Source organism: Micromonospora globbae, assembly GCF_036184225.1.
In the GTDB taxonomy this organism is placed as follows: Bacteria; Actinomycetota; Actinomycetes; order Mycobacteriales; family Micromonosporaceae; genus Micromonospora; species Micromonospora globbae.
Genome location: NZ_CP108084.1, coordinates 689085 through 746755, shown reverse-complemented (window position 1 = coordinate 746755; position 57671 = coordinate 689085). Strand labels below are relative to the sequence as shown.

Genomic DNA, 57671 nt, shown 5'->3' with positions numbered 1-57671 from the left:
ACCCGGCGCTGCCCGACCTGACGCGCCTGCCCGAGCCGGCGCTCACCCCCGGCCGCTACCTGCAGGAGATCCGCTCGGCGATCCGCTCCATGCGCGCCCTGCACGCCACCGTCGCAGCCGGCTGACGCGGCCGGCCGACGCGGCCGGCTGACGACGGTGGCCGAAGCGGTCGGCGGTCGCGGCCGGGTGGCGGTGTCGGCGGACGCGGCCGGCAGGCGGTTCCGGTCAGCGGAACCGGGCGCGGGCGACGGCCCGCGACACCCCGTCCGGATCCTCCACTTCGAGCACCAGCCGGTCGTACGGCTCTCCGTCCAGCTCGACCAGCAGCACCCGCTCGGCGCGATGCACGCACCAGAACGAGCGGCCGGTGGAACGGGAGACGAAGGTGCCCACGCGCAGCACGCCGGGCAGGTGGGCGCCCGGCAGCCGCCAGCCGCCGCCCCGCGCCACCGCCTCGTCGCGGGACACCGCTCGCACCCCGGTGACCGCGGCCGTGGGCACGACCACGCCGGCCGACAGGGCCCAGAGCCGGTCCATCCCGCTCAGCCGTACGACGAGCCGCTGGGGGTCGACCGCCAGGTGAACCGCCACGATCCGTCCCCGCTCAGCCGGCGGTGTCGCGGACGGCCTGGGCGAAGACCTCCGAGCGGTGCTCGAAGTTGCGGAACCGGCCGTAGCTCGGCGCCGCCGGCGAGAGCAGCACCACCCCGCCGGGCGGCGTCAGCTCCCGGGCCAGCCGCACCGCGTCCACCAGCTCGTCGACCACCTCGGTGCGGACCTTCGGCAGCCCGGCGAGCACCTCGACGATCCGGCGGCCGCTGTCGGGGATGCCGATGACGGTGATCTCGCGCTCGGCGAGGTGCTCCCGCAGCGGGGAGTAGTCCAACCCCCGGTCGGTGCCGCCGACGATCACCGTGAGCGGCCGCCCCTCGTACGCGTCGATGGCGTGCATGGCGGCGTACGGGCTGGTGGCGAGCGTGTCGTCGACGAACGTCAGCCCCGACGGGTCGACGATCTCGGTGAGCCGGTGGGCGAGCCCCTGGAAACCCGCCACGGCCACGGCCAGGGTGTCGCGCCGGTCGACCACGTCCACGCCGAGCGCGTCGAGCACGGCCAGCGCCACGCAGAGGTTGCCCTCGTTGTGCCGGCCCACCAGCGGCAGCACGGCGCGCGGGAAGAGCGGCTCGTCGGCGAGGTGGAACCAGGGCGTCCCGTCCGGGCCGCTCGCGACGTGCACGCTGTCGGGCCGCCCGGCACGGACGGCCGCCCGGTCGCCCAGTTCGACGGCGAGGCGCGGGTCGTTGCCGTTGACCACCACGGTCCGCGGCCCGTACGCGATCAGGTTCAGCTTGTCCCGGTAGTACTCGGCCTCCCCGCCGTGCGCGTCGAGGTGCTCCGGGAAGAGGGCGGTGACCACCGCGACCCGCGGTGAGTCGGTCAGGTCGCTGCACTGGTAGCTGGACAGCTCCAGCACGTACAGGTCGGCCTCGGGCAGGTCCAGCGTGGGCACCCCGATGTTGCCGCCGAAGACGTTCGGCCGGTCCACGGCGTTCAGCAGGTGGCTGATGAGGCTGGACGTGGTGCTCTTGCCCTTGCTGCCGGTGACCCCGACGGTCCGGTCGGCGTGGTCGGCCATCCAGAGCGCCGTACCCTGCGTGATCGTGACGCCGCGGCGCCGCAGCTCGACCAGCCACGGGTGGGTCTGCGGCACCCCCGGCGAGCGGACCACCACGTCGGCGGCGGCCAGCCGCTCGAAGCCCTCCTCGCCGGTGACCAGCGGCGCCGCCTCGGCCAGCGGCCCGTCCCAGGGCAGCGAGAGGAAGTTGGCGCTGTCGTCGACGGCCACCAGCCGCGCCGGCCCGTGCGCGGCGATCGCGGTCACGGCCGCCCGGCCCTCCCGGCCGGTGCCCCAGACGGCGACGGAACGTCCGCGCAGGTCAGACAGGCGCACAGGTGATCTCCTCCGGAGCGGGACGGTACAGGACGGAGCGGGTGCCGCGGCGCGGTCCGGCACAGCCGGGCACGGCCGGACGAACCAGGGCCTAGTATGGCGTGTGCGCTACGAGCAACTGCGGCGGATGGACGCCTTCGCATTCCCGTCCTACTCGATCGACCTCTCGACCGGCGAGGCGTTGTTCGACTACGCGCTGACCGGTCCCGCCGGTGAACAGCGGTTCACCGAGGTGGTCACGTTCCCGCTGCCCGAGGCGCCGCCGTCGGATGAGACGGTCGCCGCGCTCGGCCGCGTCCTGGAACTGCTGCACGTCGTGGCCGGGGTCAGCTACTACAAGGTCGCCGCGCCGGGCCGGCTCGTGCTGCCGGCGCCGCTGGGGCCGGCCGCCACCGAACTGGTGACGGCCGTCTACACGAAGGGCCTCGGGGAGTACGCGTACCGTAACCAGCTGCCGCACGTGCTGGACCTCACGCCGGAGGTCCCGGACGGGTCGGTCAAGCCGCCGGCGCCGCTGGACAACTCCGACCGGCGGCCGCTGTCGGCCGTCGGGGGCGGAAAGGACTCGATCGTCACGCTGGAGGCGCTGCGGCGCGCCGGCTTCGACCCCGTGCCGTTCTCGGTCAACCCCAACCACGTGATCGTGTCCGTGAACGAGGCGTCCGGGCTCGCCCCGCTCGCGGCCCGCCGGCGGATCGACCCGGTCCTGTTCGAGCTGAACGCCGCCGGCGCCCGCAACGGGCACATCCCGGTCACCGCGATCAACTCCCTGATCGCCGTCGCCACCTCGGTGCTGCACGGGCTCGGGCCGGTGGTGATGTCCAACGAGCGCTCCGCGTCCGACCCGAACCTGATCTGGAACGGTCACGAGATCAACCACCAGTGGTCGAAGGGGGTCGAGGCGGAGGGTCTGCTCCGGGCGGCGCTCACCGAGCACGCGGGGCTCGCCGAGCCGTACTTCTCGCTGCTGCGACCGCTGTCGGAGCTGCACATCGCCCGGCTGTTCGCCGGCATCGACCGCTACGACGACGTGGTGACCAGCTGCAACGCGGCGTTCAAGCTGCGCGACGCGAGCGAGCGCTGGTGCCGGGACTGCCCGAAGTGCCGGTTCGTGTTCCTGGCCCTGGCGCCGTTCATGTCGCGGGAGCGGATCACCCACATCTTCGGCGGTGACCTGCTCGCCGACGAGGCCCAGATTCCCGGCTACCGGGAGCTGCTGGGCGTGGACGGGCACAAGCCGTTCGAGTGCGTCGGCGAGGTGGAGGAGTCGGTCGTGGCGTTGAGCCTGCTCGCCGAGCAGGACCAGTGGCGCGACGCCCCGGTGGTGCGCGCCCTCGTGGACGCCGTACCCGAGACGGCCTGGTCGACGGTGGCCACCTCGGACGTCTTCACCCCGGGCGGCGGCCCGAGCCACGTGCCGCCCGCGTACGCCAAGGCCCTGACAACCCTGACCTGACAGGTCCGCCGGCGCCCCGACCGGGGCGGGTTCCGCCGCGTGCGGGGCGGGTTCCGCCGGCGTGCGCTGCGGGCTCCGCCGCGTGATCATGAAGTTATCGCCCTCGGGGACGGCGTGTCGCGGCAATAACTTCATGATCACCGGGGCGAGGGCCGGGCCCGGGCCCGGCCGGGTTCGGTGGGGTGGTCAGGGGGTGCGGATGGCGTCGAGGGCCAGCAGGGCCACGTGCAGGCTGAGGCAGGCGTCGACCGAGTCGAGGTCCACGTCGAGGATGCGGCCGATGCGGGCCAGCCGCTCGTAGAAGGCGGGCCGGGACAGGTGGGCCGCGGTGGCCGCCGCCGACTTGTTGCGGCCCTGTTCGAGGTACGCGCGCAGCGTGTCGAGCAGCTGCTCCCGGGGGTGCTGCGCGTCGTACGCGAGCAGCGCGCCGAGTTCGCGCTCCACGAACGTCTGCACCCGGGGCTCGTCGCGCAGGAGGTGCAGCAGCCCGGCGAGCCCCACGTGCGGCAGTCGGAAGATGGGCAGGTCCCGGCGGTCCCGCCGCGCGGCGTCGGCGATCTGCCGCGCCTCGACGAGCGAGCGGCGGGCCTCCCGCAGGCTGCTCACACCCGATCCGGCCGCGATGATCACCGGGCACGGCCGGCCGTGCTCGCGCGGAACCCGGTGCCGGTCGCCGCGGTGGTCCGCGCCACCCGGCCGGCCCAGGGCACGCCCGCCCTGCCGGGGCACCGGCTCGGGCCGGGCCGGCGCGTCGGGGTGCGGCGCCGTCTCCGGCCGGTGCTCGTCGACCCGCGACGCCCCGTCCGGACGACCCGCGGGGGCGTCGACGCGGCCCCGGCGCAGTGCGCCGGCGAACGCCGCGAGGGCCCGTTCCTCGGCGGCGGCGTCCGGCAGGGCGATCAGGGCACCGACCGCGTGGTCGTCGACCGCGCTGGTCAGCGCGACGAGCTTCGCCTCGCGGAGCGCCTGCTCGACGGCCTCGGCGAGGTCCCGCAACCGGGCCGCGCCGCTGGCCGGGACGGCCTCCCCGAGGTCACCGGTCGACACGGCGTCGCCGCCGGGGTCGTCGGCACGGAACCGCACCATGACCCCGACCAGGTGCCGCCGTTCCAGCGCCACGCCGAGCGCCTTGGCGCGGAGCGCCACCTCGTCGACGGGCCGCGCGTGGTCGAGCAGGGCGGTGAGCAGCGTCCGGTGGATCTGCCGTTCCAGCCCTTCGGCGTCCCGGCGGATCAGCCGGCCCAGTGCCAGCGTGGAGGCGGCCCGCTCGACCAGGATCGTGAGCCGGGTCGGCGGCACGAACGGCGACCGCGCCTCCTCGCGCCGGACGGGCCGGACACCGGGTGCGGTGAGAAACCGGCTCGGGCGGCCCGAGGTGAGGTCGCCGCCGGCCGGCCAGCGCAGCAGCAGCCGGCCCCAGTCCTGTCCCCGCGCACCGACCGCGGTGACGAGCCACCCGTTGTCCGGGTCGTACGCGGTCCGCCCGGTGGGCCGGATCCGCCGCGAGTGCTGCTCCCAGCCGTCCAGCAGCAGCTCGGCGCTCTCCCCCGCCGGGTCGTACGCGAGCACCTGCCGGGAGAGGTTCTCCAGCACCACCGGGCAGCCGGACAGCTCGGCGGCCTGCCGCACCACCTCGCCCGGACCGGCGCCCTCCACCGACAGCTCGGTGAACCGCTGGTGGATCTCCTCGGTGGCGCGCAGCTCGGTGAGCTGGGCGTCGACGATCAGCGCGTGCACCGCCTCGGTGATCCGCACGAACGGGGTGGCCCGCCGCAGCTCGACCAGCGGCAGCCCGCGCCGTTCGGCGGCGGCGACCATGACCCGGGGAACGCCGTTGACGTACCGGCGGCCCAGCTCGACGACGAGGCCGGAGACGCCCACGTCCGCGAGGTCGCCGATGAAGGCCCGCAGGCCCGCGTCGTCCGCGGGGAGGCCGATGCCGGTGGTGAGCACGAGTTCCCCGCCGCCGAGCAGGCTGGCGATGTCCGGTACCTCGGCCACGTGCACCCAGCGGACCAACCGGTCGATTCCGGCGTCTCCCGCCACGAGGCGCGGGGCGCCGCGGCGGACCGGGTCCAGGGCGAGGACCTCACGCACGGTAGGGAACACGGGCGTCACGCTACCGTCCGTGACGCCCGCGGCGGAAACCCCGGGTCGGTCAGAGCGGGTCGTCGCGCCCCAGTTCCCAGCAGGCCACGGCGGTGGCGGCGGCCACGTTGAGGGAGTCGACGCCGCGCCGCATGGGGATCACCACCCGTACGTCGGACGCGTCCATCGCGGCACGGGTCAGCCCGGCCCCCTCCGCGCCGAGCAGCAACGCCGCCCGGGCCCGTTGCGCCGGCTCCAGCCGCTGGATCGGCACGGCGTCCGGCGCCGGCGTCATGGCGAGCACGGTGAAGCCCGCGGCCCGGACCTCCGCCAGCCCGGCGGGCCAGGGTTCCAACCGAGCGTAGGGTACGGCGAACACCTCGCCCATGCTGACCCGGACGCTGCGCCGGTAGAGCGGGTCGGCGCACGACGGGGAGAGCAGGACCGCGTCCACCCCGAGCGCGGCCACCGCCCGGAAGATCGCGCCGAGGTTGGTGTGGTTGTTGACGTCCTCGAGGATCACCACCCGGCGGGCGGCTGCGAGCACCTCGGCCGCCGTGGGCAGCGGCCGGCGCCGGAAGGAGGCCAGCACGCCCCGGTGGACGTGGAAGCCGGTGGCCCGTTGCAGCACCTCCTGGCTGGCGGCGTAGACCGGCGCGTCCCCGGTGTCCAGGTCGGCGAGCTGGTCGATCCGCTTGGCATCGACGAGGTACGACCGGGGCGGGTAGCCGGCCCGCAGCGCCCGCCGCAGCACCAGCTCCCCCTCGGCGATGAACAGGCCGTGCGGGGGCTCCCAGCGGGTGCGCAGCTCGACGTCGGTCAGCGCGCGGTAGTCGGCGATCCGCTCGTCGTCCGGGTCGGTGATCTCGTGGACGGGCACCCGACGATTCTGCCGGACGCCGGCGGCGCGGCCCGACGGCCCCGAGTCACGGTCGGCTGCGCGTCGACGGCACCCGATTTCCGGAAAAGTTCCGGTCCACCGTCGCCCACCACGACGCCCGTCGATCCGTGAACTCCCTCGTCAGAGGCCCGATCAGGGCGGCGTGTCCGGCCGGGCGCCGGACACGCGTCCGCGTCAGGGGGTTGAGCCTTCCGGAAACCTGCGGCTAGCATCGACGCGCGCGGATGAGTTTGGAGCCGGCGTACGCGAGCAGCAGGGCGTGCTGCCAGCGCGGACCGGGGCACGGCGTGACGGGCAGCGCCGGGGCCGAGGCCGTGCTCAGTCATCTCCAAACCTCGAAAGGCACTCGCATGAGCAACCCTGCGGTCCGGACGGACCGACCGACCCGCGCCCGCGCGCGACGCCGCCTCGCACTCGTCCTCGTCACGACGGGCGCCCTCGTCGCCGGCGGGACGATCGCCCTGGCGCCGAGCGCCAGCGCCGGCACCACCCTCGCCGCGGCGGCCGCCGAGCGCGGCCGCTACTTCGGCACGGCGGTGGCGGCCAACAAGCTCTCCGACCCCGTGTACGTGGGCATCCTGAACCGCGAGTTCGACATGGTCACGCCGGAGAACGAGATGAAGTGGGACGCGACCGAGCCGTCGCAGAACACCTTCACCTTCGGCAACGCCGACCGGATCGTGGCCAGCGCCCAGGCCAACGGGCAACGGGTACGCGGCCACGCGCTGGCCTGGCACTCCCAGCAACCCGGCTGGGTGCAGAACCTGTCCGGCAGCGCCCTGCGCGCCGCCATGGTCAACCACATCACGCGGGTGGCCAGCTACTACCGGGGCAAGATCTACGCCTGGGACGTGGTGAACGAGGCGTTCGCCGACGGTGGCAGCGGCGCCCGCCGGGACTCGAACCTCCAGCGCACCGGCAACGACTGGATCGAGGTGGCCTTCCGTACGGCACGGGCGGCCGACCCCGGCGCGAAGCTCTGCTACAACGACTACAACACCGACGGCCAGAACGCGAAGAGCAACGCGGTGTACGCGATGGTGGCCGACTTCAAGGCCCGGGGCGTACCGATCGACTGCGTCGGCTTCCAGTCGCACTTCAACGCGCAGAGCCCGATCCCGGCCGACTACCAGGCCAACCTCCAGCGCTTCGCCGACCTCGGCGTCGAGGTGCAGATCACCGAACTCGACATCGAGGGCTCGGGCACCACGCAGGCCGAGAACTACGCCCGGGTGGTACGCGCGTGCCTCGCCGTCGCGCGCTGCACGGGCATCACCGTCTGGGGGATCCGGGACAGCGACTCGTGGCGCGCCGGCGGCACGCCGCTGCTGTTCGACGCGTCCGGCAACAAGAAGCCGGCCTACACGGCGACCCTCAACGCCCTCAACGGGGGCACCACGCCGCCGACCACCCCGCCGCCCACCACCACCCCGCCGCCCGGAACCGGCTGCTCCGCGTCGGCGACGGTCAACGCCTGGAACGGCGGCTTCGTGGCCACCATCCGGGTCACGGCGGGCGCGGCCGGCACGAACGGCTGGACGGTCGGGCTGACGCTCCAATCCGGGGCGACGCTCGTCAACACCTGGAACGCCAGTCCCAGCGCGTCGAGCGGGGCCGTCCAGTTCCGCAACGTGAGCTACAACGGCCGGCTCGGAGCCGGGCAGACGACGGAGTTCGGCTTCCAGGCCAACGGCAGCGCCGGCACCCTCACCCCCACCTGCACGGCGAGCTGACCCGCGGCGGCGCCGGTGCGGTGGGTCGTACCCCCGCACCGGCGCGTCGCCGGGTCACCGTGCCGGCTCGTAGCGCAGCAGCACGGAGCAGGAGTCGAACGGGCGGCTCTCGACGAGGCGCAGCCCGAGCCGCTCCTTGTCGAGGAAGACCGGCTGGCCGCCGCCGAGCACCACCGGGTGCACGACGATCAGGTACTCGTCGACCAGACCCAGCCCGGTGAGCGCGGAGGCCAGGTTCGAGCCACCGGTGAGCAGCAGGTCGTCGCCCGGCTCCTCCTTCAGGGCGGTGATCTCGGCCGCGAGGTCCCGGTGGCCGACGACCCGGGCGCCCTCGGCGTCGGTCAGCGTCCGGGAGACGACGACCTTCGGCTTCGCCCGCCAGATCGGCGCGAACGCGAGGTCGTGCGGGTCCTTCGAGATCGACTCCGCCCGCGGCCAGTAGAACGACATCAGCTCCCACACCCGCCGCCCGTAGAGGAAGGCGCCGGCCCGTTCGCTCAGCTCACGGGACCACGCCGACAGCTCCGGCCCCATCTGCGGCCAGTCGAACTCGCCGTTCGGACCCTGGATGTAGCCGTCGACGGACTGGTGCACGAAGTAGACGATCTTGCGCATGGTTGCTCCTCCGGTGCGGTACGCCCCCGGCGGGGACGTTCTCACCCGGTGGTCGGAGCCACCGCACGCGATCCGACAGGACGGCCGAACTTTCTCCACGATTTTTCCGGCGGCCGCCGGGCGGGATCAGCCGCGGCGGTCGAACCAGCGGTCGAGCAGCGACCTCGGGTCCTCGGTGCGCGCCCGGTCGTCCTGGCCGCGGTCCCGCTGCGCCGGCGGCCGCTCGCTCGGCCGGTGCGGGTCGCCGGCCAGTTCCCGGCTGGGCGCCACGAAGTCCTTCTCCGGCTTGCCCTCGACGGCCGTCGCGATCACCCGGGCCACCGCGTCGATCACCTCGGCCTGCACGGCGGAGCCCACCGAGTCGGTCGGGTCGTCCGGGTTGGCGGCGATGCCGGCCACGGCGACCTGCGGGGTGTAGCCCACGAACGTCTCGGTGGCGTTCTCCTCCGAGCTGCCGGTCTTGCCGGCGACCGGACGCCCGTCGAGGATGTCGTCCACGGCGGTGGCCGTGCCGCCGTTGCACTGCCCGTACGCCGACTGCTGGCCGACCGGGCACCGCGCCGCGTCGGTGGCCGCCCGGGCCACGTCGGCGTCGAGCACCCGCCGGCACGAGGGGTCGGCCACCGGCACCGCCTCGCCGTCCGCGGTCTTCACCGAGACCACCGGCAGCGGCGCGCAGTACATGCCCTCGGCGGCCACGGTGGCGTACGCGTTGGCCAGGTCCAGCGGAGTCGTGGCGGCCACGCCGAGGGTGAACGAACCCCAGTTGGCAGCGTTGGTCCTGGCGAACTCCGCGTCCGCGTCGGCCCGGAACGTGATGCCGAGCCGCTGCGCCATCTCGACCACCTTGTCCTGGCCCACCTGCTCGGCCAGCCAGACGAAGTAGGTGTTGACCGAGCGGCCGAAGCCGTCCCACATCATCCGGTAGCCGTCCATCCACTCCGGGTTGGCGTTGGCCGGGCACCAGTGGCCGTCGCAGCTGCCCTCCCCCTCCGCGGGGTAGCGGGTGGGCAGCCGGGCGGGCGCGTCGAAGCCGGTGGAGAGGGTACGGCCCGACTCCAACGCGGCGAGCATCGTGAAGAGCTTGAACGTCGAACCGGCCTGGTAGCCGTCCACGCCCCCGCCGCCGGAGATCAGCGGGTTCACCGTGTTCGGGTGGTTGGCCTGCCCGTCCGGGTTCGCCGCGAGGCTGTAGTGGCGGTTCACCGCCATGGCGAGCACCCGTCCGGTGCCCGGCTCGACCGCGGCGATCGGCAGGGCGCGCTTGTTGCCGTACCCGTACACCCCGGTGGCCTGCTTCTGCGCGGTGGCCTGGATCTGCGGGTCCAGCGACGTGACCACCGTGTAGCCGCCGCGGCGCAGCGCCTGCTCCCGCTCCTCCGCCGTCGAGCCGAACGCCGGCTGGGTGAGCCACCAGCGGCGCAGGTAGTCGCAGAAGAAGCCCCAGTCGTCGTGCCCCTGCGCGGTCGCCGTGCAGCCGTTGGGCTGCTCGGTCGGGTGCAGCGTCAGCTTCTCGGCCTTGGCCTGGGCCGCCTGCTCGGCGGTGATCGCCCCGGTCTCGACCATCGAGTCGAGCACGTACGCCCGCCGGGCCAGGGCCGCGTCCTTGTCACCGTCGATCGGGCTGTACGCGTCCGGCGACTGCACCAGGCCGGCGAGCAGGGCCGCCTCGGCGAGGGTCAGCTCGGCCGGCTCCTTGCCGAAGTACCGCTGGCTGGCCGCCGCGATCCCGTACGCGCCGGAGCCGAAGTAGGCGATGTTCAGGTAGCGGTTGAGGATCTCGTCCTTGCTGAGCGACTTCTCCAGCGCGGAGGCGTACCGGATCTCCTGGAGCTTGCGTCCCACGGTCGGGTCGGTGGCCGCCTTGCGCTCCTCGGCGGTGCGGCTCGGGTCGGTCTTGAGGACGTTGCGGACGTACTGCATGGTCAGCGTCGAGCCGCCCTGCTCCGTGCCGCCCCCGGTGACGTTGGCCACCACCGCGCGGAGCAGCCCGCGCAGGTCGGCGCCGCCGTGGTCGTAGAACCGCCGGTCCTCGGCCGCCACGATCGCCTGCCGCATCACGGGAGCGATCTCCGACAGCGGGACGTCGGTCCGGTTCACGTCGTAGAACGTGGTGATCAGCGTCTTGCCGTCGTTCGCGTAGATGTACGAGCGCTGCGGCGTCGCCGGGGTGCGCAGCGCGTCCGGCAGCGCGGCGTACGCCCCGAGCGCCGACCGGGTGACGAGCCCGAACAGCAGGTTGCCGGGGAGCGCGGCCACCGCCAGCACGAGACCGGCGAGCACTCCGGCGAGCAGCACGGTGAGCAGCCGCGACAGCGGCGAGCGGGGACGGGCCATGGTCCCCAGGATTGCCACGAATGTCACCAACCGACCACCCCGCGCGCCGGTTTGTCAGCAACCTCACCGCCCCCACCCAGCAACCCCCCAGCCCCGCCCCTGCCCCCTGCCGGTCCGCCCGCCTTCGCCCCGATGATCATGAGGTTGGCGGGGCCGTGGGAGATCGAATCGCCTGCCAACCTCATGATCGACGCGCCACGAGCGCGGGGGCCGCGGTCGGGTGGGTCAGGCGGGGGACAGGGGGCCACCGCCGGGGGCGGCCGGCGGGGCGGCGGTGGCGACGCTCGCCGAAGCCGCGTCCCGGACGATCTCGCGGGGCACGAGCCGGCCCGAGCGGTAGCCGATGCCGATCCCCGCGATCAGCACGAAGATCGCACCGAAGGTCTGCAGCGAGCCGACCAGCGCGCCGCCGAGCCCGAGCAGCGGCGCCGCGATCATCAGCATGACCCCGTCGCCCATGCTGAAGGCACCCGAGCGGGCCACCGCCCAACCGGTGAGGAGCCAACCGACGCTGTAGCAGGTCGCGCCGACCAGCACGAGCGTCCGGGCCGTGGTGCCGAAGACCGGCGTCTGCTCCTCGAAGCCGGCGAAGGGCAGCATCAGCACGGTGCCGGCGATGCTCACGAGCAGCCCGGCCGCCGCGGCCCGGCGGCTGCGGGTCGCGGCGAGCAGCCCGGTGAGCGCCAGCAGCGCGAGCAGGCCCAGCCAGACCGCCGCCACCCAGCCCACCAGGTAGAGCGGCCGGCCGTCGGCCGGGTACGGGTCGTTGCCGACCCCGCCGTCGCTCGCCATCGCCACCGCGCCGTAGCAGATGGCGTACGCGGGGAGCAGCCACACCGCCGCCCGGGCGAGCCGCCGCACCGACCAGGCCCAGCTGGCGTTCGTCGCCGGCGCGCCGGGGGTCGGTTCACCGACGAAGGGCAGCACCCCGAATCCCCCGCCCGTACGCCGGGTGCCGAGCGGGCCGGTCGGGTCGTGCGCGCCCTGCACCGGTTCCGAGGACCATATGCGCTTCGCCGGATCCTTCATGCGCCACCTCGCTCCTCCACGAGCGGTGCGGGACGCGCCGGGGCGCCCCGATGCCTGGTCACCACCCGTCCTCGGACCGATGGTGGCAGGCACCGGAGCGCCCCATGAGTCGTTTTCGCATTTACCGTGGGCCGGTCCGGGCGCCGACCTGGTCAGCCGGCGCCCGGCGCCCCGGAGGTCAGCCGCGTTCGCGCTGGTCGGCCGGGTCGTTCACGAGGCTCGCCGGGGAGACCGGCTCCGGCGCGGGCAGCCCCTGCGGCGTACCGCCGGTGGCCTGCGCCTCGGCGACGCGTACCTCGTCGTGGATCTCCTGGGCGGCGCTGGCGGCGGCCTGAGCGGCCTCCGCGGCCTCGCGCTCGACCTCGCCCGCGCCCTTGCTGGCCTCCGGCGTCGGCGCGTCGCCGACCATGCCGGCCAGGCCACCCAGCGCGCCGCCCATGCCCTCCAGGGCCTTGGTCAGCTCGGCCGGCACGATCCAGACCTTGTTGGCGGAGCCGTTCGCGATCTGCGGCAGCGCCTGGAGGTACTGGTAGGCGAGCACCTTCTGGCTCGGGTTGGCCTGGTGGATCGCGTCGAAGACGGTACGGATGGCCTTCGCCTGACCCTCGGCCTGCAGGATCCGGGCCTGCCGGTCACCGTCGGCGCGGAGCACGGCGGCCTGCTTCTCACCCTCGGCCGTGAGAATCTGCGACTGCTTGAGACCCTCGGCGTTGAGGATCGCGGCGCGGCGGTCCCGCTCGGCGCGCATCTGCTTCTCCATCGAGTCGCGGATGCTCGGCGGCGGCTCGATGGCCTTGATCTCGACCCGGGTCACCTTGATGCCCCACCGGCCGGTCGTCTCGTCCAGCACGCCGGAGAGGTGCCGGTTGATCTCCTCGCGGCTGGTGAGCGCCCGCTCCAGGTCGAGCGAGCCGATCACGTTACGCAGCGTGGTAACGGTCAGCTGCTCGATGGCCTGGAGGAAGTTCGAGATCTCGTACGTGGCCCGGACGGAGTCGACGACCTTGAAGTAGAGCACCGTGTCGATCGACACGACCAGGTTGTCCGAGGTGATCACCGGCTGGGGCGGGAAGCTGACCACCTGCTCGCGCATGTCGACCTTGGTGCGCACCGCGTCGATGAACGGCACCAGCAGGTTGAGCCCAGGGTTGAGGGTGCGCTTGTACTTACCCAGCCGCTCCACCACGTCCTGGCGCTGCTGCGGCACGATGCGCACCGCCTTGGCCAGCGTCACCACGGCGATCAACGCCACGGCGATCACCAGCACCGTTATCGCTGTCATCAGCTTCACCCTCTCGCTTCCGGCAGTTCGCCGGTGGACGACACCTCGTCCTGCCACACCAGGGCCGTCGCGCCCCGGACCTTTATCACCCGCACCCGCTGACCCGGGTCGTACGACTGCGTGGCGTCGTACGGTCGGGCACTCCACATCTCACCATCGATCTTGACGAGGCCGTGGTCGGCGTCCACCCGTTCCAGCACCAGCGCGGTGGCACCCTCTATCGCCTCCACCCCGAAGGGCTGCTCGCCGCTCTCCAGCGCCGAGAGCCGGTGCCGCTGGATGACGGGCCGGACCACGGCCACGGTCAGCGCCGACACCGCCGCGAACACCAGTGCCTGCACGGCCGTCGGCGCACCGAGGGCCGCGGCCCCCGCGGCGGCGAACGCGCCGGCCGCGAACATGATCAGGAACAGGGTCGTCGTGAAGATCTCGGCGACCGCCAGCACCACACCCAGCACGATCCACAGCACGGCGTCCACGTAACGATCGTGACACGCGAATGCACGCGCGTCTCCCCGCGATGATCAGTAAGCTCGGCGGCGCCCGCGTCGGACGACCCGCGAGGGCCCGGTGGCGCGCGCACCGGACGAGCCCCCGAGGGCCCGGCCGGCGCCCGCGCCCGGCCGGTCCGAGGGGCCGGGCGCCCGCCCGACGACCCGAGAGGGTCGCCGACCCACCCCCGTGAGCCAAGGAGAAGCCGTGTCCCTGCTGCCCGGCACCGCCCGTCACGTCGATGTCCTCGTCGCCGAGGCCCAGGCCGCGGGGCGTACGCCGTCACTGGTGATGGGCGTGGTCCGCGACGGCCGGCTGGGGCACCTGGCCACCGCGGGCGAGCACCCGCGACCGGACGCCGACCTCCAGTACCGCATCGGCTCGATCAGCAAGACGATGACCGCCACGCTGGTGATGCAGGAGCGCGACGCCGGCCGACTCGCCCTGGACGACCCGCTGGAGAAGCACCTGCCCGGCACCGGCGTCGGCGCGGTCACCCTGCGCCAGTTGCTGGGCCACGCGAGCGGCCTGCAACGGGAACCGGAGGGCCAGTGGTGGGAGCGGGCCGAGGGCGCCGACCTCGCCACCCTGCTGAGCGGGGTGAGCGCCGCGAAGATCGCCTACCCGGCGCACCGCTCGTACCACTACTCCAACCTCGCGTACGGGCTGCTCGGAGGCGTGCTGGAGCGGATCACCGGCACGCCCTGGGCGCGGCTCCTGCGGGAGCGGATCCTCGAACCCCTGGGCATGCACCGCACCACGTACGCGGCCACCGAGCCGTTCGCCCGCGGGTACGTGGTGCACCCGTGGCACGGCACGCTGCGCGAGGAGCCGCGGACCGACACCGGGGCGATGGCCCCCGCCGGGCAGCTCTGGTCGACCGTCGAGGACCTGGCCCGCTGGGCGGCGTTCCTGGCCGACCCGGCGCCGGGCGTGCTCGCCCCCGGCACGCTCACCGAGATGTGCGCGCCGGTCGTCATGAACGACCTCGACTCGTGGACCGACGGGCACGGACTGGGGCTGGAGCTCTACCGCGACGGCGACCGGGTGTACGTGGGGCACGGCGGCTCGATGCCCGGGTACGTGGCCGCCCTGGCCGTGCACCGGCGCAGCCGTACGGCCGTGGTGGGCTTCGCCAACGCGTACGGCTTCGGGATCGGCAGCCTCGGCCGGCGGATCCTCACCGCGGTGCTCGACGCGGAACCGCCACTGCCCCGGCCCTGGCGGCCGGCCGACGCCGCGCCGCCCGCCGGGGTGACCGAGGTGGCGGGCCGCTGGTGGTGGATGGGCGTACCCCTCGACGTGAGCTGGGACGCGGCCGCCGGCGAACTCGTGGCCCTGATGCGTGGCGAGCGGCTCAACCGCTTCGTCCCGGAGGGGACAGACCGCTGGCGGGGCTGCTCCGGCCCGGAGAACGGCGAGATCCTCTCGGTGCTGCGCGACGCGACCGGTGCGGTGACGGCGCTCGACATCGCGACGTTCGTCTTCACCCGCCACCCCGACGAGGAGCCCTGACCCGCCCGCGCGCGCTCCCGCGCCGCTCCCGCCGCGCGCTCCCGCTCCCGCTCCCGCCGCGCGCTCCCGCTCCCGCCGCGCGCTCCCGCTCCCGCCGCGCGCTCCCGCTCCCGCCGCGCGCTCCCGCTCCCGCTCCCCCATCCCCGCGATCTTGCACTTTCGGCCCCTAACTTGTCCCATTTCGCGGCTTTTGCCGGGGCAGAAGGTGCAAGATCGCGGGGGGCAGGGCGGGGTGAGCGCGGGGGGCGCGGGGCGCGCGGGCGGGGTCAGGAGGGGTCGGTCACGAAGTCGATCAGGCGCTCCATCGCGTTGATGAGCGGCGTCTCCACGTCGGTGTAGCTCTTCACCCGGGACAGGATGTGGCGCCACAGGTCGGCGGGATCGGCCACGCCGAGCGCCGCGCACACGCCCTCCTTCCACGGCCGCCCCGGGGGCACCACCGGCCAGGCCGCGATGCCGATGGCGGCGGGTTTGACCGCCTGCCACACGTCGACGTACGGGTGCCCGGTCACCAGCACGTGCGGCGACGTCACCGTCGCCACGATCCGGCTCTCCTTGCTGCCCGGCACGAGGTGGTCGACGAGTACGCCGAGCCGCCGGCCCGGCCCGGGAGCGAACGCGCGCACCTCGGCGTCGAGGCGGTCGATGCCGTCCAGCGGCTCCACCACGACACCCTCGATCCGCAGGTCGTCGCCCCAGATCCGCTCGACCAGGGCGGCGTCGTGCACGCCCTCCACCCAGATCCGGCTCGCCTTGGCGACCTGCGCCTTCACGCCGTCCACGGCGACCGAGCCGGAGGCGGTCCTGCGGCGGGGCTCCGGCGCCGGGGCGCGGACGGGGCGGCGCAGCGTCACCGGCTGCCCGTCCAGCAGGAACGCGGCCGGTAGCAGCGGGAAGTTGCGGCGCCTGCCGTGCCGGTCCTCCAGCACGACCGCGCCGGACTCGAAGCCCACCACCGCGCCGCAGAACCCGGAGTCGGCGTCCTCGACCACCAGGTCGGGCTCGGCGTCGACCTCCGGTACGACCCTGCGCCGCCGCCAGTCCCCCGCCAACACGTCGCTCTCGTACCGCCGCGCCATGTGGATCACGCTAACGGCCGCCCCTACCCGCGACACGCCGACGCGCCGTCCGATCCCGCCCGGGGGCCACCGACCCGCGCCGATCATGCGGTTGTCGTGCCGGACGAACAGGGCGAACCAGGACCGACCGCCCACCACAAGTCCATGATCGACGAGAAACGGCGGGCGGGCACGGAGGCGGCGAAGCGGGCAGTCCGGGGCAGGCGACGCCGCCGCGCCGGCAGTCGAGACACAGCCGGTGGTGACCACGTACCCTTTCGGCATGTCCACCCCCGCAACGGGCGCGGCGACGCTGGCGCCCCGCCGGTCGAGCCGGTTCGTTGCCTGGGTACGCGCGTGGCGCGCCGGGCTGGTGCCCTTCGACGAGGTCGCCGACGCGATCGCCGGTGACGAGGAGCACCTGGTCGCCGACGCCCCCGGCACCTGGACCGACGTCCCGCTGGGCGAGGCGCTGCCCGTCCTGGCCAAGCTCTCGCCCGACGAGATCCGCCTGGTGCTGCCCGCGCCCGGCGACCCGCGCGGGCTGCCGGGGCCCGGCGACTTCGCCGGCGCCGCGCTGGACGTCGGCGAGGCGGTGGTGGCCGGCTCCCTGGGGCTGATCCCGCAGGTGCGCACGCACACCTCCGGCTCCGGGGACACGTTCGAGACGGTGCTCTGGCGGGTCTACCCGCTGCCCGCCGACGCGCCCGCCGCGTCGCTCGTCCTGCCCGGCGCCGCCGAGGCGGAGGCGGAGCTGGCCGCCGCGCTGGCCGAGACGACCGCCGCGCTGACCCGCCTCGACGTCGCCCAGTGGCGGCCCGAGCTGGCCGGCGCGCTGGAGGCGCTGCGCCGCCCGGACGGCACCACCGACCTGCCGCCCGGCTTCGACCCGCGGGCCCGCCGGCTCTTCGCCCGGGCCGCCGTCCTCGACCGGGTGCTGGCACTCGCGGGGCATGCCGCACCGGGTGGCGCCATCAACAACTACGAGGCACAGCAGCGTGACGCGGCGCTGCGCCCGCTGACCACCGCGTGCCGGCAGGCCCTGGTCGCCGCCTGCAACGCCCCGCTACGCCCCTGACGTCGCTGGCCCGCGCCCGTCGGGGCCCCGTCCCAGTCGCGGGCCCCGCGCCGCCGGCATCTCAGCGAGCCGCAGAACGGGACGGCACACCCACCGGCACGATCGGCGGGAGCGGAGCGCCGGTCAGATCTCGTCGATCAGGTCGGCCACCGACTCGACGATGCGCGATGGGCGGTACGGGTAGCGCTCGGCCTCGGCACGGGTGCTGATGCCGGTGAGCACGAGGATGGTCTCCAGCCCCGCCTCCAGTCCGCACAGGATGTCGGTGTCCATCCGGTCGCCGATCATGGCGGTGCTCTCGGAGTGCGCGTTGATCGTGTTCAGCGCCGACCGCATCATCATCGGGTTCGGCTTGCCCACGAAGTACGGCTCGATGCCGGTCGCCTTCGAGATCATCGCGGCGACCGAGCCGGCGGCCGGCAGCGCACCCTCGACCGACGGGCCGGTGACGTCCGGGTTGGTGCAGATGAACCGCGCCCCGTCGTTGATGAGGCGGATCGCCTTCGTGATCGCCTCGAAGCTGTACGTGCGGGTCTCCCCCAGCACCACGTAGTCGGGCGCAAAATCGGTCAGCACGTAGCCCACCGCGTGCAGCGCCGTCGTGAGACCGGCCTCCCCGATGACGTACGCGGTGCCGCCCGGCCGCTGGTCGGCGAGGAACTGGGCGGTGGCCAGGGCGGAGGACCAGATCGCCTCCTCCGGCACGTCCAGCCCCATCCGGGCGAGCCGGGCCTGCAGGTCCCGGGGCGTGTAGATCGAGTTGTTGGTGAGCACGAGGAACGGCTTCCCGGAGGCGCGCAGCCTCTTGACGAACTCGGGCGCGCCCGGCACGGGCTGTCCCTCGTGCACCAGCACGCCATCCATGTCGGTGAGCCAGCTCTGCACGGGCTTGCGGTCAAGCATCGGTGCTCCCAGGGCGGTGTCGGGGCGGGTCGGTGTCACGGGCGGCGGGCCGGGACGCAGCACACCGCGGGGCAGGTGTCCCAGAGCGGCAGCTCACCGAGGCGCCGGCGCAGCCGCGCGCCGTCGGGGTCGATCCGCTCGGCGACCAGCTCGCGGACCATCGCCACGAAGCGCGGGTCGGTGCCTGGGGTGCCGGCGCGGACGAAGTCGAGCCCGAGCTGCTTGGCGGTCTGCCGCGCCTCGGTGTCCAGGTCCCAGACCACCTCCAGGTGGTCGGAGACGAACCCGATCGGGCTCACCACCACGCTCGTGGTGCCCGCCTCGGCCAGCGCGGCCAGGTGGTCGTTGACGTCCGGCTCCAGCCAGGGCACCTGCGGCGGGCCGGAGCGGCTCTGCCAGACGAGGTCGTACGGCAGGTCGGGCGCGGCGGCCGCGGCCACCAGCCGGGCCGTCTCGCGCAGTTGCGCCTCGTACCGGCCGCCGTGCGGGCCGGCGTTGGCGGCCATCGAGACGGGCACCGAGTGGGCGGTGAAGACCAGCCGGGTGGTGTCCCGCCGCGCGGGGTCGAGTTGGTCGAGCGCGGACCGTACGGCGTCGGCGTGCGGCTCGACGAACCCGGGGTGGTCCCAGAACTGGCGGAGCTTCTCGATCACCGGGGCGTCCGGGCCGACGGCGGCCCGGGCCGCCGCGATGTCCTCCTGGTACTGGCGGCAGGAGGAGTAGCCGCCGTACGCGCTGGTGACGAAGGCGAGGGCCCGGGTCACCCCGTCGTCGCGCATCTGCGTCACCGTGTCGGCGAGCATCGGGTGCCAGTTCCGGTTGCCCCAGTAGACCGGCAGGTCGAGGCCGTTCGCGGCGAAGTCCGCGCGGATCGCGGCGAGCAGGTCACGGTGCTGCTGGTTGATCGGCGACACGCCGCCGAAGTGCTGGTAGTGCTCGGCGACCTCGGCCAGCCGCTCGGGCGGCACGCCACGGCCCCGGGTGACGTTCTGGAGGAACGGCATCACGTCCTCGGGCCGCTCCGGTCCGCCGAAGCCCAACAGCACCACCGCGTCGTACGCCATGGCTCCATTCTCCCCCGCGGCCCCGGTCACCCTGGCGAGGCCCCTGTCCGGCGGGGGTGAGGGGCCCCTGCTCCAGCGGAAGCGTCGAGGGATCCCCTCCCCACGGCTCAGGCGCCGAGGGCGTGGTAGCCGCCGTCGACGTGCACGACCTCGCCGGTGGTGGCCGGGAACCAGTCGGAGAGCAGCGCCAGGCAGGCCCGGGCCGCCGGCTCCTGGTCGGTGAGGCTCCAGCCCAGCGGGGCCCGCTCGGTCCAGGCGTTCTCGAACTGTTCGAACCCGGGGATCGACTTCGCGGCCATCGTCCGCAGCGGGCCGGCGGAGACGAGGTTGCTGCGGATGCCGCGCTTGCCGAGGTGCAGCGCCAGGTAGCGGGAGGCGGACTCCAGCCCGGCCTTGGCCACGCCCATCCAGTCGTAGACCGGCCACGCCTTCGTGGCGTCGAACGTGAGGCCGACCACGGCCCCGCCCGCGGACATGAGGGGCAGCGCCGCCATGGCCAGCGACTTGTAGGAGTACGTGGAGACGTGGATGGCGGTGGCCACGTCCTCCCACGGCGCGTCGAGGAACCCGCCGCCGAGGCAGCTCTGCGGGGCGAAGCCGATCGAGTGGACCACGCCGTCCAGGCCGTCCACGTGCTCGCGTACCTTGTCGGCGAGCCCGGCGAGGTGCTCGGTGTTGGTCACGTCCAACTCGATCACCGGGGCCGCCTCGGGCAGTCGCTTGGCGATCCGCTCCACCAGGGAGAGGCGCCCGTAGCCGGTCAGCACGACCTGCGCCCCGTTCTCCTGGGCGAGCTTCGCCACCGAGAAGGCGATCGAGGCGTCGGTGATGACGCCGGTGACCAGCAGCCGCTTACCGGCCAGCAGTCCGGACATGCCGGGGTTCCTCCGTCCTTCGAGTGGTGATGCGCTCAGTGGCCCATGCCCAGGCCGCCGTCGACCGGGATGACGGCGCCGGAGATGTAGCCGGCACTGTCCCCGGCCAGCCAGGTGACCACCGCGGCGACCTCCTCCGGGCTGGCCATCCGGCCCGCCGGGATCGACTTGAGGATCTCCGCCTTGCGCTCCTCGGACAGCACGGCGGTCATGTCGGTGTCGATGAAGCCGGGCGCGACCACGTTGGCGGTGATGTTGCGGGTGCCCAGCTCGCGCGTGATCGAGCGGGCGACGCCCACGAGGCCGGCCTTGCTCGCCGCGTAGTTGACCTGGCCGGCGCCGCCGGAGAGGCCGACCACCGAGGAGATGAAGATCATCCGGCCCCACCGGGCGCGGAGCATCTTGGCCGAGGCGCGCTTGGCGCAGCGGAACGCGCCGGTGAGGTTCGTGTCCAGCACCCGGGTGAACTGCTCCTCCGACATGCGCATGAGCAGCGTGTCCTCGGTGATGCCGGCGTTGGCGACCAGCACCTCGACCGGCCCCAGCTCGGCCTCGATCGCCGCGAATCCCGCGTCCACCGACTCGGCGTCGGTCACGTCGCACCGTACGCCGAAGAAGCCCTCGGGTGCCTCGCCGCTGCGGTAGGTCACCGCCACCCGGTCGCCCTGCTTGGCGAAGGCCTGCGCGATGGCCAGGCCGATCCCCCGGTTACCTCCGGTAACCAGCACTGTTCGAGACACCGTGGTTCCTCCAAAGATCGCTGCGGCATGGAGACTAGGCGCTACCGCACGGTAATCACTAACCAGGCCCACGTCATACCGTGGTACGGGCCACCGGATCACCCCGCGGGAGCACGACCTCGACGCCCCGCCGAACTAGTGTGCGGGGGATGGACCGCACACCTGTCCGCGCCGCGCGGGCCGCCCTGCGCCGTGTCGTGGCCGGACCGGACTACCCCGCGGTCGGATCGCCGCTGCGACGCTGGCCGCGCGTGGCCGCCGTGGCCCGGACGGTCGGGCTGCTGGCACTGATCGGGCTGGCCCTCGTCACCGCGCAGTTCCTGCTCGACTCGCGGAAGCTGCCCGTCGCCACCGCCTGGCTGATCGCGCTGCTGACCGTCGCGCCGCTGCCGTTCCTGCTCGCCCGACCGCTGTGGGCCTGGCGGATCATGTTCGTCGGCCAGCTGTTCGGGACGTTCAACCGGCGGCCGACGGAGGACTGGCCGTGGAGCCCCACCCAGGTCCTGGTCATCCTCGTCGTGCTGGTCACCGTGGCCGCGCGGGTCGACCGGGCCGTGCTCGCCTGGGTCGGGTTGTTCAGCCTCCTCCCCGTATGGATCTTCGTGGCGCCGCGGAACCAGGTCGGCATCACCCTGCTGTTCGTGGTGCTGCTCGTCATCGGCGACCTGGTGCGGCGCAACGTGCTCACCCGGCGGGCCCTCGCCGAGCAGGCCGAGCGCAGCGAGCTGGAGCAGGCCCGGCGGGCGGTGCTGGAGGAACGGACGCGGATCGCGCGGGAGCTGCACGACGTGGTCGCCCACCACATGTCGATGATCGCCGTCCAGGCCGAGACCGCCCCGTACCGGCTCGGCGAGGTGCCCGCGCCCGCGCAGGCCGAGTTCGCGGCCATCGCCGGCTCCGCGCGGGCCGCGCTGACCGACATGCGGCGGCTGCTCGGGGTGCTGCGGAGCGAGTCGGACCAGGCCCGGACCACTCCGCAACCCGGTCTCGCGCAACTGCCGGAGCTGGTGGCGGCGGCCCGCCGGGCCGGCATGACCATCGCGCTGGACAGCGACGTGCCGGCCGATCCGCCGGCACCCGTCGGGCTGGCCGCGTACCGGATCGTGCAGGAGGGACTGGCCAACGCGGCCCGGCACGCGGCCGGCGCCGCGGTGCGGGTCACGGTCCGCGTCCAGCGCGGCGACCTGGCCGTACGCGTGGTCAACGACGGCACCGGCGCCTCCCCGGAGGGGCGCGGCGGCGGGCACGGCCTGACCGGCATGCGGGAACGCGCCGTCGCCCTCGGGGGTACGTTCACCGCCGGGCCCACCGACGGCGGCGGTTACGCGGTGGAGGCGCTGCTGCCCTGCGACGGAGAGGACGGAACCACATGATCCGGGTGCTGATCGCCGACGACCAGGCGATGGTGCGCCAGGGCTTCGGCGCGCTGCTGGCCGCCCAGCCGGACCTGCTCGTGGTCGGCGACGCGGCCGACGGCGCGCAGGCGGTCGCCGCGGCCCGCCAGCTCGACCCGGACGTGGTGCTCATGGACGTCCGGATGCCGGTGCTCGACGGGCTCGCGGCCACCCGCAAGCTGCTCGGCGACCGGCCCTCGGCGAGGCCCCGGGTCCTCATCCTCACCACCTTCGACCTGGACGACTACGTCTACGAGGCGCTACGCGCCGGGGCGAGCGGCTTCCTCCTCAAGGACGCCCCCGCCGCCGACCTGGTGCACGCCGTACGGGTGGTGGCGGCCGGGGACGCCCTGCTCGCCCCCGCCGTGACGCGCCGGCTCATCGCCGAGTTCGCGGCCCGTCCGGAGCGGCACCGGCCCCGCCCCACCGAACTGGCCGCGCTCACCCCGCGGGAGACCGACGTGCTGCGGCTGATCGCGCGGGGCCGGTCCAACCAGGAGATCGCGGCCGACCTGGTGGTCGCGGAGCAGACGGTGAAGACCCACGTCAGCCGGATCCTCGCGAAGCTGCACCTGCGGGACCGGGCGCAGGCCGTGGTGCTGGCGTACGAGACGGGGCTCGTAGCCGCCGGCGAGTAGCACCGGCGTAGCGGGCACGGATCGCTCCCCGGCGTGACGCCCGCGGCCCGGCTCCGGGCGCACTCTCTCCACCTTCGACCTGGAGGGAGATCGCGATGCGCTGGAGCCCACCCACCCGTACGGCGCTGGCCGTCCTGCTCGGTGCGGGCCTCGTCCTGCCCGGCCGGCCGGAGCCGGTGGCGGCGGCCGCCTACGTCGACGCGTACCCGCTCACGGCGGCCGCGATGCGGGCGGCCGGCCCGCCGTACGCGGACTGGGCCGCGCGGGGGCGGCGGTTCCTGCTGTTCGACACGCACGGCGACGGCCGTGCCGTCGAGGTCCTCGGCGACCTGGCCACGGCGGACCGGATCGTGGTGCTGGTGCCCGGGGTCGGCGCCACGCTGCGTGACTTCGACCGGGGCCTGGGCGGGGTCGCCCGCCGCGCGCCGGCGGTGCAGGCCCGCGCCCTGTACCAGGCGGCGCGCACGGTCGACCCGGGGGCGCGGGTGGCGGTGCTCGCCTGGCTCGGGTACGACCCGCCGGACGGTGTGCTCGCCGCCGCGGGTCCGGCCGACGCCCACCGGGGCGCCGCCGCCCTGCGCGGGACGCTGCGCCTCCTGGCGGGGCACCGCCCGTCGGCCCGCATGACCCTCGTCGGGCACAGCTACGGCGCGCTCGTGGCCGGCCTGGCGGCGGTGGACGCGCCGGCCCAGGTGACCGACGTGGTGACCCTCGGCGGGGTCGGGGCGGGCGTGGACCGGGCCGCCGGGCTGGGCGCCGGCCGCCGGGTGTGGGCGGCGGAGGCGCCGGACGACTGGATCCGCCGCGTGCCGCCGGTCCGGCTGCCCGGCCTCGGGCACGGCCGGCGCCCCGCCGACCCGGACTTCGGCGCCCGGGCCCTGCCCGTGACGGGTGCGCGCGGACACGACGGCTACCTCGTGCCGGGCAGTGCCACGCTGGCCGCCGTGGCGTCGGTCGCGCTCACCGGGGCGGTCGAAACCCCGCTGACCGGGGCCGCCGGCGCGGTCCTCGCCGCTGCGGGGGTGGCCCGGTGAGGCGCGACCCGGCGATCGACGCGCTGCGCGGGTACGCGGTCGCCGGCGTGGTGCTCGGGCACTGGCTGGTGACCGGGCTCGTGCTCACCTCCGACGGGGCGCTCGCGCAGGCCAGCCCGCTCGCCGCGATGCCCGCCCTGGCCCCGGCCACCTGGCTGTTGCAGACCCTCGGCCTGTTCTTCTTCACGGCCGGGTACGCCTCGGCCCGCTCGGCCGCCCGGCACCGGGGCGGTCCGGGCCGTTGGCTCGCCCACCGGCTGCGCCGACTGGTGCTGCCGACCGTCGCGCTGCTCGGCACCGGGGCCACGCTGCTGCTGGCCGCGACCGTGGCCGGCGCACCGGACGACACCCTCGCGGTCGCGCTGGACCTGGCGGCGAGTCCACTGTGGTTCCTGCTGCCGCTCGGCGCGCTGATCGCGTCGACCGGGCCGCTGCGCGCCGCCGTACGCCGGTGGGGCCCGTGGTGGTGCGCGGCGCCGGCGGTCGCCGCGGTGGCCGTGGCGGACGTGGCCGGCGGCCCGCTGCCGGTCAGCCTGCTCGCCGCGTGGTCGGTGCCCTACCTGCTCGGGTTGGCGCACGCCGACGGCCGGCTGTGCGGACGCCGCCCGGCGGCGACGCTCGCCGCCGGTGGCGCGGTGGCGCTCGCCGCGCTGGTCGTCGCCGGGTATCCGGCCAGTGCCGTGGGTGTGCCCGGTGCCGCCATGTCGAACCTGAACCCGCCGTCGCTCGTCGCGGTCGCCCTGGCGGCCACCCAGATCGGGGTGGGGCTGCTCGCCCGCCCGGCGCTGCTGCGGCTGACCCGGCGGCCGGTTCCGGCCCGGGTGGTGGGCGCGGTGAACCGGCACGCGATGCGGATCTACCTGTGGCACCAGCCGGTGCTCGTCGGGGTCACCGCGCTCGCGGCGCGCGTCGCGGGGCCGCTGCCCGGCCTGCACACCGCGCCGGACGGCCCGGCGTGGCTGGCGGCGCGCGTCTGCTGGCTGCCCCTGCTGCTCCTGTTGCTGGCGGCGCTGGTCACGCGCCGGACGGTGCCCGCCGGGATGGACGGGAGCGTCCGGGTGTACGATGTTGCGCGTTCCGAGCCCCGCCGACCGCAGGAGGTGATCGCTGTGCGAGATAGCGATCCTTCCAGTCGTGGCCGGGCCGATCGTCAGCCCCGCTGAGCCACGGCTGCAGCAGGTGAGCTGACCCCGCTCCGCTCCCCCACGATTCACACCCCCGGCAGTCCGTCGGGGATCGTGTCGCGCGCCGCCCCGGTCGGGGCGGTCGGGGAGCCGCCCGGTCGCGATTTCGTGTGTGCGTCCTGACCCACCCGACGGCCCCGCGCTGCCCGCGGGCCGTCCAGTCGCCACCCGGAGCCGTCCATGAGCCGTTACCTCGCCCCGCTGGGGTTCACCCTCGCCACCATCTGGGTCGCCGTTCTCTTCGTCCTGGCCGGTCACTGACCGGCCGGCGACCCGCCGCGCTCGCGGCCGGCCGGGGCGTCCGCCGCCGGCCGGCCGCGAGGGCGGCCGGACGTCACAGCATCCGCGACGACCAGAGCAGGCTGAGCGCGCCGGCGCAGAGCGCGAGCAGCAGCGCGACACCCGCGTACCACTGGGTGATCTCGCGCGGTTGCGTGCGGTACCCGATCGAGCTGCCCATGTCCTGGTAGACCTGCTTCAGCTCGTTCACCGACGCCGCCTCGTAGAAGTAGCCCTCGGTCGTCTCGGCCAGCTCCGCCAGGGCCAGCCGGTCCACCGGCACCCGTTGCAGCTGCCCGCCGATGTCCACCTGCCCGGCGTCCGTGCCGAACGCGATGGTCGAGACCGGCACGTTGGCCGCCTGCGCGGCGGCGGCCGCCTCCTCCACCGATCGCCCCGCCGTCCGGTAGCCGTCCGACAGCAGCACGATCCGGGCCGGCGGGATCTCGGCCGCGCCGTCGGCGGGCACCGACCGGATGGCCTCCAGGCAGGTGAAGACCGCCTCGCCGGTGGCCGTGGCCTCGGCCAGCACCAGCCCGTCGATGGCGCTGGTCACCGCCGACCGGTCCTTGCCCGGCGGCACCAGCACGTTCGCCGACTTGGCGAACGACACCAGCCCGAGGTTGTAGGTCTCGGGCAGCTCGTCGACGAACTGCTTGGCCGCCTCCTGGGCGGCCTCCAGCCGGTTTGGCGCCACGTCGTCGGCCTGCATGGACAGGGACACGTCGATGGCGAGCATGATCGTGGCCCGTTCCAGCGGCTCCTTGGTGTCCACGGCCGGCCGGGCGAGCGCCGTGGAGAGCACGAGCAGGCACAGCAGGAACGCGGTCGCCGGCACGTGCCGGCGCCAGCCGAGCCCCTTCGGCGCGAGGGTGCGCAGCAGCTCCACGTTGGTGAACCGCATCGCGTACGCCCGGCGGTGCAGCTGTCGCCACACGTAGAAGGCGGCGAGGGCGAGCACCGGCAGCACGGCCAGCAGCCACCACGGTTGCAGAAAACGGATCATCGTGTCGTCCCCCGGGTGCGGGTGTGCCGCTGCGCGGCCACGAAGCGCACCATGTCCAGCAGCCAGTCTCGGTCGGTACGCAGGCGCAGGTGGGCGGCGCCGGCGCCGCGCAGCGCGGCGGAGATCTCCGCGCGCTGGGCGGCGGCCGCCTCGGCGTAACGGCGGCGCAGCCGCGGGTCGGCCGTCTGCACCTCGTGCAGCTCACCGGACTCCGGGTCGACGACCGGCAGCACACCCACGTCGGGCAGTTCCAGCTCGCGCGGGTCGACCACCTCGACGGCGAGCACGTCGTGGCGTACCCGCAGCTTGCGCAACGGCCGGGCCCACTGCGCGGGCGGGGCGAGGAAGTCGGAGATCACGACCGCGACGCCGCGCCGCCGGGGCGGCCGGTTCAGCATCTCGACCAGCGCCCCCAGGTCACCCCGGCCCGGACGCAGCTCCGTGCCGGCGATGGCGCGGAGCAGCCCCTGGGCCTCCCGCCGTCCGGACCGGGCGGGCAGCCGGGTCAGGACCCCGGGGCCGGCGGCCGGCGGCGCGCCGCGGCGGCGGCCGGCCGGTGGGACGCCCCCACCCGTGCCGATGACCGCGCCGACGCGGTTGCCGCCGCGCACCGTGAGGTGGGTGATGGCGGCCGCTGCGGCCACCACGACGTCCCGCTTGAGCCAGCGGCCGGTGCCGAAGTCGAGACTCGCCGAGAGGTCCACGGCCAGCCAGGTCTCCAGTTCGCGGTCGGCGATCGTCCGCCGGACGTGCGGGGTGGTGGTCCGGGCCGTCACGGGCCAGTCCATCCGGCGTACGTCGTCGCCGGGGCGGTACTCGCGCGACTCCCCCGCCTCGCTGCCGGGGCCGGGGAGCAGCCCCACGTAGTCGCCCTGGAGCAGGCCGTCCAGCTTCCGGGTGACGAGCAGCTGGAGGCGGGACAGGACGGCGTCGGAGCGGTCGGCGGGTGCGGGGCGAGGGGTGGCTGAGGTCACGGGAGCTGCCCGGGCCACCCGGCGCCCGGCGGCGGGGCCACCGGCGGTGGTGTCGCCTGCTGCCGGGGCGCGACCGACGGCAGCGGGATGGTCGACATCACCCGGTGCACGACGTGGTCGGCCGGCACGTCGTCGGCGAGCGCGTCGTAGCTGAGCACCAGCCGGTGCCGCAGGATGTCCGGGGCGATGTCCTGCACGTCCTGGGGCAGCGCGTAGTCGCGGCCCCGCAGCAGCGCCAGCGCCCGGGTGGCCCGGACCAGGCCGAGCGACGCGCGGGGGCTGGCGCCGTACTGGATCAGCTGCGCGACGTCCGGCATGCCGTGCTCGGCCGGGGCGCGGGTGGCGAGCACCAGCCGGACCGCGTAGTCGACGAGGGCGTTGTGCACGAACACCTGGTCCGCCTTGCGTTGCAGGGCGACCAGGTCGGCCGTGGAGAACACCGGCGACGGCTCGGGCGCCGCCACACCCATCCGGTAGACGATCTCGCGTTCCTCGGCGTCGGTGGGGTAGCCGACGACGATCTTCATGAGGAAGCGGTCCCGCTGCGCCTCCGGCAGCGGGTAGACGCCCTCCTGCTCGATCGGGTTCTGCGTGGCCATCACGAGGAACGGGTCCGGCACCCGGTGGGTCTCGCCGCCGATCGAGACCTGCCGCTCGCTCATCACCTCGAGCAGCGCCGACTGCACCTTGGCCGGTGCGCGGTTGATCTCGTCGGCCAGGAGGAAGTTGACGAAGACCGGGCCGAGCTCGACGTCGAACTTCTCGCTGGACTGCCGGTAGATGCGGGTGCCCATGATGTCGGCGGGCACCAGGTCCGGCGTGAACTGCACGCGGGCGAAGCTGCCGCCGACCACCTTGGCCAGGGTCTCCACCGCCAGGGTCTTGGCCACCCCCGGTACGCCCTCGAGCAGACAGTGGCCGCGCGCGAGGAGCGCGACGACCATCCGCTCCACCATCCGGTCCTGCCCGACGATCACCCGCTTGATCTCGAACAGCGCCCGTTCCAGGAGGGTCGCGTCCTCGGCCGGCGTGGTCACCGGCGCGGGCGTCTGCGGGGCGGCGCCGTTCGGCGTCGGGGCGTCGGGCGTGGTCGGCTGGGCCACCGGTCCTCCACAGCATGATCGGTTGTCGCGGCGTGGTGCGTATCAAGACTCGCATGCCCGGCTGAGTACCGAGGTGGGGAGAAGCCGATTTTCGCCACGCCGTCCGCACCGACCGAATCGCCAGACGCGGGGTGGACAGGAACGGCCCCGGCGTGTGTACGATTCACCCGTCGCCGGGCGGCTCCCCCCGTGGCCGCCCGGCGCTCACACTCTCCCTAGACTTGCCGGGATGAGCACGCCCTCCCCCGCCGACGAGCCGCTGATCTGCTCGGCCAAGGGATGCCGGGCACCGGCGGTCTGGGCGCTGCGGTGGAACAATCCCCGGCTGCACGACCCCGACCGGCGCAAGACCTGGCTGGCGTGCGACGTCCACCGCGAGACGCTCGGCGACTTTCTCGACGCCCGCGGGTTCCTGCGTGCGGTCGCACCGCTGTCCGGATCACCTACGCTCGAAGCGTGAGCGCGCGAAACGGAACGCCCCGGTGAGCCCCGCGGAGTCCCCCCGGCCGCCGTCCGCCGCCGGGCAACCGTCGCCGCCGGCCACCGAACAGACCGCCCCGCCGACCGGCCCGCCGCTGGTGTCCGGGCCTCCGGGAGCGACGCCCGGGCCGTTCGAGGGCCGACCGGGGGTGCCGGCCGGCCCCCAACCGGCCGGGCCCCCACCGGCCGGGCCCCCACCGGCCGGGTCACCGCCGCAGGCGGGCCCGCCGCCGCAGGCCGGGCCGCTGGAGCCCTGGCCGCAGACCGTCCGTTGGCAACCGATCTCCCGGGACCTCATCTGGGTGGAGCTGCTGCGACTCGGCGCGGTGCTGATGGTCGTCGTCCTCGGGGTGGCGATCGGCTGGGCGCTCAGCGGGCACTGGCTGTTCGGGCTGGGCCTCGCCGTCGTCCTCCTGGCCGGTGCCGTGCGTGCCGTCTCGATCGTCCGCGCCGTGCGCGCCTGGGGATACGCCGAGCGCGAGGACGACCTGCTGGTCCGCCACGGGCTGCTGGTCCGGCGGCTGTCCATCGTCCCGTACGCCCGGATGCAGTTCGTCGACGTGAGCGCCGGGCCGCTGGAGCGCGCGTTCGACCTCGCGACCGTCCAGTTGCACACCGCCGCGGCGGCCAGCGACGCCCGGGTGCCGGGTCTGCGCCCGGCCGAGGCGTCCCGGCTGCGCGACCGGCTCACCGCGCTCGGCGAGGATCGGGCGGAGGGCCTGTGACCGGCCGGTCCCCGGCGACCGCGGAGCCGGCCCGATGACCGACGGCCCCCCGGCCGAGCCGGGTACCCGCCCGCCGGTGCCGCCGGCCGGGCCACCGCCTGGCGACACGCCCGCGCCGCCACCGCAGACGGGCGCCCCGCAGCCCGTGCCGCATCCACCCGCCGCGGGGCCCGGTCCCTACCCGCCCGCACCGTACGGCCCCGGGCCGCAGGCACCCGGCCCCGGGCCGTACGCTCCCGGGTCCTACCCGCCGCCCGGACCGTACGCCCCCGGGCCCTATCCGCCCGGCCCGCCGGGGGCCTACGCTCCGCCCGGGCCGCACGCTCCCGGGGCCCATCCGCCCGGGCCGTACCCTCCCGGGCCCTACCCGCCCGGGCCGTACGGTCCACCGGGCCTGCCGCCACCGGGCGAAACGGGCGAGCCCCGGCAGCGGCTGCACCCGCTCAGCCCGGCGCTGCACGGCGCCAAGTCGCTGGTCGTGGTGATCGCCGGCCTGTCCTGGTCGACGCTGTCCCGGGTCGGCTTCGGCTGGTTCGCCGCCATGGTGGTCGTGCTGGCCCTCGGCGCGACCGTCCTCTCGATCGTCAGCTGGTACAACACCGGCTACCACGTGGTCGGGCGCGAACTGCGGGTCTACGAGGGGCTGCTCTGGCGCCGGACCCGGGCCATCCCGCTGGAGCGGTTGCAGGCCGTCGAGGTGGTCCGCCCCCTGCTCGCCCAGCTCACCGGTCTGGCCGAGCTGCGCCTTGAGGTGGTCGGCGGGGGCAAGACGGAGGCGCCGCTGGCGTACCTCAGCGTGGCCGACGCGGTCGCGCTGCGGGAGCGGCTGCTGGCGCTCGCCGGCCGGGCCGCGCAGCCGGTGGCCCCGCAGGCGCCCGCCGCGGGGCCGGCACCGGTCCCGGCCGGGCTGCCACCGACGGCCACGGCGCTGCCGCCCGGCCGGCCGCTGCACGCGGTCCGCAACGAGGACCTGCTCGTCAGCCAACTGCTCACGCCGCAGGCGTTCCTGCTGCCGTTCGGCGTCGCCTTCGTGGTGGCGCAGTTCCTCTCCGAGGGGTCCTGGTCGTTCATCGCGGTGGCCAGCACCCTCACCGCCATGGCGGGCGTGGTGCTGCAACCCGTGCGGCGGGTGCTCGACGACTGGAACTTCCGGCTGGCCCGCGACGGCGGCACGCTGCGCGTCCGCAACGGCCTGCTGGAGACCCGGGCGCAGACGGTCCCGCTGCACCGGGTGCAGACCGTACGGGCCACCTGGCCGCTGCTGTGGCGGATGAAGGGCTGGCTGCGGCTGCGACTGGAGGTGGCCGGCTACTCGGTCGGCGAGGGCGACGAGCGCAACCGCCCGGACCGGCTGCTGCCGGTCGGCGACCTGCCCACCGCCGAGCGGATCGTGGCCGAGGTGCTGCCCGAGGTGCCGCTGAGCGGGGTGGGGCTCACCCCACCGCCGTCCCGGGCACGCTGGCTGCACCCCCTCGGGCGGAACGCGCTCGGCGCGGGCCTGCACGAACGGGTCGTGGCGGTCCGCTCCGGGCTGCTCACCCGGCAGCTCACCCTCGTGCCGTACGCCCGGATCCAGAGCGTGCGGGTGGTGCAGGGTCCGCTCCAGCGGCGGCTCGGGTTGGCCACCGTGCACGTGGACACGGCCGGCGGGGCGGGCGCGGCCGCCGAGTCGCGCGACCTCGGCGAGGCGTGGTGGCTGGCCGCCGAACTGATCGCGCGGACGCACGCCGCCCGCCGGGTCGGCTGAGCGCGGACGCACGCCGCCCACCGGGTCGGCTGAGCGCGGACGCGCGCCGCCCGCCGGGCCGGACGGAGCGGTGGCGCGCCGGCAGCGGGTCTCGGCGACGTCGACCGACGACAGCCGGATCAGCCGGTGGCGCGTACCGCCGTCGCGTCCCCGGCCGGCTCGGGCGTGGGCTGGTCGACGGGCTCGTCGGTTGCCGGCAGCGGCCGACCGGCCGCCGAGGGGGGTTCGTCCGCCGGCGCCCGGCGGGCCCGGTGGGCCGCCCACCACCGTTCGGCGAGGCCGACCACCAGGAAGGTCACGCCGACGTACGCCCAGCCGACCAGCACGTCGATCACGTAGTGCTCGCCGGAGTAGACGAGGGTGAAGGTCATCGCCAGGGGGTAGGCCAGCAGCAGCGGCCACCACCGGCGCCGGGTGGCCCGCAGGAAGAACAGCACCACGAAGAGGGCCCACGCGGTGTGCAGCGACGGCATGGCGGCGACCGGGTTCGAGGCGATCTGCCCGGCGTTGAGCAGGTTGCCCGCGCCGTGCATGCCGAACTCCTTCCACCCCCGCGTGGAGATCCGGGCCACCTCCTCGATGAGCCCGTTCTGGGCGGCCCACCAGGGCGGGGCGGCCGGGTAGAGGAAGTAGGTGGCCAGGCCGGCGGCGCAGAGGAAGCCCCACCGCCGCATGTACGCGCCCCAGCGCGCCCGGTTGCGCAGCCAGAGCACGGCGGCGGCGGCGAACGTGACGACGAAGTGCGAGAAGTAGACCCAGCTGACGAGCACGTCCCACCACTGCACCTCGGGCCGGTAGAGGTGCTGCTGCAACCACACGGTGGGCACCTGCCCGCCGGTCGCCCACCCGAGCATGAACCGGTCGGCGGCCACCAGCTCGTACGCGTGCGGGGTCGCGCCGTTGTCGGCGAAGCCCCGCGAGAGGTTGTACGCGGCGAAGAAGAGCACCACCGGCAGCCAGTCCCGGCCGAAACGCAGGTGGCTGCGCCAGGGCCGGGACGAGTTCCAGGCGATGGTGGCCGTCCAGATCCAGATGAACGCGTACACCGGGTCGGTCGGCAGCCCGATGACGAGCCAACCGGCCACGAACGCGATCCCCCAGATCGTCATCGCGGCCAGGCGGCGGCGACCGCCGTCCGGAGGTGCCGGCGGGTCGGTCCGGGCGGGGGGCTGGGGGTCAGTCACGACGGCCATCGCGGTCAAGGTTAACGGCGGCCCGGACATCGACCGACGACACATGGCCCACCGGGCGTCGAGCACCTAGGCTGTGGGCCATGCAGGAGCAGCCCGATCCCCTGTTCACACCGGGGCTGACCGCCCGGGTGGAGTTGACCGTCACCGACGCCGACACCGCACAGGCGATCGGCTCGGGGGACGTGCCGGTCCTGGGCACGCCCCGCGTCCTGGCGCTGGCCGAGGCGGCCACGGTCGCCGCCACCGCGACGGCCCTGCCGGCCGGCATGACCACCGTCGGGGTCCGGGTCGAGCTGGACCACCGCGCACCCACCTCCATCGGGCGGACGGTCCGGGCCGTGGCCCGGCTGGCGAAGGTCGACGGCCGGCGGCTGCTGTTCGAGGTACGGGTGGCCGACGGCGACGACGTCGTGGCCGAGGGGCGGGTGGAGCGGGTGCTCGTCGACCGCCACCGCTTCGTGGAGCGCGCCGCCACCGCATGACGCCGCGGTTCGTCGAGGTCGCCGACCGGGTGTACGTGCTCACCGAGCCGCTGCTCGACGTGAACGTCACGCTGGTGGTCGGCGACAGCGCGGCGCTGCTCGTGGACACGCTCTCCACCGCCGGGCAGGCCGCCGAACTGGCGGCCGCCGCCCGGGCGGTGACCGCCGCGCCGTGGACGATCGTGAACACCCACCACCACTTCGACCACTGCTTCGGCAACGCCGTCCTGGCCGCCGACCCGCCCCGCCCGGTCCACGCCCACGAGCGGGTCACCGCGGCGCTGCGGGACCACCCCGACCGGCTGCGGCGGGAGGCGTACGCCGAGGTGGTCGCCCACTGGCCGGCGCTGGCGCCCGGGCTCGCCGCCACGGCGCTGCTGGCCCCCACCCACTCCGTCCGCACCGAGGCCGTGCTGGACGTGGGCGGCCGGCGGGTGCTGCTGCGCCATCCGGGACCGGGGCACACCGACGGCGACCTCGTCGTGCACGTGCCGGACGCCGACGTGCTGGTCGCCGGGGACCTGGTCGAGCAGAGCGGGCCGCCCGACTTCTCCGACGCCCACCCGCTGAGCTGGCCGGACGCGGTCACCGACCTGCTCCGGCTGACCACGCCCGCGACGGTGGTGGTCCCCGGGCACGGCAGGCCGGTGGACGCGGGGTTCGTGCGGGCGCAGCACGCCCGGTTGGCGGAGCTGGCCGCGCTCATCCGGGCCGGGCACCGCGACGGGGTGGCCCCCGACCGCCTCGCCGCCGACGCCCCGTTCGGCCCGCGTACGGCGCGGACCGCGATCCGGCGCGGCTACGCGGAGCTGGACGCGACCTGAGACGCCGCCCCGGCCCGTCGACCCCCCGGTCACCCGGGCTCGCGGAGCAGGGCGGTGAGCCGCTCCAGGTGCGGCACGGCGGCGGTCACGGCGTCGCGGGCGGCCGGGTCGAGCCGGGACAGCGCGTCGGCGAGCAGCGCCGTGCGGTGCCGTTCGTGGTCGGCCATCCGCTCGCGGGCGGCCGCGGTGACGTGCAGCCGCGCGACGCGCCCGTCGGCGGGATCCCGCTCGCGCCGGAGCAGCCCGGCGTCGACCAGGTCGCGGACCAGCGTGCTCACGGTGTTCGGAGCCGTCCGCAGGCGCGCCGCGGCCTCCTTGACGCTCACGCCCGGGTGCGCCCGGACGAGGAGCATGAGCTCCGCCTGCGCGTCGGGCAGCTCGGTGCGGTGGGCCCGGCGGACGGCCGAACGGCGCAGCAGCCGGTGCAGGTCGCCCACCAGCGCGCCCAGCCGCGCCACACTCTCGCTCGACATGACCTCGTCCACATCGCCGTGCAATACCTCTGCCTACAGAGCTAAGGTACCCGCTGAGATCGTGCTCGTGGGGAGACCATCCGTGGCGCAGACCGCGCGACCATCCGTACGCCCGGCGCCGGACCGGCGCACGCCGACCGCCGAACCGAGGCGGGGCGGCGCGGGCCTGCTCGTGCTGCTCGGCCTGCTCACCGCGTTCGGGCCGCTGTCGCTCGACATGTACCTGCCGGCGTTCCCCGAGATGACCCGGGACCTCGGGGCCGACCAGGCGCAGATCCAGCTGTCGCTCACCACCTGCCTCATCGGGATGGCCCTCGGCCAGCTCGTCACGGGCCCCCTCAGCGACCGGTGGGGACGGCGGCGCCCCGTGCTGGCGGGCGTCGCCGCGTACGCCGTGCTGTCGCTGGTCTGTGCGGTCGCGCCGAACGCGCCGGCGCTGGCCGCCGCGCGCTTCGCGCAGGGGTTCGCCGGCGGGATGGGCGTGGTGGTGGCCCGCGCCGTGGTCCGCGACCTGCACTCCGGGCGGGCCGCGGCCAAGTACTTCTCCCGCCTCACCCTGGTGTTCGGCGTGGCCCCGGTGGCCGCGCCGGGGGTGGGCAGCCTCGTGCTGCGGTTCGGGTCGTGGCGCGCCGTCTTCGTCACGCTCGCGGTGATCGGCGTGCTCCTCGCCGCGGCGGTGGCGTGGCGGCTGCCGGAGACGCTCCCGGCCGACCGGCGCAGCGGCGGCGGCCTGCGGGACACGCTGCGCACGATGCGCGCGCTCACCGCCGACCGCGTCTACGTCGGCTACGCGCTGACCCAGGGCCTCGCGTTCGCCGGCCTGTTCGCCTACATCTCGGGGTCGTCCTTCGTCTTCCAGGACGTGTTCGGCCTCTCCGAGGGCGCCTACAGCCTGATCTTCGGCCTCAACGCCCTGGCCCTGGTCGCCACCGGGCAGGCGAACGCGCGGCTGCTCGACCGGTTCGGCACCCGGACCCTGCTGACCCGCACCCTGGTCGTGGGCGTGGTGGCCGCCGCCGGGCTGCTCGCCGGTGCGGCGGGCGGGAGCCCGTGGGCGGTGGCCGCGTGCCTGTTCGTCTTCGTCGGGTCGCTGGGCATGGTGACACCGAACAGCACGGCACTCGGACTCGACCGGCACCCCCGCCACGCCGGCACCGCCGCCGCGCTCATGGGGACGATCCAGTCGGTCGTGGGCGCGCTCGCCGCCCCGCTCGTGGGCATCGGCGGGGACGGCAGCGCCGTACCGATGGCCGCGGTGGTCGCCGGCGCCGTGGCGCTGTCCCTCACCGCCGTCCTGGCGCTCACCCGCCCCACCGGGACCGACTGACCCGCCCGTGCTCAGCCGGCGAAGCGGGCCAGCACCTCCGCGCGGGTGGGCATGGACGTGGCGCCGCCCGGCGACTCGCACACGAGGCCGGCGACCCGCAGTGCGAACGCCACCCGCTCGATCCAGCCCGCCGGCTCGCCCGGCTCACCGGCGACCAGCAGGTCGGCGATGAGCGCCGCCATGACCGAGTCCCCGGCGCCCGTCGTGTCCACGGGGTTGACCTTCGGGGCCGGCACCCGCACCGGGTCGGCGTCGGCGGCGGCCAGGACCGCCCCGTCCGCACCGAGCGTCACCACCACCGTGGCCGCCCCGAGTTCGCGCAGGTACGCGGCCACGCCCTCGACGGGCTCGCCGGGATAGAGCAGTTCGGCGTCGGCGGAGCTGAGTTTCACCACGTGGGCGCCGGCGGCGAACTCGGCCACCACCTCGCGCAGCCCGGCCAGCGCGGTTGGCCCGTCCAGCAGGCGCGGGCGGACGTTCGGGTCGAAGACCCGCAGGCCGGCGGCGAGCGCCCACGCCCGGCGCGCCGCGGCCAGCACCGTCGGTCGGAGCAGTACCACCGAGCCGCAGTAGAGCACGTCGGCGCCCTCGATCACCCCGACGTCGAGGTCGTCGGCGGTGAGCAGGCCGTACGAGGGCGGCTCGCCGTAGAAGCGGAAGTCGGGTTCCGCACCGGCGTAGGACACCACGGCGAGCGCGGTCGGCACCGGCGCCGTGACCGCACCGTCGAGGCCGACGCCGACACCGGTGAGGAAGTCACGGATCCGGCCGGCCAGCACGTCGTCACCGAGGGAGCCGACGAACTGCACCTCGCCACCGAGCCGCGCCACCCCGACGGCCACGTTCAGCGGTCCCCCGCCGATCGCCTGCCGGTAGGCCGGCGTGCCGTCGTACTCGGTCTCGAGCAGGTCGACCAGCGCCTCCCCGAGCACCACCGCGTATCCCATCCCGGTCCTCTCCTCGTCGCCCGCCGGCGGGGCGTCCCCGTACGGGGAAATCGTGTCGCACCAGGCTGGCACAGTGCGCGGCGTGACAACTGCCGAAGACACGGTATTCGCGTACTGGGACGCCTGCGAGGCCCGGGACTGGGAACGGTTCGCCGGGCTGCTCGCCGACGACATCGTCTACCACCTGCCGCAGACCCGGGAGCGGATCCGGGGCCGCGACGCGTTCCTCCGGTTCAACCGGGAGTACCCGGGCGACTGGCACATCTCGGTGACGCGGGTGGTCGGCGACGGCCGGCGCGCGGCCAGCTGGGTCACCTGCGCCGTCGACGGCGAGCACGTGCCGGCGGTGAGCTTCTTCGACCTCGACGACGACGGCCGGGTCAGCGTCGTCACCGAGTTCTGGCCCGAGCCGTACGAGCCGCCGCCGGGCCGGGAGCACCTCGCCGAGCGCTACCCGGCCGGCGCGGTCGTCTGACCCTGGGGCCGCCGCGGGCCCCGGCGCGCGCCCGTCCACTGTGCCGCCACGCCCCGGAGCCGCGCGCCCACTACCGCCGCCGGAGCGGGTGGCGTTCAGCCGGCGGGGTGGATCGGGCCGGCCAGCTCGGCCAGCGGTCGGCCCGTGCCGCCCCAGCGGCCCGCCACGATCTGCGCGGCCACGCTCACCGCGGTCTCCTCGGGCGTACGCCCGCCGAGGTCCAGCCCGATCGGTGCGGCGAGCCGGGCGAGCTGCTCCGGTGTCACCCCCGCCTCGCGCAGCCGCTTGCGGCGTTCGTCGTGGGTGCGCCGGGAGCCCATGGCCCCGACGTACGCGAGCCGCTGCCGCAGCGCGAGGTCGAGCACCGGCACGTCGAAACGCGGGTCGTGGGTCAGCACGCAGACCACCGTGCGGGCGTCGACCCGTCCCGCCTCCAGTTCCCGCGCGAGGTAGCGGTGCGGCCAGTCCACGACCACCTCGTCCGCCTCCGGGAACCGCCGGGCGGTGGCGAACACCGGCCGCGCGTCGCAGACGGTCACGCGGTAGCCGAGGAACGCGCCGATCCGCGCCACCGCGGCGGCGAAGTCGATGGCGCCGAACACGATCATCCGCGGCGGCGTGGCGTACGCCGCCACGAAGAGGCTGACGCCGCTGCCGCGGCGCTGCCCGTCGTAGCCGTACCGGAGGATCCCGCTGCGGCCGGCGGCGAGCAGGCCGAGCGCGTCGTCGGCGGCCGCCGCGTCCAGGCGGTCGCTGCCGAGCGACCCGACCACGCGCCCCTCGGTGAGCACCAGCCGCCGGCCCAGCCGCCCGGCCGGGTCGGCGCGAGCGGCCGTGCCCGGCGGCTGTCCCGCGTCCGCCGCCACGCAGGTGACCACGGCCACCGGCCGGCCGCCGCGGCGCGCGTCGACGACCAGGTCGAGCTGCGGGAAGCCGTCGGCGTCGACCCGCTCGACGAAGACGTCGAGCACGCCGCCGCAGGTCAGGCCGACGGCGTACGCGTCGTCGTCACTGATGCCGTAGCGGACCAGTTCGGGGACCCCACCCGCGAGCACCTGGCGCGCCCGCTCGTAGAGGTCGGCCTCGACGCAGCCGCCGGAGACGCTGCCGGTGACCGTGCCGTCGGCGGCGACGAGCATCGCCGCGCCGGGTGGTTGGGGCGCCGACCGCCAGGTGTCCACGACCGTCGCCACCGCCACCGGCTCACCCGCCCGCCAGTGGCGGTGCAGCTCGTCGACGACGTCCCGCACGTGTCCCGCCCTCCCACCCGGCCCCTCGCCGGGATCCCGCCGGACGGGTCGAGTCCGGCCAACCGTCACGAATCGCGCTCATCGGGAATATATGGTCGGGCCGGAACCGAGGGGGTGCGAGTTGGTGAAGTCGTACCAGGCGACCCGGACCGCGCCGGCGCCGGACAGCGCGGTGGTCCGGGGGCCCGGCGAGGTGGAGGTCCGCCTGCGGGTGAACGGCGAGGTGCGCCGGATGTTCGTCGAGCCCCGCGTCAGCCTGCTCGACGCGCTGCGGGACCGGCTGGACCTGCACGGCACGAAGAAGGGCTGCAACCAGGGCGCCTGCGGAGCCTGCACGGTCTGGGTCGACCGGCGGCGGGTGCTGGCCTGCCTCACGCTCGCCATCAGCTGCGAGAACCGTGAGGTGACCACCATCGAGGGACTCTCCGAGGGGGACACCCTGCACCCCATGCAGCAGGCGTTCCTGGACGCCGACGCGTTCCAGTGCGGCTACTGCACACCCGGCCAGATCATGTCCGCGGTGGCGCTGCTCGACGAGGGGCACGCCGGCGACGACGACGAGATCCGGGAGTGGATGAGCGGCAATCTCTGCCGCTGCGCCGCGTACCCGCACATCCGCTCGGCGATCCGCCGCGTGCGCGACGAGCAGGAGGCCGGCCGTGCGGCCCGTTAGCTACTCCCGGGTGGCCGACGTCGGCACCGCCATCGGCACGGTCACCGCCGACCCGGAGAGCACCTTCCTGGCCGGCGGCACCACCCAGATCGACCTGCTGCGCATCTACGTCGAGCAGCCGGCGCGCCTCGTCGACATCAACGACCTGCCGCTGAACGGGATCGAGGAGCTGCCCGACGGGGGGCTGCGGCTCGGGGGGCTGGCCCGGATGAGCGACGTGGCCGCGCACCCGGCGGTGCGCGAGCGCTACCCGGTGGTGTCCGAGGCGTTGCTGCTCGGCGCGTCCCCGCAGCTGCGCAACATGGCCACCGTCGCCGGCAACCTCATGCAGCGCGTCCGGTGCAGCTACTTCCGCGACACCGAGGCACCCTGCAACAAGCGCGCGCCCGGCACGGGCTGCGGCGCCCTCGACGGGGTGAACCGGGGGCACGCGGTGCTCGGCACCAGCGACCGCTGCATCGCCACCCACCCGTCCGACCTGGCGGTGGCGCTCGTCGCCCTCGACGCGGTCGTGCGGACCGAGGGCCCGGCCGGCCCGCGCAGCATCCCGATCGACGACTTCTTCCTCCTCCCGGACCGTACGCCCGAACGGGAGCACCCCCTGACCCACGGCGAGCTGGTGACCAGCATCGACCTGCCCGCCCTGCCCGTCGCCGCCCGCTCCCGGTACGTCAAGATCCGCGACCGGGAGTCGTACGAGTTCGCGCTCGTCGCGGTCGCCGCGGCCATGTCCGTCGTCGCCGGCCGCATCGCGGAGATCCGGCTGGCGCTCGGTGGGGTGGCCACCAAACCGTGGCGGGCCCGGGCGGCCGAACAGGTGCTCGACGGGGCGCCCGCGACGGCCGACTCGTACCTGCGCGCCGCGGAGGTCGAGCTGGAGCCGGCCGTGTCGCACGGGATGAACGAGTTCAAGATCGAGCTGGCCCGGCGGACGATCGTCCGCGCGCTGACGGAGCTGGCCGAACGGGAGGCGGCGGCATGAGCCCGGCGATCGGCGCGACCCTCAACCGGGTGGACGGCCGCTTCAAGGTGCGCGGCGAGTCGCGCTACTCGGCCGAGGTCCCGGTGACCAACCTGACCCACGCCGTGCTGGTGAACGCGAAGATCGCCAACGGCCGGATCACCGACATCGACACCAGCGAGGCGGAGCGGGCCGAGGGCGTCCTGGCCGTGCTCACCCACCGCAACCTGGGCCGGGTCGCCACCGTGCCGCGGCTGCTGCCGTCACTGGCCGGGCTGGCCGCGCCCGGCCAGACGTTCTTCCCCCTCCAGGACGAGAACGTCCACTACGCGGGACAGCCGATCGCCGTCGTCGTGGCCGACACGATCGAGCGCGCCGACCACGCCGGCACCCTGATCCGGGTCGCGTACGAGCCGGCGCCGGCCACCACCCTGCTCGACCAGGGCCGCGACCGCGCGTACGTGCCGGAGCGGATCTTCGGGGGCCTGCTGCCCGGGCAGGCGTCCCGGGGCGACGTGGAGAAGGCCCTCGCCGAGGCGGACGTCCGCGTGGAGGCCAGCTACCGGTTCGCGCCCAACCACCACAACCCGATCGAGCCGGGAGCCAGCACGGCCATCTGGGAGGACGCCGACCGGCTGACCATCTACGACTCGACGCAGGGCCCGAGCGCCGTCCAGTTCACGGTGGCCGAGCTGCTGGGGCTGCCGCCGATCTCGATCCGCGTGGTGAGTCACGCCGTCGGCGGCAGCTTCGGCTCGAAGGCGATGGTCTGGCACCACCCGGCGCTGGCCGCCCTGGCCGCCCGGCACGTGGGCCGCCCCGTGCGGCTGGTGCTCACGCGGGAGCAGATGTTCACCTCGTGCGGACACCGGGAGGAGCAGGAGCAGCGCATCACCATCGGCGCCCGCGCCGACGGCCGGATCACCGCACTGCGCCACCACAAGATCTCCCTCACCTCGCCCTTCGACGACTGGGCGGAGCCCTCGCTGCAGAGCGCGTCGGTGGCGTACACGAGCCCGAACTACGAGGGCGTCTACCACCTGGTCCGGGGCAACACGATCACGCCCACGTTCATGCGCGCCCCCGGCGAGGCGAGCGGGATGTTCGCCCTGGAGTGCGCCATGGACGAGCTGGCCGAGCGCATCGGCGTCGACCCCCTCGAACTGCGGATGCGCAACTACTCGGAGACCGACCCGGAGAGCGGCCACCCCTGGTCGAGCAGCGGCCTGCGGGAGTGCTACGAGCGGGCGGCCGAGCTGTTCGGCTGGCACGAGCGCGACCCGCGGCCCCGGTCGCGGCGCGAGGGCCGGTGGCTCATCGGCACCGGCCTGGCCAGCGCCCTCTACCCGGTGACGCAGCCGGTGAACCCGCAGCGCGCCCGGGCCCGCATCTACAACGACGGCACGGCGGTCGTCGAGGCCGGCGTCTCCGAGTTCGGCACCGGGGTCTTCACCGCGATGACGCAGGTCGCCGCGGACGCGCTGGGCCTTCCGGTGGAGCGGGTGCGGTTCGTGGGCGGCAGCAGCGACCTGCCGAACATCACCGCCGCGGTGGGTTCGGCCGGCACGAGCGCCGTCGGCTCCGCCGTACACCTCGCGGCGTGCCAGCTGCGCGACGAACTGATCCGGCGGGCGGTGGCCGACGACCACTCGCCGCTGCGCGGCGCCGACCCGGCGCGGGTGGAGGTCCGCGACGGGAAGATGGTGCTGTGCGACCGCCCGGACGTCGGTGAGACGTACGCCGACCTGCTGCACCGCACCATGACCCCGGACGTGGAGGTGCTCGGCACGTGGAACCCGCCGCCGCAGGACGCCGGGTACGGCGTGCACACCTTCGGCGCGCAGATGGCCGAGGTGGCCGTGGACGCCGACCTGGGTGTCGTCCGGGTCCGGCGGATGGTCGGTGTGTTCGCCCCGGGGCGGGTGCTCAACCGCAAGACCGCGCACAGCCAGCTCATGGGCGGCATGCTCTGGGGGCTCGGCCAGGCCCTCATGGAGGCCACCCGGATGGACCCGCGGCTGGGCCGCTGGGCGAACGCCAGCCTCGCCGACTACCTGGTGCCGGTCAACGCCGACGCCCCGGACGTCGTGGTCGACACCGTCGAGGTGCGCGACGACGTGGTGAACCCGATCGGGATCAAGGGGGTCGGTGAGATCGGCGTGGTGGGCGCCGCGGCCGCCATCGCCAACGCCGTCCGCCACGCCACCGGCCGCCGGCAGTACGAGCTGCCGATCACCCTGGAGAAGCTCCTCTGAGGACCGTTCCGCGCATCGAGGAACGACTATTGCGTCCGGGCGGCGCGGCGTGATGGGATGACCCGTGCCGGGAGGCGTGGGGGCTGCCACGCCACCGGCTGCCGGGTTTCTTGTCACGCGAGGGCACCGGCCCGCGAGGCGGGCCGCGGGCGGCGCTCGCCCTTCGGGCGGCGCGCCGCGACCGTCGTTTCCGCACGTCGTCAGCGGGGCGGTCGGGCCACCTCGTGTCCTGGGGCGGCCCGCAGGGCACGCCGCCGCGATCCAGGAGCGGGGCCGGCCGGCAGGGCGTGCGCCCCGCGAGTCAGGAGACCTTCGTGAAACGTTCCCGTACGGCCGCGTTGCTCACCGCGGCCGCGACCCTCCTGGTGGGGGCCGTCGCCCTGGTCAGCCGCCCGGATCCGGCCGTCGCGCACGGCGCCGCGATGACCCCGGGCAGCCGGACGTTCCTGTGCTGGAGGGACGGCCTCACCGCCACCGGCGAGATCCGGCCCAACAACCCCGCCTGCGCCGCCGCGGTGGCGCAGAGCGGCGCCAACTCGCTCTACAACTGGTTCAGCGTGCTCCGGTCCGACGCCGGCGGCCGCACCGTCGGCTTCATCCCCGACGGGCAGCTGTGCAGCGGCGGCAACCCCGGCTTCACCGGCTACAACCTGGCCCGTACCGACTGGCCGGTGACCCACCTGACCGCCGGCGCGCAGATGGAGTTCCGGTACAGCAACTGGGCCCACCACCCGGGCACGTTCTACTTCTACGTCACCAAGGACAGCTGGAGCCCGACCCGGCCGCTGGCCTGGAGCGACCTGGAGGAGCAGCCCTTCCTCACGGTGACCAACCCGCCGCAGCGCGGTGCGGTCGGCACCAACGACGGGCACTACTACTTCAACGGCACCCTGCCGTCGGGCAAGAGCGGCCGGCACATCATCTACTCGCGCTGGGTCCGCTCGGACAGCCAGGAGAACTTCTTCGGCTGCTCCGACGTGGTGTTCGACGGCGGTAACGGCGAGGTGACCGGGGTCGGACCGGGTGGCACGGTCCCGCCCGACCCGACCACTCCCCCGCCGGACCCGACCACGCCGCCGCCGCACACCGGTGACTGCATGGCCGTCTACCGGGTGGTCAACGCCTGGCAGGGTGGCTTCCAGGCCGAGGTGGAGATCATGAACCACGGCAGCACCCCGTTCGCCGGCTGGACGGCGAGCTGGACCTGGCCGGGCGGGCAGTCCATCAGTCAGATCTGGAACGCCACCCAGACCACGTCCGGGTCGTCGGTGACGGCCACGAACGTCTCCTGGAACGGCACGGTCCCACCGGAGGGCACCACGACGTTCGGCTTCCTCGCCAACGGCACGAACGCCCTACCCACCATCACCTGCGCCCGCCGCTGACCCCGTCCCCGGACCCGGCACGGGCCGGGTCCGGGGACTGCGGTGGTCAGGAGGTTCGCGTCGCCGGAGGCCGTCCGGTGCCGCGAACCTCCTGACCGACGGGACGCCGGGGCCCGCGACCGCCGTCAGCGGACCCCGGACCTCCTGACCGACGGGACGCCGCCCGCGACCTCGGTCAGCGGACCATCGAGCCGACGACCGGCTTCGTGAGCAGGGCCGACTGGTTGCGCTGGATGCCCGGGTCGAGGGTCTTGGCCACGAAGATGGCGTGCCAGACGCAGAAGATCAGCACGGTCCACACCTTGCGGGAGTGGTCCGCCTCCTCCCGCTTGTGCTCCTCGAGCAGGCGCAGCGCGTACGACAGGTCGAGCAGGTCACCGGCGCCCGAGGTGGCCAGCACGTGCCGGGCCCACTCGTACATCTCGCCGCGCAGCCAGACCCGGGTCGGGGTCGGGAAGCCCAGCTTCCGGCGGTTGACGATCGCCGGCGGCACCACGCCCTGCAACGCCTGGCGCATGGCGTACTTGGTGGCGTCGGAGCGCGGCGGGAGCTTCAGGTCGACCGGGATCTTCGCGGCCACGTCGAAGACCTCCCGGTCGAGGAACGGCACCCGCACCTCCAGCGAGTGGGCCATCGAGATGCGGTCGGCCTTCACGAGGATGTCGCCGCGCAGCCAGGTGTAGAGGTCGACGTACTGCATCTTGGTGACGTCGTCCAGCTCCGCGCACTCGGCGTAGATCGGCGCGGTGACGTCGGTGTAGCGCACCGAGGGGTCGTACCGCCGCAGCAGGTGCTGCTTCTCCTCCTCGGTGAACATCCGGGCGTTGCCGTAGTAGCGCTGCTCGATGGGGGTGGTGCCGCGTTCGAGGAAGCTCTTGCCCTTCACGCCCTGCGGGATGGCCTTGGAGACCGCCCGCAGGCCCTTCTGGACGCCGCTGGGCAGCCCGTTGACGGTGCTCAACGACAGCGGCTCGCGGTAGATGGTGTAGCCGCCGAAGAACTCGTCCGCGCCCTCGCCGGAGAGCACCACGGTGACGTGCTCGGCGGCCTTCTTCGCCACGAAGTACAGCGGCACCAGCGCCGGGTCGGCGACCGGGTCGTCGAGGTGCCAGACGATCTTCGGCAGCGCCTCCATCATGTCCTGCGGCCCGATCTTGGTCGGGATGGTGGTGACGTCGAGGTGCCGGGCCGACTCCTGGGCGACGTCGATCTCCGAGTAGCCGGGCACGTCGTAGCCGACGGTGAAGGTGAGGATGTTCGGGTTGAACTCCCGCGCCAGCGCCACCACGGCCGTCGAGTCGATGCCGCTGGAGAGGAACGAGCCGACCGGGACGTCCGAGCGCATGTGCATCCGGACGCTCTCCCGCAGCGTCTCCCGGATCTCGTGGTAGAGGCGCTGCTCGTCGTCCACCGGGCTGGGCCGGAACACCGGCCGGTACCAGCGGCGCACCTCGATCCGCCCGCCGGGCGTCCAGGTGAGGTACTCCCCCGAGCCGATCCGGTTGATCCCCTTGTGCAGGGTGCCGGGCTCCGGGACGTACTGCAACGTGAGGTAGTGGCTGAGGTTGGCGGTGTCGATGCCCGCGTCACCGGCGTAGTTGGAGTGCGCGAAGGGCAGCAGCGCCTTCTTCTCCGAGGCGAGGTAGAGCCCGTCCTGCGTCTCCAGGTAGTGCAGGGGCTTGATCCCGAAGTAGTCGCGGGCGCCGAACGCCCGCCGCTCCTGCCGGTCCCAGATGACGAAGGCGAACATGCCCCGCAGCCGGGTGAGCACCTGCTCGCCCCAGTAGTGGTAGCCGGCCACGATCACCTCGCCGTCGCCGGCGGTGGCGAACTGCGCGCCGTAGTCCCGGATGAGCTCGTCCCGCAGCTCGATGTAGTTGTAGATCTCGCCGTTGAAGGTCAGCAGGTAGCGGCCGCCCGCGTAGGGCAGCGGCTCGTGGCTCGAGGCCACGTCGATGATCGCCAGGCGCTTGTGCGCGAACACCGCGTCCGCGTACCGGCCGGACGCGTCCCCCACGAGTTCGACCCCCGTCTCGTCGGGACCGCGGTGGTGCAGGCATTCCAACGCGCCGGCGATGTGGTCGCGGTGCGCGCCGGCGTCACCGCGCGCGCTGAAGAAGGCCAGGAGTCCGCACATGGTCGTCATCTTTTCACGGGCGACGAACGGCCGTCGCGGCCGTCCGGTGATCCGGATCCGGGCTCCCGGGGGCACCGGCGGGCGCGGGGCGGCGAGTACCGTCGGCACCAGCAACGACGCGAGAGGGAGCGGAGCATGACCGAGGAGCGTGCCAACGGCAGGCCGACCGACGGTACGGAATCACACGATCCGGACTTCCCGGAGGCGTTCCTGTCCTTCATGCGGGAGGGCTGGCGGGACACCGAGCTGCCGGTGACCCCCCGCCCCGAGGTACCCAACTACGCCAAGCGCCGGGCGGCCCTCTCGGCGGCCTTCCCCGGCGAGACGCTGGTGATCCCCACCGGCAACGAGAAGGTCCGGGCCAACGACACGGCCTACCCGTTCCGGCCCGGCAGCGACTTCGCCTACCTGACGGGCGATCTGGAACCGGACAGCGTGCTGGTCATGCGGCCGAACGGCTCCGGGCACGACGCGACGCTGTACATGCGGCCCCGCTCGTCCCGGCAGACCGACGAGTTCTTCCGCAGCCGGCACGGCGAGCTCTGGGTCGGCCGGCGACCCACGCTCGGTGAGAAGTCGACCGAGCTGGGCCTGCCGACGGCGGACCTCACCGACCTGGACGCGGCCCTGGCCGACCTGGCGCCGGGGCGTACGCGGGTGCTGCGCGGCTTCGACCCGCGGGTGGACGCCGCCGTGCGCCCGTACGACGGCCCGCGCGCCGAGGGCCAGCCGGCCCGCGACCGGGAGCTGGCGATCGCCATCTCGGAGCTGAAGCTGGTCAAGGACGAGTGGGAGATCGCCCAGCTCCAGGACGCCATCGACGCGACCGTGCGCGGCTTCGAGGACGTGGCGCGGGCGCTGCCGGCCGACCGGGGCGTCTCCGAGCGGCTGCTGGAGGGGATCTTCGCGCTGCGGGCCCGGCACGACGGCAACGACGTGGGGTACGGCTCGATCGTCGGCGCCAGCGAGCACGCCACGATCCTGCACTGGGTGCACAACCACGGCACCACCCGGCCGGGTGACCTGCTGCTCATGGACATGGGCGTGGAGAACCGCAACCTCTACACCGCCGACGTGACCCGGGTGCTGCCGGTCAACGGCCGCTTCACCGCGCTCCAGCGGCAGGTGTACGACATCGTGTACGCCTCCCAGCAGGCCGGCATGGACTTCATCAAGCCGGGGGTGAAGTTCCGCGACGTCCACCTGACCTGCATGCGGGTGCTCGCCGAGGGCCTGGCCGACCTGGGCCTGCTGCCGGTCAGCGTCGACGAGGCGATGGACGAGAAGTCGACCGTCTACCGGCGCTGGACCCTGCACGGCTTCGGGCACATGCTCGGCATCGACGTGCACGACTGCGCGAACGCCCGCAAGGAGACGTACCGCGAGGGCACCCTCGGCGAGGGCTACGTGCTCACCGTCGAGCCCGGGCTCTACTTCCAGCCCGAGGACGAGCTGGTGCCCGAGGAGCTTCGCGGCATCGGCATCCGTATCGAGGACGACGTCCTGGTCACCGCGTCCGGCGCGGTGAACCTCTCGGCCGGGCTTCCGCGTACCGCGGACGAGGTGGAGACCTGGCTGGCCGCGCAGCGGGAGGCGGGTCCGCGCCTGCCCAGCTGATCAACAGGTACGACCGGGGCGGGCCCCGCCGCCGGCCGGTGACGTTGCGACGTCCCGTGCCCGGCCGCGGGGCCCGTCCGTGTTCGTGCTGGTCGGGGTGGTTCCTGTCCGGCCGTTGCGGCCTGCCCGCCCAACGCCCTATGTGAGGTTAATGCGGGGTTTTTTCAGATAAATCCTCGTCGCGAGGATCCTTCTCATACGGTGGCCATCAGAGGCTGCAACCGATTTGTAGCAGGTCGCACCGCCTTCGACCGGTGCGACCCCGTCTGGTAGCAGGAAAGGGCGGAACGCTCTGATGTCCAATGACGTAACGACTCCCGACGGCGGGGCCGCCCCGGCACCCCCGCCGAGATCAGGACGACGGAAACTCTGGGTGGCCGCCGGCGTCGCCGGCCTGACCGGCGTGGTCGGCCTGGCCGCCCTCGGTGGCATCGCGGCCCGGAACGACAAGTCCGGCGAAGCGGACCGGGTCTCGGACGCGCAGGCGTCGACCCCGAAGCAGAACGTCAGCGACGCGGGCAAGGCCGACGACGGCGGGAAGGCCAACGAGACCGGCGGGAAGAAGGTCGACACGGACGAGTGGTCCGGTGGCGACTGGAGCGGGAAGGGCGAGAGCCGCAAGCACGACGGTCGGGTCAAGGACGTGCCCTGCGACACCGACAAGCTGATCCAGGCGATCACGTTCGCGAACGAGAAGGACGGCGCGATCCTCAACCTGGCCCGGCACTGCACGTACGAGCTGACGCGCCACGAGCACGGGAACGGTCTTCCCGTGATCAAGAACGACATCGTCCTCAAGGGCGACGACACCAGGATCGTGCGGGCGGCCACCGCCGAGTACTTCCGGATCCTCAACGTGGGCCGGAACGGCCACCTGACCCTGAAGGACGTGACCGTCAAGGGTGGTCAGACCGCCCCCGACCTGGTCCCGCAACCGATGACGGCACCGGGCGCCGCGACCGCGAAACCCGGGACCGCGACGGCAGCCCCCGCGAAGCCGGCGACGAGGGGCGCGGCGACCACCGCTCCGGAATCGGCCACTCCGGCCGGCGCCGGCACCGTCCAGCTGGCCACCGGCCACGCGTACAGCGACGGAGCCGGCATCCTGGTGCAGCGCGGCGGCAAGGCCGACATCGAGCACAGCGCGATCGTGCAGAACCAGGCCGGGGCGAGCGGCGGCGGCATCGCCAACTACGGCACCACCAACCTCCGCACGTCGTCGGTCGAGCGCAACAGCGCCGCCGGCTTCGGCGGCGGCGTCTTCAACGCCGGCGTCCTGCGCATCGAGGATTCGAAGATCGGGTCCAACAGCGCCGGCCTGGCGGGCGGCGGCATCTCCAACGGCTCCGCGCCCAACGGGTTCACGGGCGAGGGCGGCACCGTCTGGGTGTGGAAGACCACCGTCGAGCACAACCGGGCCCGCGTCGGCGGCGGCCTGTACGACCGCCAGGGCACCACGACGCTGACCCAGAGCCAGGTCACCGGCAACACCGGCACCGACTACGGCGGCGGCATCTTCGTCGAGGCCGGCAGCAAACTGCACCTGGAGCAGGTCGTCGTGGCCGGCAACTTCACCGAGGGGATGGCCGGCGGCATCGGCGTCCAGCAGTCGACCGCCGTGATCGAGCGCAGCGTCGTCAAGGAGAACGAGTCGCGGCAGAGCGGCGGCGGCCTCGGCAACTTCATCGGGGCCGTCACTCTGCGGGACAGCGAGATCGTGGCGAACCGGGCGACCGGCCCGGGCGCCGTGGCCGGCGGCATCTACAACGTGGGCGGCGCCGTCAAGCTGGTCGGCACGAAGGTCGTCCACAACATGTCCGCCGATCCGCCCGGCGGCATCTACACCACCAACGACGGCGTCGTCATCGACAAGAAGTCGGCCGTCAAGGACAACCGGCCCACGAACTGCGTGGGCAGCCCGGTCGTCCCGGACAACTGCTTCGGCTGATCAACCCGAGTGCGACACCACATAGAAGGGGGCTCCTCCGCACCGCGACGGCGGCTGCGGAGGAGCCCTCGCCGTCCGCGCTCGTCCCGACTGGCCCGTCCCGCGCCGATCCGCCTCGTCTGCGCCGGCCACGTCCCCTGGCCGTCACTGCGCGCATACCGGCGCGCCTGAGCCGATGGACCCGTGCCGGGCCGTCCGGCCCTCCTCATCCGTGCCCGTACCGAATGCGGGGTTATTTCGGATACGCACCCGAGGCGAGGAAGATTCTCATACGGTGCTTCTGGGAGCTACAACCGATTTGTAGTAGGGGACGCTCGCCTGTGGCGTCGCGGCCCCGTCTGGTACGAGGAGAGGGCAGAGAGCTCCGATGTCCAACTACCTAGCTAAGAACACCGCCGCCGGGCCGGGGGCGACGCCGAAGCGGCGGCGCAAGCTCTGGCTCGCCAGCGGCGTCGCCGGTTTGACCGGCGTGGTCAGCATCGCGGCCGTCGGCATCGCAAGCGGCGCCGGCGCCGTCGGCGTCAAGGATCTGGCGTGGTCGACGGCCCAGGTCACGAAGGACGGCGAGCGGGCGGCCGACGAGGACCGCTCGAAGGAGAAGGACCACGGCAAGGACCGTGAGGACAAGCGCGACCACAAGGGGTACGACAAGGACCGCGGGAAGGAGGTGCCCTGCGACTCCGACAAGCTGATCCAGGCGATCATCTTCGCCAACAACAACCACGGCGGCGTGCTGGAGCTCGCGAAGAACTGCACCTACACGCTGACCCGCACCGACGAGCACGGCAACGGTCTGCCGGTGATCAAGGAGCGCATCACGCTCAAGGGTCACGACACCAAGATCGTCCGTGACTCGCAGGCCGACTACTTCCGGATCCTCAACGTCGGTCGAGGCGGTCACCTGAAGGTCGAGGGCCTCACGATCAAGGGCGGGAAGACCCTCGAACTCGAGACCCTCGGCGACACGCCGGCGGCCGTGTGGTCGCGGTTCTCGAACTCCGCCGAGGCGGGCGAGGCGGCCAAGGCCGGCAAGCCGTACCTGCCGCTGCTGCAGGCCGAGCCGAAGGGCGCGGCGCTCGACACCGCGCAGGCGGCGAAGCTCAAGAGCCAGCCGAGCGCGTCCCTCCTGCTGGAGCGGAACGTCAACGACGGCGCCGGAGTCCTGGTGCAGGAGGGCGGCACCGCCGAGTTCGAGAAGACGTACATCGAGCACAACCAGGCCGGTGGTGTCGGAGGTGGCATCGCCAACTTCGGCAAGACCAGCCTCTTCCACACCACGGTCGCCGACAACCACGCCTTCTTCTACGGCGGGGGCATCTTCAACGCCGGCATCCTGAAGGTGGCCGAGTCGACGGTGAAGAACAACGACGCCGTGATCGGCGGTGGCGGCATCGCCAACGGCGCCGAGTTCATCTTCCGGCCCGACATCGAGGCGGGCACGGTGTGGGTCGAGAAGACCGAGATCACCAGCAACGAGGTGGTCGGCTTCGGCGGCGGCCTGCTCGACATCGGCGGCGACACCACCGTCAAGCAGTCGAAGATCACCGACAACACGGCCGGCCTCGCCGGTGGCGGCGTCGCGGCGGCTCTCCGGAGCAACCTCGACCTGAAGGAGGTCAAGATCGCCGACAACGACACGCTCGGCGTCGGCGGCGGCATGGCCCTGGCGCTCGGCGCGATCGCCAACGTGGAGAAGAGCGCGGTCAACGACAACAAGGCCGGCCTCTTCGGCGGCGGGGTGTTCAACGCCCTCGCCGCGGTCACCTTCCGGGACAGCGAGATCTCCGGCAACTGGGCCGGCATCTCCGGCGGCGGGATCTTCAACGTCCTCGGCAGGGTCGACCTGTACAACACGAAGGTGTCGCACAACCGCTCTACCTTCGAGCCGGGTGGCGTGTTCAGCTTCTTCGGCGAGGTGAACGTCGACGACAAGTCCGCGATCAAGGCGAACGACCCGACCAACTGCCTCGGCATCCCGGACGAGATCGACAACTGCTTCGGCTGACCCCGGTCGGGAACGGGCGTCCGACCCGGTCCCGCTGGAGACGCAAGCAGAGCCGGCCCCCTTCCGCACCGCGGAAGGGGGCCGGCCCCGTCGTGCGTCAGCGCTGGACGAAGACCGCCACGCTGCGGGCGGGCACCGTGAACGTGCCGGTCGCCCGGTCGAACGACGCGGTCCGCAGCACCGGGTCCGCCGACGTGCGCAGCACCGGGTGCAACGACACGTCCGCCCCGCGCAGCCCCGACACCCGCTGCGTCGCCGTCTCAGGGGTCCCGTTGAAGACCACCGTCACCGACGTCCACCGCTCGTCGAGACCGCGACCGTCGAGCGTCATGGTGAGCACGCCGGGCGTCTCGCCGGGACCGGACAGGGGGAACGCCACCCGACGCTGCACCTGCTCCGCGGTGGCCAGCCCGAAGACCGGCGAGGAGGCCCGGATCCGCAGCAGCTCGGCGTAGCGGGCGTCGGTGGTGTCGATCGCCGCGCAGTCGGGGACCAGCGCGGGATCGGCCAGCAACGGCCGGGCGTACGGCCACTTGTCCTGGTTGTCGGCCGCCGGCGGCAGCCCGGCGCCGAACCCGTTGCCCCGGGTGCAGTCCCACCGGATCTGGTTGAACCAGTCCCCCGAGTTGTACGAGTTGCGGTCCAGCGACTTCGAGCGCAGCCGTTCGCTGCCGGCGGTCACGAAGCCGGTGCCCTGGCTGAACACCACCGTGCTCAGAGCGAGCACCTGCATCCGGGACCGGTCGGCTACCGGGGTGTCCTGCGGCAGCTTGTACGCCAGCGCGTCGTACAGGATCTCGTTGTCGTGCGCGTCGACGTACGTGACCGCCTCACCCGGCGCCGCCGTGTAGCCGGCCGGCGAGCCGTTGTAGTCGACCTCGGCACCGGTGACCCGCTGTCCCGCCGAGTTGGTGAACCGGTAGTCGCGCAGGTTGCCCGTCAGCCCCACCTTGACGAGGTCGTGCTGGTGCAGCAGCCGGGCCCGCTGCTCGGTCGCGGACCCGTTGACCGGGTCGCCGTTGGGGTCGGTGAGGAGCCCGGACGCGAAGCCCTGCACCCGCGGGTTGGCGTCGAACGGCCCGCCGCCGCGCACCGCGTCCCGGAGCCGGTCGTTGAACGTGCCGATCCCGGTGCCGGCCATGTTCGCCTGGGTGGCCTGGACGAACCGGGCGTCGTTCGCGACCTCGCCGAAGTTCCAGCCCTCGCCGTAGAGCAGGATCGACCGGCCGTCCACACCGTCGCGGGCCGGGGTCAACCGGTCCAGCGCCCGCCGTACGGCGAGCATGTTCGCCTTCGGGTGGTGGCCCATCAGGTCGAACCGGAAACCGTCCACCTTGTACGCCCTGGCCCAGGTGACGACCGAGTCGACCACCAGCTTGCCCATCATGGCGTGCTCGGGCGCGGTGTTGGCGCAGCAGGTGGAGGTGGCCACCGTGCCGTCGTCGAGCAGCCGGTGGTAGTAGCCGGGCACGATCTGGTCGAGCACCGACTTCGGGTCGGTGCCGGCGGCCGAGGTGTGGTTGTAGACCACGTCCATGACCACCCGCAGGCCGGCGCCGTTGATGCCGGCGACCATCCGGCGGAACTCGGCGGTCCGCGCCGCGCCGGCCGGGTCGACGGCGTACCCGCCCTCCGGCACCGTGTAGTGCAGCGGGTCGTACCCCCAGTTGTAGCCGTCGGTGTCGGCGACCGCCGCCACGCAGCTCTGCTGCCGGTCGGAGTCCGGCGGCAGGGCGGCCAGGTCGCAGTCCGGCTGCCGCTGGTCGGCGCGGCGCTCCGGGATCGTGGCGAAGTCGAACGCCGGCAGCAGGTGCAGGTGGGTGACCCCGGCCTCGCCGAGCGCCTTCAGATGCCTCATCCCGGCCGTGGACGGGTCGGTGAACGCGAGGAAGGTGCCCCGCCGCTGCGCCGGCACGGTGGTGTCGGCCACCGAGAAGTCCCGCACCGACAGCTCCGAGATCTGCGCCCGCGTCGACGGCACCGCGGCCGGCTTGCGCAGCCGGTCCCAGCCGGACGGCGCGAGCGCCGGGTCGTCCAGGTCGACGATCTGGCTGTGCGTCGAGTCCGGCGCGAGGGCCACCGAGTACGGGTCGGTCACGGCGGCGGTGACGACCTTCTGCGCCGCCGGCTGCCAGGCCTCCACCTCGTAGCGGTAGTACTTCCCGGTCCAGGACCTGCTGCCCTTCACCGACCAGACGCCGGTGCGGTCGTCCCGGCGCATCGGCACCGCCGTCGGCTCGGTCCCGGGCGAGTCGAAGAGCTGGAGCGACACCGTCCGGGCGGTGGGCGCCCAGACCGACAGGGTGGGCGTGCGGCCGGCGAAGGTCGGCCCGAGGCGGGTCTCGGTGGCCGCGGCGTACACGTCGTCGAGCACGCCTGGGATCTGCAGACCCGTGGCGCCGAGCAGGCGGCCCTCGGCGTCGCGCTCGGTCACCAGCAGCTGTCCACGCAGCGCGGCCGGCACACGGCCCAGGTCACGCCGGTCCAGCGTGAACGTCCGGTACGCCCACAGGTGCGGGAACCGCGTCCGCTGGGCCTCGGTGAGCCCGTTGCGCTGCGCGGTCAGCGGCAGCGTCGTGTACGTCCCGGAGAGTTCCCCGTCGACGACCCGCACCCCGCCGGCCGGCGCGGTCACGAGGGCGTACCGGCGGCCGTCGGTGGGACCGGTCTGCCAGGCGACGGTGGACCGGTCGATCCAGTGCGCCCGCTGCTTCGTGACGTCCAGGTCGGCGCCGGCGCCGGTCGAGGTCGGCGGGAGGAGCCGGCCCGGGGTGGCGGCGAGCAGCCAGACCTCCCGGCCCGCGCCGGCGAAGTCGAGCCGCTGGTCCTCCGGCAGGTCCTTCTCGTCGCCCCGGTGGACGATGTAGCTCAGCCCGGTCGCACCGGCCGCCAGCGGGACGCGGAACACCGCGCCGAAGGCGTCGACTCGGTCGGGTTCCAGCGGGTCGGACCAGTCGGTCGGGTCGGCCGCGCCGTCCCAGACGTGCAGCCCCCAGCCGTCGTAGTTGCCGTCCGCCCGGCGGTAGTGGATGACGGCGGTGCCCTCGTCCACCGGCGGGTCGGGCTCACCGGTGGCCGCCTGCCGGGTCGGGTAGACGGCCGGGTCGCCCTGCCGGACCCAGACCTCCCCGGTCTGTGTCACGTCGATGGTCCGGTCGTTGGCGACGTCCTTGTTGCCCGCACCGTCGACGACGAGGAAGCCGACCGACTTCGCCCCGGGCTTCAGCTTCACCCAGGCGAAGCGCCCGTAGGAGTCCTCACCGGCGAACGGCTGGCCCTTGGGCCAGTCCGTCGCGTACGCCGGGTCGATGTCTCCCCAGGCGTAGAGGCTCCAGTCGTCGTACCCGCCCGCGGGCCGCTGGTAGTGCACGACCGCCCAGTCCCGGGAGGCGCTCGGCGCGGGCGTGCCCACGATGGCGGTGGACCGGGCGGTGGCGGTCCGGCCGCGGCCGTCACGGACCACGGCCTTGTACTCGACGGCGGTCCCACCGGCCAGCCCGGTCAGGTCGTGGTGCACCGTGTACGGCGCCCGGTGCGCGGTGCCCAGCAGCGTCCACGCCCCGCCGGCGACCCGCGCGGCGACCGTGACGGTGGCCAGCGGATCGCCGGTGACCTGGGCGGTGACGGCGGCCCGGGTGGCGACGGGCGCGTCCGGCGCCGGCGTGGTGATCCTGATCGACGGCGCACCGGTGGGCAGCGCGATCGGCGTGCCGGCCCGGTGCACCACCGCGTGGAGCGGCGGCACGGTCAGGGTCAGCTTCCCGTCCGCGCCGGCCGTGGCGGTGCCCGACGCGCCGTAGATGCCGGTGAAGGTGGCGCCGGCCGACCACGTGTCCACGGTGACAGTCTGCGGCGTGTCCGCGTTGTTCACGGCCACGACGTACTCGGTGCGGTCGCCCGGGGCGATCCGGGAGAACGCGAAGACGCCGGGGCCGTCGGCCGCGTACCGGGTGACCTGCACGCCGTCGCGCAGCGCGGGATGGGCCCGGCGCAGGGCGCCCAGCTCGGCGATGGTGCGGTAGAGCGGGTGGGCGGGGTCGTACTGGTCGCTGGCGTGGGTGCGGTCGGTGCCGAGCAGGTCGTCGTCGAGGTAGTCGGGCGTCGCCGACGCGAACATGTCCTGCCGGGCGTCCTTGTCCCCGCCGGGCCCGGTGAAGCCCTGCTCGTCGCCGGAGTACACCACCGGCTGGCCGCGGGTGAGGAACATCAGCTGGTGGGCGAGCTGGTCGCGGCGCAGGTGGGTGGCCGGGTCGGTGCCGCCGCCGGCGATGAACGAGCCGATCCGCCCCATGTCGTGGTTGCCGAGGAACGTGGTGAGCCGGTTGGCGTCGGTGTCCCGCGCCGCGTAGAGGTCGTCGCGGGCGTACACGTCGGCGAGGGCCTTCGCGGAGCCCGCGCCGGCGGTGTAGCCGCGCGCCGCCTCCTGGAAGGCGAAGTCGAGGGTGGCCGGAAGGCCGCCGCGCCGCACGTACGTCGAGGTGATCTCCGGGTCGGCGCTGTAGACCTCGCCGAACATGAAGAAGTCGGGCTTGCCGGCGCGCTGGGCGGCCCGCTCGACGCCCTGGCTGAACTGCGGCCAGAAGTCGAGGTTGGTGTGCTTCACGGTGTCCAGGCGGAAACCGTCCACCCCGGTCCCGGCCACCCAGTCGGCGTAGATCTTCGTGAGGCCGCGGACCACCTCGGGGCGCTCGGTCCAGAGGTCGTCGAGGCCGTAGAAGTCGCCGTACTCGCTGTTCTCCCCGGAGAAGGTGGAGTCGCCCCGGTTGTGGTACATCGTGGGGTCGTTGAGCCACGCCGGGACCTTGACCTTCGCGTCGGCCGGCGTCGCGAACGTCGGGGTGTACGGGAAGGACGTCAGGTCCACGGCCGGGAAGTCGCGGGTGCCGTCGGCGTAGTTGCGGTCCTCGAAGGCACGGCCCTGCGCGTCCCGGTAGGGCGTGCTCGCCTTGTCCACGTAGCTCGACCGGCCCTCGGCGTAGCTGATGACGTCGGCCGTGTGGTTCACGATGACGTCGAGGTAGATCTTGATGCCCCGCTGGTGGGCGAGGCGGACCAGCTTCTTGAGGTCCTCGTTGGTCCCGAAGTGCGGGTCGACCTGGGTGAAGTCGGTGATCCAGTAGCCGTGGTAGCCGGCCGAGACGTCGGCGCCGCTGCCCTGCACCGGGCGGTTCTTGAACACGGGCGCGAGCCAGATGGCCGTGGTGCCGAGGCCCTGGATGTAGTCGAGCTTCTCCATGACCCCCTTGAGGTCGCCACCGTGGTAGAAGCCCTTGTCCTTCGGGTCGTACCCGGTGCGCAGCCGGTCACCGGCCAGCCCGCCACGGTCGTTGCGCGGGTCGCCGTTGGCGAACCGGTCCGGCAGGACGAAGTAGAACTGCTCGGCCCGGGCGTCGTCGTCACCGGCGGCGAGCAGTTCCGCGGCGGACGGCTCGTCGCGCCACTGGACGGCGCCGGTGGCGGCGAGGGGGTCCGTGCCGGCCGAGCCGCGGGTGGGCGTCCCGCCGACGGGGGAAGCGGCGACCGGCGCGCCGGCGAGGGTGAGGGTGAGCAGGACGGCGGCGAGCGCGGACAGCGCGGCGCGCGGCAGCGGCGGGGGTTTCATCGACGGCCTTCCTCTGGTCGTGACTGGCCCGCACGCTAGCCCTTGCCGAAACATTCTGCAATACCTTGCAAACAAAGCCGAAACACGACAGCAGACTTGCGTAAGGACGGTGGAAGGCGCGCCGGCAGGCCACCCGCCCGCCGACCCGGAATCAGGACCGGACGCAGGTCACGCCGTTGACCGTGCACGTGACGGGGTCCTCGTCCGCCCGCTCCACGTGGAACATCAACCGCACCGACGTGCCCGGGGCCAGCGCGGTGTCCCCGGTGTAGGTGTAGCCGCCGCCGCTCTCCCGCAGCGTCCCCTGTGGCGCGTTCGCCACCCACGCGGTCACCAGACGACCGCCCGAGAAGGCCAGTCTGACCTCCCAGTCCTGCGGTGCCCGCGAGGAGTTGACCACGTGGACCTCGCCGATGAAGCCGCCGTTGAACGACCC

47 protein-coding genes (2 of these 47 cut by a window edge) are annotated in these 57671 nt (G+C 74.0%); 23 read left to right on the top strand and 24 right to left on the bottom strand.

Annotation, left to right across the window (positions count from 1 at the left end; all coding sequences use genetic code 11):
- Positions 1-125: the 3' end of a hypothetical protein gene (locus OG994_RS03355; protein WP_328852149.1), read on the top strand. Its footprint begins 925 nt before the window's first position; only the last 125 of its 1050 coding nucleotides appear in the window; the start codon falls outside the window, past its left edge; its stop codon occupies positions 123-125.
- A 100-nt stretch (positions 126-225) separates the two neighbouring features.
- Here the strand turns inward: OG994_RS03355 and OG994_RS03350 are convergent, their stop codons facing one another.
- Together OG994_RS03350 and murD are read right to left on the bottom strand one after the other, a co-directional pair.
- Complete coding sequence (locus OG994_RS03350) at positions 226-591, bottom strand: PH domain-containing protein (RefSeq protein WP_328852148.1); 366 nt, start codon at positions 589-591, stop codon at positions 226-228.
- Positions 592-604: 13 nt separating this feature from the next.
- The gene (murD, locus tag OG994_RS03345; RefSeq protein WP_120326656.1) at positions 605-1951 is read right to left on the bottom strand and encodes a UDP-N-acetylmuramoyl-L-alanine--D-glutamate ligase; all 1347 of its coding nucleotides are present in this window, start codon (positions 1949-1951) and stop codon (positions 605-607) included.
- A gap of 103 nt (positions 1952-2054) precedes the next feature.
- Between murD and OG994_RS03340 the strand changes: the two genes are divergently transcribed.
- On the top strand, positions 2055-3407 hold the full coding sequence (locus OG994_RS03340) for a hypothetical protein (protein ID WP_120326657.1): 1353 nt from the start codon (positions 2055-2057) through the stop codon (positions 3405-3407).
- A 186-nt stretch (positions 3408-3593) separates the two neighbouring features.
- On the opposite strand, the gene OG994_RS03335 is transcribed toward OG994_RS03340, so the two are convergent.
- Both OG994_RS03335 and OG994_RS03330 read right to left on the bottom strand, forming a co-directional pair.
- On the bottom strand, positions 3594-5516 hold the full coding sequence (locus OG994_RS03335) for a PucR family transcriptional regulator (RefSeq protein WP_455565785.1): 1923 nt from the start codon (positions 5514-5516) through the stop codon (positions 3594-3596).
- A gap of 49 nt (positions 5517-5565) precedes the next feature.
- Positions 5566-6453 carry a TrmH family RNA methyltransferase gene (locus tag OG994_RS03330; protein ID WP_240032769.1) on the bottom strand — a complete coding sequence of 296 codons (888 nt, stop codon included), beginning with the start codon at positions 6451-6453 and terminating at the stop codon, positions 5566-5568.
- A gap of 293 nt (positions 6454-6746) precedes the next feature.
- On the opposite strand from OG994_RS03330, the gene OG994_RS03325 reads away from it, so the two are divergent.
- Positions 6747-8129 (top strand): endo-1,4-beta-xylanase, encoded by a 1383-nt coding sequence (locus tag OG994_RS03325; RefSeq protein ID WP_328852146.1) that lies wholly within the window; start codon positions 6747-6749, stop codon positions 8127-8129.
- Between the two features lie 54 nt (positions 8130-8183).
- Here the strand turns inward: OG994_RS03325 and OG994_RS03320 are convergent, their stop codons facing one another.
- The 5 genes from OG994_RS03320 to OG994_RS03300 form a co-directional block, all read right to left on the bottom strand.
- Entirely contained in the window at positions 8184-8744 is a 561-nt protein-coding gene (locus tag OG994_RS03320; RefSeq protein WP_328852145.1) for a dihydrofolate reductase family protein, read from the bottom strand.
- 126 nt (positions 8745-8870) lie between these two features.
- Positions 8871-11081, bottom strand: coding sequence for a transglycosylase domain-containing protein (locus OG994_RS03315; protein WP_328853650.1), 2211 nt, complete (start codon positions 11079-11081; stop codon positions 8871-8873).
- A gap of 225 nt (positions 11082-11306) precedes the next feature.
- Complete coding sequence (locus OG994_RS03310; protein WP_120331821.1) at positions 11307-12110, bottom strand: hypothetical protein; 804 nt, start codon at positions 12108-12110, stop codon at positions 11307-11309.
- 178 nt (positions 12111-12288) lie between these two features.
- Positions 12289-13392 (bottom strand): SPFH domain-containing protein, encoded by a 1104-nt coding sequence (locus OG994_RS03305; protein ID WP_120331851.1) that lies wholly within the window; start codon positions 13390-13392, stop codon positions 12289-12291.
- Between the two features lie 5 nt (positions 13393-13397).
- Positions 13398-13871 carry an NfeD family protein gene (locus OG994_RS03300; protein WP_120331822.1) on the bottom strand — a complete coding sequence of 158 codons (474 nt, stop codon included), beginning with the start codon at positions 13869-13871 and terminating at the stop codon, positions 13398-13400.
- Positions 13872-14091: 220 nt separating this feature from the next.
- Between OG994_RS03300 and OG994_RS03295 the strand changes: the two genes are divergently transcribed.
- On the top strand, positions 14092-15399 hold the full coding sequence (locus tag OG994_RS03295) for a serine hydrolase domain-containing protein (protein WP_328852144.1): 1308 nt from the start codon (positions 14092-14094) through the stop codon (positions 15397-15399).
- Positions 15400-15665: 266 nt separating this feature from the next.
- Here OG994_RS03295 and OG994_RS03290 read toward each other — a convergent pair whose 3' ends face one another.
- Complete coding sequence (locus OG994_RS03290) at positions 15666-16478, bottom strand: DUF3097 domain-containing protein (RefSeq protein ID WP_328852143.1); 813 nt, start codon at positions 16476-16478, stop codon at positions 15666-15668.
- A gap of 262 nt (positions 16479-16740) precedes the next feature.
- Here OG994_RS03290 and OG994_RS03285 point away from each other — a divergent pair, with 262 nt between their 5' ends.
- Positions 16741-17535 (top strand): hypothetical protein, encoded by a 795-nt coding sequence (locus OG994_RS03285; RefSeq protein WP_120331853.1) that lies wholly within the window; start codon positions 16741-16743, stop codon positions 17533-17535.
- A gap of 123 nt (positions 17536-17658) precedes the next feature.
- Here OG994_RS03285 and OG994_RS03280 read toward each other — a convergent pair whose 3' ends face one another.
- The 4 genes from OG994_RS03280 to fabG all read right to left on the bottom strand — a co-directional run bounded on the left by OG994_RS03280 (position 17659) and on the right by fabG (position 21117).
- Complete coding sequence (locus tag OG994_RS03280; RefSeq protein WP_192902300.1) at positions 17659-18522, bottom strand: HAD-IIA family hydrolase; 864 nt, start codon at positions 18520-18522, stop codon at positions 17659-17661.
- Positions 18474-19502, bottom strand: coding sequence for a ferrochelatase (locus OG994_RS03275; protein WP_120331824.1), 1029 nt, complete (start codon positions 19500-19502; stop codon positions 18474-18476). The genes OG994_RS03280 and OG994_RS03275 overlap by 49 nt, the downstream gene beginning before the upstream one ends.
- 107 nt (positions 19503-19609) lie before the next feature.
- The gene (fabI, locus tag OG994_RS03270) at positions 19610-20377 is read right to left on the bottom strand and encodes an enoyl-ACP reductase FabI (protein ID WP_120331825.1); all 768 of its coding nucleotides are present in this window, start codon (positions 20375-20377) and stop codon (positions 19610-19612) included.
- 35 nt (positions 20378-20412) lie between these two features.
- Entirely contained in the window at positions 20413-21117 is a 705-nt protein-coding gene (gene fabG / locus OG994_RS03265) for a beta-ketoacyl-ACP reductase (RefSeq protein WP_120331826.1), read from the bottom strand.
- Positions 21118-21266: 149 nt separating this feature from the next.
- On the opposite strand from fabG, the gene OG994_RS03260 reads away from it, so the two are divergent.
- The 4 genes from OG994_RS03260 to OG994_RS03245 all read left to right on the top strand — a co-directional run bounded on the left by OG994_RS03260 (position 21267) and on the right by OG994_RS03245 (position 25346).
- Positions 21267-22490, top strand: a complete 1224-nt coding sequence (locus OG994_RS03260; RefSeq protein ID WP_328852142.1) for a sensor histidine kinase — start codon at positions 21267-21269, stop codon at positions 22488-22490.
- Positions 22487-23149: a response regulator transcription factor gene (locus OG994_RS03255; protein ID WP_328852141.1), complete on the top strand. Its 663-nt coding sequence runs from the start codon at positions 22487-22489 to the stop codon at positions 23147-23149. Before OG994_RS03260 ends, OG994_RS03255 begins: the two co-directional genes overlap by 4 nt.
- Positions 23150-23244: 95 nt before the next feature.
- Positions 23245-24183, top strand: a complete 939-nt coding sequence (locus OG994_RS03250; protein ID WP_328852140.1) for an alpha/beta hydrolase — start codon at positions 23245-23247, stop codon at positions 24181-24183.
- Positions 24180-25346 carry an acyltransferase family protein gene (locus OG994_RS03245; protein WP_328852139.1) on the top strand — a complete coding sequence of 389 codons (1167 nt, stop codon included), beginning with the start codon at positions 24180-24182 and terminating at the stop codon, positions 25344-25346. The genes OG994_RS03250 and OG994_RS03245 overlap by 4 nt, the downstream gene beginning before the upstream one ends.
- 355 nt (positions 25347-25701) lie before the next feature.
- Here the strand turns inward: OG994_RS03245 and OG994_RS03240 are convergent, their stop codons facing one another.
- The 3 genes from OG994_RS03240 to OG994_RS03230 are packed head-to-tail and all read right to left on the bottom strand — an operon-like array spanning position 25702 to position 28729.
- A complete protein-coding gene (locus OG994_RS03240) occupies positions 25702-26652 on the bottom strand; it encodes a VWA domain-containing protein (protein WP_120331831.1) in 951 nt (316 codons plus the stop codon).
- A complete protein-coding gene (locus OG994_RS03235) occupies positions 26649-27644 on the bottom strand; it encodes a DUF58 domain-containing protein (RefSeq protein ID WP_328852138.1) in 996 nt (331 codons plus the stop codon). Before OG994_RS03235 ends, OG994_RS03240 begins: the two co-directional genes overlap by 4 nt.
- Positions 27623-28729, bottom strand: a complete 1107-nt coding sequence (locus OG994_RS03230) for an AAA family ATPase (protein ID WP_120331833.1) — start codon at positions 28727-28729, stop codon at positions 27623-27625. The genes OG994_RS03235 and OG994_RS03230 overlap by 22 nt, the downstream gene beginning before the upstream one ends.
- A gap of 229 nt (positions 28730-28958) precedes the next feature.
- Here OG994_RS03230 and OG994_RS03225 point away from each other — a divergent pair, with 229 nt between their 5' ends.
- The 3 genes from OG994_RS03225 to OG994_RS03215 all read left to right on the top strand — a co-directional run bounded on the left by OG994_RS03225 (position 28959) and on the right by OG994_RS03215 (position 31681).
- A complete protein-coding gene (locus OG994_RS03225; protein WP_120331834.1) occupies positions 28959-29189 on the top strand; it encodes a hypothetical protein in 231 nt (76 codons plus the stop codon).
- Between the two features lie 169 nt (positions 29190-29358).
- Complete coding sequence (locus tag OG994_RS03220) at positions 29359-29934, top strand: PH domain-containing protein (RefSeq protein ID WP_328853649.1); 576 nt, start codon at positions 29359-29361, stop codon at positions 29932-29934.
- A gap of 394 nt (positions 29935-30328) precedes the next feature.
- Complete coding sequence (locus OG994_RS03215; protein ID WP_328853648.1) at positions 30329-31681, top strand: PH domain-containing protein; 1353 nt, start codon at positions 30329-30331, stop codon at positions 31679-31681.
- A 119-nt stretch (positions 31682-31800) separates the two neighbouring features.
- On the opposite strand, the gene OG994_RS03210 is transcribed toward OG994_RS03215, so the two are convergent.
- Positions 31801-32874 (bottom strand): phosphatase PAP2 family protein, encoded by a 1074-nt coding sequence (locus tag OG994_RS03210; RefSeq protein ID WP_328852137.1) that lies wholly within the window; start codon positions 32872-32874, stop codon positions 31801-31803.
- Positions 32875-32954: 80 nt separating this feature from the next.
- On the opposite strand from OG994_RS03210, the gene OG994_RS03205 reads away from it, so the two are divergent.
- Both OG994_RS03205 and OG994_RS03200 read left to right on the top strand, forming a co-directional pair.
- Positions 32955-33356: a thioesterase family protein gene (locus OG994_RS03205; protein ID WP_328852136.1), complete on the top strand. Its 402-nt coding sequence runs from the start codon at positions 32955-32957 to the stop codon at positions 33354-33356.
- Entirely contained in the window at positions 33353-34180 is an 828-nt protein-coding gene (locus OG994_RS03200) for an MBL fold metallo-hydrolase (RefSeq protein WP_328852135.1), read from the top strand. The genes OG994_RS03205 and OG994_RS03200 overlap by 4 nt, the downstream gene beginning before the upstream one ends.
- Before the next feature lie 29 nt (positions 34181-34209).
- Here OG994_RS03200 and OG994_RS03195 read toward each other — a convergent pair whose 3' ends face one another.
- Complete coding sequence (locus OG994_RS03195) at positions 34210-34653, bottom strand: MarR family winged helix-turn-helix transcriptional regulator (protein WP_328852134.1); 444 nt, start codon at positions 34651-34653, stop codon at positions 34210-34212.
- A gap of 82 nt (positions 34654-34735) precedes the next feature.
- Here OG994_RS03195 and OG994_RS03190 point away from each other — a divergent pair, with 82 nt between their 5' ends.
- Positions 34736-35980, top strand: a complete 1245-nt coding sequence (locus OG994_RS03190) for a multidrug effflux MFS transporter (RefSeq protein WP_328852133.1) — start codon at positions 34736-34738, stop codon at positions 35978-35980.
- A gap of 11 nt (positions 35981-35991) precedes the next feature.
- On the opposite strand, the gene OG994_RS03185 is transcribed toward OG994_RS03190, so the two are convergent.
- Entirely contained in the window at positions 35992-36927 is a 936-nt protein-coding gene (locus tag OG994_RS03185) for a carbohydrate kinase family protein (RefSeq protein ID WP_328852132.1), read from the bottom strand.
- Between the two features lie 82 nt (positions 36928-37009).
- Here OG994_RS03185 and OG994_RS03180 point away from each other — a divergent pair, with 82 nt between their 5' ends.
- Complete coding sequence (locus tag OG994_RS03180) at positions 37010-37402, top strand: nuclear transport factor 2 family protein (protein WP_328852131.1); 393 nt, start codon at positions 37010-37012, stop codon at positions 37400-37402.
- A gap of 95 nt (positions 37403-37497) precedes the next feature.
- On the opposite strand, the gene OG994_RS03175 is transcribed toward OG994_RS03180, so the two are convergent.
- A complete protein-coding gene (locus OG994_RS03175) occupies positions 37498-38652 on the bottom strand; it encodes an XdhC family protein (RefSeq protein ID WP_328852130.1) in 1155 nt (384 codons plus the stop codon).
- 172 nt (positions 38653-38824) lie between these two features.
- On the opposite strand from OG994_RS03175, the gene OG994_RS03170 reads away from it, so the two are divergent.
- The 4 genes from OG994_RS03170 to OG994_RS03155 all read left to right on the top strand — a co-directional run bounded on the left by OG994_RS03170 (position 38825) and on the right by OG994_RS03155 (position 43926).
- Positions 38825-39325 (top strand): (2Fe-2S)-binding protein, encoded by a 501-nt coding sequence (locus OG994_RS03170; RefSeq protein WP_396844846.1) that lies wholly within the window; start codon positions 38825-38827, stop codon positions 39323-39325.
- On the top strand, positions 39312-40307 hold the full coding sequence (locus OG994_RS03165) for an FAD binding domain-containing protein (protein WP_328852129.1): 996 nt from the start codon (positions 39312-39314) through the stop codon (positions 40305-40307). Before OG994_RS03170 ends, OG994_RS03165 begins: the two co-directional genes overlap by 14 nt.
- Entirely contained in the window at positions 40304-42541 is a 2238-nt protein-coding gene (locus OG994_RS03160) for a xanthine dehydrogenase family protein molybdopterin-binding subunit (RefSeq protein ID WP_328852128.1), read from the top strand. The genes OG994_RS03165 and OG994_RS03160 overlap by 4 nt, the downstream gene beginning before the upstream one ends.
- 314 nt (positions 42542-42855) lie before the next feature.
- Positions 42856-43926 (top strand): lytic polysaccharide monooxygenase auxiliary activity family 9 protein, encoded by a 1071-nt coding sequence (locus OG994_RS03155; protein WP_328852127.1) that lies wholly within the window; start codon positions 42856-42858, stop codon positions 43924-43926.
- A gap of 175 nt (positions 43927-44101) precedes the next feature.
- On the opposite strand, the gene asnB is transcribed toward OG994_RS03155, so the two are convergent.
- Positions 44102-46063, bottom strand: a complete 1962-nt coding sequence (gene asnB, locus OG994_RS03150; RefSeq protein WP_120331857.1) for an asparagine synthase (glutamine-hydrolyzing) — start codon at positions 46061-46063, stop codon at positions 44102-44104.
- Positions 46064-46198: 135 nt separating this feature from the next.
- On the opposite strand from asnB, the gene OG994_RS03145 reads away from it, so the two are divergent.
- From OG994_RS03145 to OG994_RS03135, 3 genes are all read left to right on the top strand, one after another.
- Entirely contained in the window at positions 46199-47680 is a 1482-nt protein-coding gene (locus OG994_RS03145) for an aminopeptidase P family protein (protein ID WP_120331847.1), read from the top strand.
- A 295-nt stretch (positions 47681-47975) separates the two neighbouring features.
- Positions 47976-49628 (top strand): right-handed parallel beta-helix repeat-containing protein, encoded by a 1653-nt coding sequence (locus tag OG994_RS03140; protein WP_328852126.1) that lies wholly within the window; start codon positions 47976-47978, stop codon positions 49626-49628.
- A 367-nt stretch (positions 49629-49995) separates the two neighbouring features.
- On the top strand, positions 49996-51633 hold the full coding sequence (locus OG994_RS03135) for a right-handed parallel beta-helix repeat-containing protein (protein ID WP_120331849.1): 1638 nt from the start codon (positions 49996-49998) through the stop codon (positions 51631-51633).
- A 97-nt stretch (positions 51634-51730) separates the two neighbouring features.
- On the opposite strand, the gene pulA is transcribed toward OG994_RS03135, so the two are convergent.
- Positions 51731-57235: a pullulanase-type alpha-1,6-glucosidase gene (gene pulA, locus OG994_RS03130; RefSeq protein WP_328852125.1), complete on the bottom strand. Its 5505-nt coding sequence runs from the start codon at positions 57233-57235 to the stop codon at positions 51731-51733.
- Between the two features lie 151 nt (positions 57236-57386).
- A protein-coding gene (locus tag OG994_RS03125; protein WP_328852124.1) for a cellulose binding domain-containing protein crosses the window boundary here: on the bottom strand, positions 57387-57671 show its 3' end. 417 nt of this gene lie beyond the right edge of the window; 285 of the gene's 702 nt are visible here — the last part of the coding sequence; its start codon lies off the right edge, out of view; its stop codon occupies positions 57387-57389.

Excerpts from the sequence above, each read along its gene's own strand:
- OG994_RS03325 (WP_328852146.1), top strand. The coding sequence starts at position 6,747 with ATGAGCAACCCTGCGGTCCGGACGGACCGACCGACCCGCGCCCGCGCG.
- OG994_RS03320 (WP_328852145.1), bottom strand. The coding sequence starts at position 8,744 with ATGCGCAAGATCGTCTACTTCGTGCACCAGTCCGTCGACGGCTACATC.
- OG994_RS03315 (WP_328853650.1), bottom strand. The coding sequence starts at position 11,081 with ATGGCCCGTCCCCGCTCGCCGCTGTCGCGGCTGCTCACCGTGCTGCTC.
- OG994_RS03310 (WP_120331821.1), bottom strand. The coding sequence starts at position 12,110 with ATGAAGGATCCGGCGAAGCGCATATGGTCCTCGGAACCGGTGCAGGGC.
- OG994_RS03305 (WP_120331851.1), bottom strand. The coding sequence starts at position 13,392 with ATGACAGCGATAACGGTGCTGGTGATCGCCGTGGCGTTGATCGCCGTG.
- OG994_RS03290 (WP_328852143.1), bottom strand. The coding sequence starts at position 16,478 with ATGGCGCGGCGGTACGAGAGCGACGTGTTGGCGGGGGACTGGCGGCGG.
- OG994_RS03285 (WP_120331853.1), top strand. The coding sequence starts at position 16,741 with ATGTCCACCCCCGCAACGGGCGCGGCGACGCTGGCGCCCCGCCGGTCG.
- OG994_RS03275 (WP_120331824.1), bottom strand. The coding sequence starts at position 19,502 with ATGGCGTACGACGCGGTGGTGCTGTTGGGCTTCGGCGGACCGGAGCGG.
- fabI (WP_120331825.1), bottom strand. The coding sequence starts at position 20,377 with ATGTCCGGACTGCTGGCCGGTAAGCGGCTGCTGGTCACCGGCGTCATC.
- OG994_RS03260 (WP_328852142.1), top strand. The coding sequence starts at position 21,267 with ATGGACCGCACACCTGTCCGCGCCGCGCGGGCCGCCCTGCGCCGTGTC.
- OG994_RS03255 (WP_328852141.1), top strand. The coding sequence starts at position 22,487 with ATGATCCGGGTGCTGATCGCCGACGACCAGGCGATGGTGCGCCAGGGC.
- OG994_RS03250 (WP_328852140.1), top strand. The coding sequence starts at position 23,245 with ATGCGCTGGAGCCCACCCACCCGTACGGCGCTGGCCGTCCTGCTCGGT.
- OG994_RS03240 (WP_120331831.1), bottom strand. The coding sequence starts at position 26,652 with ATGATCCGTTTTCTGCAACCGTGGTGGCTGCTGGCCGTGCTGCCGGTG.
- OG994_RS03225 (WP_120331834.1), top strand. The coding sequence starts at position 28,959 with ATGAGCACGCCCTCCCCCGCCGACGAGCCGCTGATCTGCTCGGCCAAG.
- OG994_RS03210 (WP_328852137.1), bottom strand. The coding sequence starts at position 32,874 with ATGGCCGTCGTGACTGACCCCCAGCCCCCCGCCCGGACCGACCCGCCG.
- OG994_RS03205 (WP_328852136.1), top strand. The coding sequence starts at position 32,955 with ATGCAGGAGCAGCCCGATCCCCTGTTCACACCGGGGCTGACCGCCCGG.
- OG994_RS03200 (WP_328852135.1), top strand. The coding sequence starts at position 33,353 with ATGACGCCGCGGTTCGTCGAGGTCGCCGACCGGGTGTACGTGCTCACC.
- OG994_RS03195 (WP_328852134.1), bottom strand. The coding sequence starts at position 34,653 with ATGTCGAGCGAGAGTGTGGCGCGGCTGGGCGCGCTGGTGGGCGACCTG.
- OG994_RS03185 (WP_328852132.1), bottom strand. The coding sequence starts at position 36,927 with ATGGGATACGCGGTGGTGCTCGGGGAGGCGCTGGTCGACCTGCTCGAG.
- OG994_RS03160 (WP_328852128.1), top strand. The coding sequence starts at position 40,304 with ATGAGCCCGGCGATCGGCGCGACCCTCAACCGGGTGGACGGCCGCTTC.
- asnB (WP_120331857.1), bottom strand. The coding sequence starts at position 46,063 with ATGTGCGGACTCCTGGCCTTCTTCAGCGCGCGCGGTGACGCCGGCGCG.
- OG994_RS03145 (WP_120331847.1), top strand. The coding sequence starts at position 46,199 with ATGACCGAGGAGCGTGCCAACGGCAGGCCGACCGACGGTACGGAATCA.
- OG994_RS03140 (WP_328852126.1), top strand. The coding sequence starts at position 47,976 with ATGTCCAATGACGTAACGACTCCCGACGGCGGGGCCGCCCCGGCACCC.
- OG994_RS03135 (WP_120331849.1), top strand. The coding sequence starts at position 49,996 with ATGTCCAACTACCTAGCTAAGAACACCGCCGCCGGGCCGGGGGCGACG.
- pulA (WP_328852125.1), bottom strand. The coding sequence starts at position 57,235 with ATGAAACCCCCGCCGCTGCCGCGCGCCGCGCTGTCCGCGCTCGCCGCC.